Source organism: Bacteroidia bacterium (genome assembly GCA_040880525.1).
In the GTDB taxonomy this organism is placed as follows: Bacteria; Bacteroidota; Bacteroidia; order CAILMK01; family JBBDIG01; genus JBBDIG01.
This window is the reverse complement of the sequence record JBBDIG010000001.1, coordinates 1-55,328: the sequence shown is the minus strand read 5'-3', so window position 1 is coordinate 55,328 and position 55,328 is coordinate 1. Positions and strand designations below refer to the sequence as shown.

Genomic DNA, 55,328 nt, shown 5'->3' with positions numbered 1-55,328 from the left:
ATAGACCTAAACTCTTTTGAAAAATCTCTCCAAGAAATAGGGGTCTAAGACAGTACCCTGGGAATAGTACACTTTAATATTCTCTACCCAATAAGTACTCCCGGAGGAGTTTATATAGAGTAAGGCAAAATCATCCTTGCCATCTCCATTAAAGTCTGAGACAACTTTGTTCTTATATATCATCGCATTATGAATGGGCGTCTCTTCGGTAAGTGTGTACCCACCGTTCTTATTGTTGATATAAAGTTTGTACTTTTTCCACGTAGGCATACCGTTGACGGGCGCCCCTCCTGTTTCCATTGCCAAAATATCTGAATACCCGTCACCATTGAAATCCCCCACAAATGGGTCTACGTTCTGATTCTGAATAACATTGGTGCTGAGCACCTCAAAATTTGGTTTTTTATCTTGGTACTTGAATAGGGTTCCGTTTAGCTCCTCATTATTGGCTCCAAATTCTTTCAGTCCCTTTAAAAAAAAGTAAGATTTATATTGGCCATCAGTTGTTTTTGAATAGTCTAACTCATATTTTTTGAAGCGCTGACCAACAGCAGTGATTTCAATGTCATCAAGAATTAGATTCGTATTAAGGGAGGCTCCCCCTACGTATAGGGTATTTTCGTCCGTTCGTAGACTGTAGCCAAATTTTACCTGGTTGTAAGGCTGCATATTAGTAATCTGATTTCCCGTATACAAAATCTTGTCAATCCTCGACTCCCGGTTCTCGTTGATATATCTGTACTCTACATAGTTCCCATAATTATCATAGACTTTATTAAGCCGCCACATAATTACTGCGTTCCCCCATTCATCCAAAAACCGGGAATCTGCCGACCATCCATATTCTTGGGTAAGGCCATTCTTCGTTTTAACCTGAAACCAGGTTGGGCCATAAGAAGAAGTTCCAAAAGAAGTGATCTCTGAGAAGGTCTCTACTTCTGTTCCATATGTGGTATTAGCAGCACCATAAGTACCACTCGTTGCCATAAGCCTGTTGCCATCAAGCGCAAAACGGTCGGTGTTATTGAGTTTGACAGGTGCAACGATCCCATCATGAAATATGGTTTTGGGAACTCTGGTTATTGCAGAAAGCCCGCTTATGTTCCATCCCATTCCACAGATTCCATTCCCGCTTTGGCTGTTGTAGACGATAGCAAGGTTTGGCACCATGTCATTTGTGCCAGGTGGAATCTGAATTGGAATTGTATAAGTTGCCCCTCCCGTTCCTGAAACATCCGCTATTCCAGGAGTAAAGCCTACAGGCAAAGATGTGTTCAAGGATCTGTTTTGAATGTCTCCCGAAGTATAAGGAGTTCCATAGGTCACTGGGCCAGGAAGCGCCTCATCTATATACGCATGCATACTCTGGCCGGGTACAGCGGTGTAATCATATCCGTCCTGAAGCTCTATGCTCTCCGTAGCCACATAAGTTTTGTTTCCTGCATCCGATGTACCTAAAATGATATTTGTTTGCTGCGCGCTGCAAGGCGTCAAAAGGCCAAAAATAAGAGCATAAGACACCCACACAGCTTTATGGAAAAGAAGTTTCATTTTTCTTATATTAAAAAGGGAAGGTTTTTAAAGAAATGGCAGCTATTATCTATTGGTAGACGAACTATTCAACTGATCCAATATCAACATCATCTCCTCAAGCTTTTGCTCCAACTTTTCAATCCGCACCTGCTGCTCATCCACCACCACTTCCTGATTCTTCAGTTGCTCTTCCTGATTTATTATATAAAGTGTTAGCTCTTCTATCTTTTGGAGCTGACGGGCTTGCATGTCGGCAACATCAATTCCTTCTTCAAATATTACTTTCTCTGATGGGATGTTTGGAAGATGGCCATATTGATCTATATATTCTTTAACATCAGATAGCGACATAAGCCTGTAGTCCTCATTAAACACAAAGTCACTCCACCACTTAGCCTCAATACGCGTTTCTACGGCCTTGATAGTACCATGTACATCAAGGTTCCCGTATTTGTCAATTCTTAATCCGCCAACCAGACCCGCTTCACCAGGATCCGTCCACGGAGCAATTATAAAAGATCCGTTTTGATTAGCGCCTTCCGCTCCTTTACCATCCGTAAAGAATATTCCCTGGTCATCTTCACGGGTAATTTGGTTATATGCATTCTCCCCAAGCCATGGAATTATTTGTAAGTGTTGGGTATAAAATTGTGTTATGCCATTATTCACATTTACGGAAGCGGTGCCCAAAGCCCTGTTACCAAATATTGCAACCGGTAAGTTTCGCCCTCCTTGACCCCGTACATCCAAGGAAGCTCTCGGATTTGCTACATTAATACCAGTTTTACCGGATGGCATCACTATGAACTTTGAATTATAATTGTCGCTCTGACCAAACATCCCAGGAGCAAAAGTTCGCGCCCAGATGAGCGGGCGAGAGGTTGTAATCAACGGAATATTAGGCGTAGAAACATTAAAGGTGGAAAAGTTAAAGGGGCTTATAAATACTCCATCGTCCGGCCCCACTATCTCCACATCTCCATTTAGATCATTAATATCTACAGAAACCGCTGTTCCACAAGACACCTTTGTCACCACCAAACCGCTTTCTTCCCCACAATAACTGAGTTCGGTATTGCCGTATGGGGTGCTTGTTCCAATTCCTAGCTTAGGCATGGTCATTAATCCTCCCCCCCCGGGAAGAGGGTCCCAATTACCCTGGGACTGTGCGTGTAAGCCTATGCAACTAATAAAGAAAAAAAAGATGCTAGTAAAAGCTAATGTTTTCATGTCCGTCAAATTTGTTTTGACAAACTTCGTATTTGCTTATTAGAGGAAAATTAGAATAGTATTAGAATTTGGTTAGAAAATTAAGTCTTAAAAATATATCCGCACCCTACTTTAGTATGAATAAGCTTATGATCAAATCCTCCGTCTATTTCCTTCCGTAAATAGCTTATATAAACACTGATAATGTTTGTATTCCGCTCAAAATTTTCTTTCCACACATTTCTGGCTAATTCCTCCTTATATATTACCCTGTTGGGATGATTAACGAGGTAGGTCAAAAGTTCAAATTTCTTTGGTGAAAGGTTTATTGATCTCTTGGCTCGTACCACCTCATGAGTCTTTTTATTTATAACCAGATCCTGCACCCGAACAAGGTTATTCTTCAAACAGGGCTTCCTTAAATACCTTCTGGTTAAGATTAAAATCTCAAGTAAGTCAAAAGGTTTCCTCAAGTAGCTGTCTACTCCTGCATCATATACAGCTTGCATTATCTGGTATGCTCTTTTTTGACCCAGTGCGATCAGTGATACCTCTTTATTCTGAATTCTCGCTAATTCTATCATCCTCACCGCAGTGGCCTCAATTGAATCCAGATCGAGAATAATGACATCAGGATCATCTTGTTCGAGGATTGCCTTAGCAGTAACCTCATTATGAGCAGTTAGTACCATGGCCTGATCGGGTACAAGTGCGGCCTTTAGCTTTTTACAAAATCTGCGATCGTTATTTACGATCAGCAGCGTGTGGCTTTCTGATCCATTCATCGGGGTTTGCTTTTCGGGGTTAACCGGCTAAAGATAAAAATTTTGTTTTAAAAAGATCTTTCTTCTATCTCAACATTTTACGGGATTACTACTTTTACTATTCAAAACATGGCGGAAATGGACATCCAAAATAAGTTAGCAGTAACAACGGCCAAGGCCAAAGCACAGATTGAAAAAGCCGAGCAGGATTTTCTTGGCTTCGCGGACAAGATGAAGGGCCGTGCCGAGGAACTTTTTGAAGGCACTGAGGCTGATGCGCAAAAACAGTATGACCGCGCTAAGGGCAAGGCAGAAAAAGCCCGGAAAAAATGGAGAAAGAAAAAGCAGGCCGGTGGGGAAAAGCATACTGGCATAGCGCGGATATTAAAAAGTGTGTTTGCCACGGCTATAGCTTTAGCGGCCAAGAAAAACAAAGTGCTGGACCTGGTGGAGGGCGCTTATGACAAAATTGGTTCGGAGCAGGACCGCGGATCACTGCAAAAGGAGGGTAAGGACAAGATAACGCTTTTGCTTAGAATGCTGAAGGCGTACTATCAGGGAAATTATCCTCATGTCCCGTGGGAGGTGCTGATAAAGATAATTGCCGGTATTCTTTATTTCGTGCTGCTCATTGACCTGGTTCCCGATTTTATTCCTTTAATCGGCTATGTAGATGATCTGGTAGTGATTATGTGGGTATACAATTCCATCAGCGATGAGCTGGACCGGTTCAAGGAGTGGGAAGACCGGAAGCTCTATCCTTAGCAACGCCTGAAATACCATTACTCCCTGAGAGGGAGTTTGAAAGCGTGCTTAGATAAAGCCCCGTTGCCGTGCATCTTTTGTGGCCACATCGGAGTTCTCCACCAGTATCATCGGCACCTTGCCCCGGTTCATCTCCTCCAGAATTGGCAGGATGATCTTGCTCCTGCGCTTCACTTTCACATCACGGATGTAGATCGCGCTTATTCTGTCAGGAAAGTCCTGCACCACTTTCTGGTAAATCCCTGGGTCCTTCTGGCCACTGTCGCCAATCAGGATGAAGGGCAATTGGGGATAGGCTTCAAGGAGGTTTTTGATATTGGAATATTTGTGGTCCAGGTGGCCGCTTGAAAACAAGGTGCCCTTGGAGATCCCATAATCCTTGAGCAATATTGGCCCGATGGGGAAGAGGTTCAGCGCAAGGAACTGGAACAGGAAGTCGTAAATGTTCCAGGGGCTGCTGCTCACGTAGAAGAACGGATTGCGCGTTTCCCCCGGGGCATTGTTGGCCAGCAGCTTATAGAAATCGGCCGCACCCTCCAGCGGGGCGCGGGTCTTCTCGTTCAAGAAGAAAGTATTCCGCGCCATTTTGAATAGCGAGGTCGCGCCCGTCTCGAGGATCGTGTCGTCTACATCGCTGATGACGCCAAAGCGGGCATCCACAGGCGGCACCAGGATTTCGGCCCTGGTCTTTGTACCGGCCAGGTAAGGTTCGGGAGCCACAATTGCCGTGATTTCCACTTCGTGCCACAACTTATTTTCGGGCAGCCCCTGTACCCGAAGTTCTGCATTGAAATATCCTTCCTCATCAGAAACGGTTTCTACCTCCACCGTTCCATATTTCAGCCTGAGTTTCACGCCCGGGATTTCATCGCTTTCCAGGCGCTTCGCCATGTTCTTCATATTCGTAAAGAGCGAATCGTGGGGATTGGCCAGGGTGATGCCCTCGTTCTCCAAGACGCGCCCTCGCACATAGAGATTGTCCCGCGTCCCATAGCTGATGTAGCCGTGAATCATCATGGGATCGTGGCTGTGCAGGTAGTCTTTTACCGCCTTTTGCAGGGCATCAAACTTTACCCGTGCCGTGAATGAGGTTGGTAAGGGTTTCGATGAGGGACATGCTGTGAGGCTTGTGTGTATTTGGCTAAATTAAAGACTGTGATCCGATCCGCTGAATACTTATGGCCTTCCCATTTTCAGCAACTCAATCAGAAACGTAGAAGAACCTATTAACCGCTAAACTTGAATTTTGTAAGCGCCCCTTACATATTTCAAGTTTAGCAGGCATTATTCTTGAATTTTGTAAGTTTGTCTTGCATATTTCAAGGTTATGATAGAAAGAGCTCGCACAAAAAAGCTGGCCCGTTACGCCAAAACCTTCCCCGCCATCGCCATTATCGGCCCCAGACAGTGCGGTAAAACTACCCTTGCCAAAGCGTTCGTAAAAAGCATGGAGCGGGAATACGTTTATGTTGATGTCGAGAAAGCCTCCGACCGGGACAAGCTGGAGAACCCTGAGCTTTTCTTCGCGGACCATCGCGACAAAACCGTGGTGATAGACGAAGTACAGCTCATGCCAGCACTTTTTTCCGCACTCCGCTCTGCCATTGATGAGGATAGACGCCCCATGCGGTTCCTGCTGTTGGGCTCGGCCAACCCTGATATTATGAAGGACACCTCAGAGACGCTTGCCGGGCGGTTGGCCTATCTGGAATTGCAGCCCTTCAATATCGAGGAGCTAAAGGCGCATGAAATTTCCGTGGGCGAGCATCACTTCTTTGGCGGCTTCCCAAATGCCATCCTGGAAAAGGACAGCGAAGCACGCTTGGATTGGCTCGACAATTTTATCGCGACCTACATCCAGCGCGACCTCCCGATGTATGGCCTGCCTACCAGCCCTGTGCAAACCCGCAGGTTGCTGGAGATGCTGGCCTGGCTCAATGGCAAGTTGCTGGACTATTCCAACATTGGCAAGTCCTTGGGCGTGAGCCACGTGACACTGAAAAGCTATCTGGAATATCTCCACGCTTCCTTCGTGACAATGGAACTGGAACCTTTTCATTTTAACATCAAGAAACGGCTCACGAAAAGCTCAAAAGTCTATTTCCGTGATACGGGGGTATTGCACCGTTTCCTAAAACTGGCCAACTACAATGAACTCCTCAGTACGCCTTTCCTTGGCAACTCTTGGGAAACCTATGTTATCAATCAGATCTATTCCCTGAAAAATGACGAGGTAGAACTTTTCTTTTACCGCACCTATTCCGGTGCCGAGCTGGACCTGGTTCTTGCGAAAGGGATGAAGCCTATGGCCACCGTGGAAATCAAGTTTTCGGAAAAACCAGACCTCACCCGGGGCAATACCACCAGCATCAAGGACCTCGGGAGCACCGACAATTACGTCATCGTGCCGGGCGAGCAGGACTACCGCAAGTCAGAAACTATCCGTGTCTGTGGGCTGCGGCAGTTTTTGGAGGGATATCTCCCCAAATTTCAATAGGTCCAGACAACGGAAATCCGTTCTGTTTCCTCCACCAATTGTTTTGAAAAAGGATATTTGGTCGGTCGAAAGACAATTATCCGATGCGACTTACTGCGGATCAATGGTTCTGCGGCCTATACCTAAATTCTGTATATGTCCCCAAAGGCGAAGCGTAATATTCTGAGGGGGTCCGCCCTTTCGCGATCATATGGCAGGCTTATGCAATGAATGAAGTGCTGACCTATAGGTATCGACCCAACTGGTGGGATGTTTAAAATAGGTAATGAATTCCGTGCTGCTTCGCTTGGAAAGAATGATTTGCGGGGAAGAAAGTGAAGATGGAGGTTTGTAGGGTTGAGAGGATGTAGGCAGGAATATATTATCGGTGCCAAAGCGATCTCATTTTAATTCAGGGGCATGATGGTTATATCTGCATATTTATGGATTCAAATCCAAATAAAACATAATTATCTTGGATTGTGATCTATTATAATTATGAATATTTGGGATTTACCCTAAGAATGACGGATAGGCCAAGCGCCTCTATAAAATGCCATCTCCTCATGCCGCAGTAGGAAGGAATCCAGGAAGAACCTTCGGTACTTTTAGGCGAGGGATTCAGCCGAGGACAACTCCTTTCTACCGTAAAATGGTGATCGTCCCTTTCTTCCTATGCGTTTCCCCGTTGAGGTCCCTGGCTTCGACATAATATCCATAGACCTCTTCCTCGGCTGGCTGACCATTAATGGTTCCATCCCACTTGAAGTCTTTTTCATCGGTAGAGAATACAATCTGTCCCCAACGATTAAAAATGATGAGGCTTAGGCTCTCGATGTTATAGGAAGCAATACTGAAATAATCATTTGTGCCATTGCCATTGGGTGAAAATGCATTGGGAGCAATGATGTCGCTGGGCACCCTTACCCGCACAAAACGCGAAAAAGTGTCTGCGCAACCAAATTCATTTTCAGCACGCAGGGAAATATAATAGACGCCTACCGTATCATATATATGTGCCGGGCTTTTTTCAATGGAAGACAAAGAAAGATCCCCGAAGTCCCACAAATAATATTGGGCATCCACCGTATTGTTTCTCACACGAAGTGAGTCCTCAGTGGCCATCAGGTATTGCTCGTCATCCTCGAAAATAATATCGAAATGGGCCGTTGGCGCAGGAAATGCCTCCACATTGGAATAGGCCGTATCACGACAGCCATTGGCGTTCTCTGCAATCAGCATCACCCTGTATTTGCCGGGTTGTGTGTAGCTTACTACCGGATGCTGTTGGTTGGAAACTTGGCCATTCCCGAATTCCCACAAGTACTTAACCGTAGTGGAATCTCCCTGCCCGTTAAAGCGCACTTCGAAATTCACGCAGCCCGAAGTGTCGGCAGGGGCAATGGCTGCGGTCTTGATGATCTTCACAGGCAATTTAAGGGTGGTATCGCAACCGGTAATGTCATTGACGATGTATACAGCAATCTCACCTTCCCCGCTGGATGTCCATCCCACGCCTACTTCATTGGTGCCGATGCCCTGCTGAACAGTTCCTTTCGAAACGCTCCAGAAATAGGAGGTATTGGGCAGGTTGTCAACCGAGTACATATTACCGTTGGAGAAGGAGCAGACCAAGGTGTTGCCCTTTATGGCGGCTACGGGGGAGCTATAAATTTGGACCGGCAATGTCGTCTTGCCTTTGCATCCGGTGGTAGGGTTGGTCACCGTCACAGACAGCGTTCCATTTCCTGTGGTGCCCCAATCCACCGAGACCTGAAATGTGCCATTTCCTGACAGGATGGAGCCGTTCGTGGCCTCCCAACTATAGCTATATCCTGCGACCTGCTTGACCGAATATGCCGCTATTGAAGTGTTTTCACAGATTTCGGGTGGGCCGATGATTTGAGGGAGGGGTTTGCTGAAAATGGTAATGGCGCGAGTCACAGTCGTATCGCAACCTGCTGCATTGGTTTCTGTAAGGGTCAATTGTCCTGTACCCGCACTGCCCCATTCTACCTGCACCGTGTCCCCCGTGGAATCTGACAAGAACTGGCCACCGATGACTTGCCAGCGATATTGGTTTCCTGGAATTTGGGCGCTGCTATAAGTATGTATGCCGGCTTCGCATACGGCCGTGCTGCCCAGCAATTTTGCCTCAGGCGTTTGAGAAATGGTGACCTGCATCTGCTGTGAGTCGGCAGGGCAGGTTTTGTTGCCCGTGGTGGTGAGCGTCAGGGTCACTTGCCCGGAGGCCATCTCTGTAGACGAGGGGCTGTAGACTGCATTTAGGGCCGTGCGGTTGGGACTAAATGTTCCCTGGCCCCCACTCCAAATACCTCCGGCTGCCGCCTCTACACGCCCATTGAGCGCAATGCCCTGGCTGCCCGAACAAATCAGCGTATCGTTACCAGGAAGCGCCCTGATGGGTACACTGAATGAATCCACAAAGATGGAAGTGGCCACGGCCGGGCAATTGGTCTGATCCGAAACCTGGACCTGATAGGTTCCCAGCCCGGCCATGATGCTGCTGTCCGTGCTGCCCGTGCTCCATATATAAGTATAAGGCGCTTTGCCGCCTGTCACTACCGCCTTCAGCGTTACAGGTGTCCCCCCAAAGCACACGGCTGGGGAATCGGGGAGTATATTTACGGTCAGGTCCGACACAAAGTAGACCCGTGTGGTGTCGCATATATTGATGCTTGAACAACCGCCCAATGGAATGCCACATACTTCGTAGTCCACAAATGCGGGGTAACCAGGGGTCGCCTTTACGTTGACGGTATCGCAACCTGCCTGGCAATCCAGAAACGAATTGTGGAGGGAATCATTGCCCACAGATTTCCAGACGATGGAGGAGGGTTCGAACCCCGAGGCCGTAATAACGCCCCGGCATCCCTCGCTCACAATAATGTCCGGGGAGGAAGAGGGTGGCTGAATGGCAGAAAGCTGGTAGACGTTCTCATTGTTACCAGGTTTGCAGAAGGTGATGCGGTGTGGCCCCACGCTGTTTAGGCAAATTTGGGTACCAATAGGTACTTGCGGCCCGCAGCCCACCTGATAGAAAAGTGCCCCCGGAGGAAGTGCGCCTGCGATAAGCTCCAGCTTAATGGCGTAGGAAAGGGAATCGAGTGTAACCACGAATTCAATACAAACGTCAGGAGCCGAGGCACCACAGCAGGTATCGGCCCGTTTTACCGATGTGCTCGTCCAGATGCTGTCAGGACTGCCTGTAAGATCAATGGTAAAGGAGGGTGTGTTTGCCCCACAGTTCTGGGCCGATGCCCGAAATGGCGACCAAACAAGACCCATGCAAACCAACGTGATGTAGATAATTCCTGTAAAATTTTTCATTTTCCCCTATTGACTTATTCCAAATGTTGAGATAAAATATTTATCCCGTGCTTGAAATAGAAATTACGAAGAAAATTCGCCAAAGCGTTGATTCTAATTGAAGTGCTATAAGTAAGGTTTTTGGGTAGAATGGAGGGACTGTTCATCTAACCCACCACGACCTGATCATGTAAGAATAACCTATTTCTACTGTGATTTATATAAAAAGAAAACGGTGGCCACCAATATCCATTCTGTTTCCTTTGTAATTCTCGGTCCTGGCTATGCCGCCCATGTATTCGCTCATTTCCAGGACTATAGGTTTAATATCAGTACGGGTGGCAAGCTCATAAGCAGCCGTTAGGCCAGCAGGCCCTGCACCGATAATAATCGCTCGCTTCATCTACTCAGCTTCGTTTTAATGAATTGCAATAAAAAGGGAACAGTAAATAGCAAAAAAGGATAAACCGGCACCTTGAATCTTGCTGCCCCTACCGGTCCTGTCAGAAAGCATATATATAGTACGAATACTACCAAAAGCCATTTTAACCAGGGGTCCTGATTGGGTTGAATCAGAAACAGGAGAAAACTAACCGCGAGCAAAACATTCCAGCCCAATATAAACACGAGCAAAAGGGATTGCCACCCTGGTAACTGCTGCCAATATGAAATAATGCCGGCATAACCTTCTCTGCTGAAATAATAATACATGCCCGGTTCATCCCTATTCTCGCCATAAAAAAATGCCTGGAAATCAAATCGCCCGGGATCGAGGAAAAAATTAGCCATTCCCTTCAAATGAAATTTTGCATACACGAGCGGACTTCCGAAAATAATAGCAACGCCTTTCTTTTGTAAAAACGCTGCCCTCTCAGCATATTCGGTAAACTTTCCAGCCTCTGTCAGCAAACTGTCTGTGATCTCCTCTGCCCGCTCCTCACCTTCCGTTTGTATCAAAATATGATGAGCATTGTAGCTAAGCATGTTCGTGTACTGCATACTTGAAAAATGAAAAAAGCCGGTATTTCTTTGGTTAATGCCACTTATCAATAGGACCATTGCGAACGGAATACAGGCCGGAATTATCAGCACAAGTTTTCTTTTCTTAATGGCCAAAATAACGGATATCAACAGGGCTATAATCCAGAAATACAGCATTACCGGTTTCACCGCAATGGATAGCGCAATGAATATGTGGAAGAGGAAGTACTGCCAATATTTGCCCTGATGCCGCCAAATCCAGAAGCTCGCAAACGAAGCCCAAAGCATAAACTGAAAGAGAATTTCACTCATTATAAGCTGCGTATAAATGAACTGGGAAGGAAAAAGTAAAACGCCTATCACAACCGGGTACAGCGGCAATTCCGCCCGTGAAAGAAGCATTCCCAGCCACAGGAATGTGACAAAACTCAGAACGGTTTGTATGATCAGAACCGGAAATGGATGATCTGCGGTGGTTCCCGATAAATATAGCAGCAACCCGTATCCGGGAGTACGCCTTGTATGAAGCTCGGGACGCCTCTCCTCATCCCAGGTTCCGGCATACCATGAAGAGTGCCCTTTCAGGTTCTCAGCCTGGAGTAGGTACTCTTCAGAGTCTTTGAGGATGTGATGCCCCCGGTAAGCTGAAAAAACCAGCACCACCAGGTGAATGATCACCAGGAAAATAATATAAAGCTGAAAGCGGGAATGTTTCAAAAAATGCTGATGTATATAGCGGTCAAAATTAGCCAATCATCAAGTGGGGTCTTTAATTCTTTTAATTTTGCCCACTATAAAAACTACGCAATGACAGAAGAGAAAATATTGGTGATTGGGGCAAACGGTCAGGTAGGTACAGAACTGGTCTTGAAGCTCCGCGAATTTTTTGAAGATGAAATGGTGATAGCAAGTGATATTTCTGCCCCTGGTGAGGAACTATCTCTCAGCGGCCCATTTCTTTATTTAGATGCGCTTGATAAAGAATCCATCCGGCATACACTTCAGCAACATGGTATCACTCAGGTATATCATCTGGCCGCCACGCTTTCTGCGATGGCTGAGAATAAGCCTGATTTCGCCTGGCGCCTCAATATGGAAAGCCTTCTTATCGCCCTTGATCTTGCAAAAGAAGGTTTATACAAGCGGCTTTTCTGGCCAAGTTCTATTGCCGTCTTCGGGCCTTCTACACCTAAAAGCAATACCCCTCAGCATACCATTATGGATCCTGATACGGTTTATGGCATCAGCAAACTGGCCGGTGAGCGATGGTGCGAATATTACTGGAAAAAATATGGAATAGATGTTCGCAGTTTGCGCTATCCGGGATTGATCAGCTATAAGACCCAGCCGGGAGGCGGCACCACTGATTATGCCGTTCATATATTTATAGAAGCCCTGAAAAAACACAGCTACAGTTGTTTCCTCTCCGAAAACACCGGACTGCCGATGCTCTATATGCCTGACGCTGTGAAAGCAACGATCAAACTGATGCATGCTCCTTTAGATCAGGTGAAGATCCGCTCCAGCTACAACCTCGCAGGTTTTAGCATTACTCCGGCTAAAATTGCTTCGGAAATACAAAAACATATTCCTGACTTCAAAATTAATTATAAATCCGATTACAGGCAGCAGATAGCTGACAGTTGGCCCACCAGCATAAATGACCAAGAGGCCCGGCAGGATTGGGGTTGGCACCCGGATTATTCTATGGAAGAAATGGTTTCGGACATGTTGGAAAACATAAAGGAAACAAAAGGCAAAGCGCAATGAAGATAGGAATCGTATGCTATCCCACTTATGGTGGTAGTGGCGTAGTGGCCACCGAATTAGGAAAAGCACTTGCTAAAAAAAGTCATCAGATCCATTTTATAAGTTATAAGCAACCTGCCAGGCTTGATCATTACGGGAGCAACTTATTCTATCATGAAGTGGGTATTTTAAATTATCCTCTCTTTGAATATCCGCCTTACGAATTGGCTCTGATAAGCAAACTGGTGGATGTCATTAAATTTACGAAACTGGATCTTCTGCATGTTCATTATGCAATTCCTCATGCATTTGCTGCCTATATGGCCAAGCAAATCCTCCTGAAGGATGGCATCCAAATTCCCGTTGTAACCACATTGCATGGTACTGATATAACTTTGGTCGGGAAAGATCCTTCTTATGAACCGGCCGTCACATGGAGCATAAATAATTCAGATGCCGTTACTTCTGTTTCTCAATTTTTAAAGGATGAAACTTATAAATTTTTCAAGGTTGAAAAGGATATTGCAGTTATTCCGAATTTTATTGATCTCAAGCGTTTCAGCAAAAAACCAAAGGAACATTTCAAAAAGGCATTAGCTCCTCATGGCGAGAAAATCATTGTTCATACCTCCAATTTCAGGAAGGTAAAGCGGGTACAAGACGTGATGACCATTTTTGAGAACGTGAGAAATGAAATTCCTGCCAAGCTCCTGTTTATAGGCGATGGCCCCGAAAGAACCAACGTGGAAGCTCAGTGCCGGAAATCTCCATACTGCAGCGATGTTCGCTTTTTAGGAAAAATTGATGCAGTTGAAGAAGTACTTTCAATCTGTGACCTGTTCATCCTGCCTTCAGAGAGCGAAAGCTTCGGGCTTGCAGCATTAGAGGCAATGGCTTGTCAGGTTCCGGTGATAAGTTCAAATGCCGGTGGACTTCCTGAAGTCAATACACATGGAGTAACGGGCTACGTGAGCGATGTTGGCGATACTGATTCCATGACAAAATTTGCGCTCGAAATCCTCCGGGATGAGGCCGTGTTGACGAGGTTCAAGAAAAATGCTTTGATTCGGGCGAAGGAATTTGACATTAAGAAGATTATGCCTCTCTATGTTTCTCTCTATACTGAATTGATTGAGCGAATCAATTCACCGGTGGCCCATTAAGATCAATTGTATATTGCAGATCTAGCAAATCCCAGTTAGCCCTCACATTTAAGGCAGGCTCCAGGATTATTACCCTTTCCGGCTGCCTTCTTTTTTTCAGGCTCCCTGTATCCCATTTACCATTTTCATTGGTATCAATTATTGCCTGGAGCTTATAGTTTCCCGGCACCAAAAGTTTAAATGATACGGATTGGCTGGACTGAATTATTCTATCCCGGGCTACTGCTTCATTCTTTATTAATTGCACTATCACTTGCTGGCTGTCAGATAAAATCAGGTCTGTAGCGATGTTCCCATATTCCTCAGCAAGGGGCACCTGAAAAGTAAATTCTACCGAATCATTTTCTTCCCTGGCAATTGACTCCATTGTTCCACGTGGAATCACAATTTTATACTCTTTTCCTTCCTTAAATTCTGTCCTCACCTGCAGGCGGGTTCTGACTTCATTTGCATATTCAATGGTAAAATCTATTGGAATCGAATCCTCCAATAAAACAACAGAATCTTCTTCGAATGTTAAGATTGGCCGGTTTGAAATGAGGAAGAGGGACGCTCCTAATTCCAGTCTACCTCCCTGCGCTGAAGGGCGGATCGCCAGCCCCCGGTCCCTTCCCTGTCTGCGGAAGCCGAAATTACCAACTCGCACAGATGTATCCTGGTCATTAAATCGCACCAGATATTTTCCTGTGTCATCATCACCAGGAGGGGGATAAAAATACCAGTCAATTGTATCACGTGTGGTGTTAAAGCCAATCAGGCTTTGAGAAGTATCTGTCCAGGAAATTCCTCTATCAACAGAAAAGGTATCTACGGGTAAATTGAAAAAGAAGGTGAAATGGCCCGGACCAGCCTTTTTAACTCCACGAAATATCAGCGAGTCAGCCTCCGGTAAAAACATCCGAAACTGGATCACCTGATTTGTGTCTTCCGGCAAGAATACCATTGAATCAAGAAAGGCAACCATTTCATTTGGGTCATGGAAATAGTTTCCATTCTTATCCTCAAGAGCAAAAAACTGGTATTGGCCTGTGGTAAGAAAATCTAAATCCCCGTGCCCAATTTCGTCTGTTCTTGAAAAATAATAGGGCAGGGAAGTGATCAGCGCTGAATCAACGGAATCCGGAAAGAGCATGAGGCTTATATCTTCCATCGGCTCCAGTGTGGCCGCGTCCATTACAACACCGCTAATCATCAATGAATCTATATACGGCCCGGTGCTGAACACCATCTTAAAATCCTGCAAAATATTGCTTTCATTCAAGTCCCGAATGCTCTCACCAAAATTTATCTGGTAAGTTGTATTGGGCTTTAGATCATCCGGAATATCTACAATAAGACTTTTCTTTTTAATACTAAAAACCGGACTTTGGGAAAGGGGTGGAGAGATTAGAACAGACTGCTCTGCTTTTTCCAGCACAAAAAATTCATCAAAATAATAAACCAATCTCCCACCCTGGAAATAGGTAGCAAATGAGTCAGGCTGTGTTGATACAAGGGTTGGTGGCTCCTCATCAATATCGCCACCAGATGGCTGGCCAACCGTAGCGCACCGGATCAGAAAAGGGAGCAATAGCAAAATCAGCAGGCGATTATTGGCTGTCATCTTCCCACATATACCATTAGAACCGATACGTCTGCCGGAGATACTCCGCTCACTCTGGATGCCTGGCCCAGCGTTTCCGGTTTCACCGAATTGAGCTTCTCACGTGCTTCAGAAGACAATGATCCGATGGTACTATAATCAATCCGCGGCAGCCTGATATTTTCCAATCGAATCATTTTATCTACAAGGTCCTGCTCTTTCGCTATGTATCCTTCATACTTTATCTGAATCTCCGCCCCCTGCACGATCTCCTCATCATACCCGCTCAAAAATTCTTCTATACCCGAAATTGCCTGGCGCATCAAGTTCAATGTGATGCCCGGCCTGGAAAGCACGTTCTTATATCGCACCTTCTGAGAAAGAGGGGTTTCTCCCATTCCGGATAGAAAGGAATTCATCTCCTTTACTTCTCCGGAGTTATTCGTTATAAAATCAATGATACTTTCAATTCCATCCTTTTTCTCCATTACCCTTTCGTATCGTGCTTTTCCGGCAAGGCCCATATTATAGGATAGTGGTGTCAGGCGTAAATCTGCATTATCCTGTCTTAACAAAATCCTGTATTCCGCCCGTGATGTAAACATCCGGTATGGCTCATCCGTCCCTTTATTAATAAGATCATCTATCAAAACACCAATATAAGCCTGGGAACGGTTCAGCGTGAATTCACTGGCTCCGTGTACCTTGTTGTGTGCATTTATGCCAGCCATCAAACCCTGACCTGCTGCTTCTTCATATCCCGTTGTCCCATTGATCTGACCAGCAAAAAACAGATTTTCTATCAGCTTTGTCTGCAATGTATGAGAAAGCTGCAGCGGGGGGAAATAATCATATTCTATAGCGTATCCAGGGCGAAACAACTTGGCGTTTTCAAACCCAGGAATAAGCTTAATTGCACTTCGTTGCACATCCTCAGGCAAGGAAGTGGAGAATCCATTGACGTACACTTCTACAGTATTCCAACCTTCAGGCTCTACGAATATCTGGTGGCGGTCCCGTTCTGCAAACCTGTTTACCTTATCTTCAATTGACGGGCAGTATCTGGGCCCGGTTCCATCTATCCTGCCGCTGAACATAGGAGATCTTTCAAAACCGGTTCTGAGCACGTCATGCACCTGCTCATTGGTATAAGTGATGTGGCAAACCAACTGTTTATCCGGCCAATCTATTGGTAAATATGAAAATCTCGCATTGCTGACATCGCCTTCCTGCCTTTCCATTTTGGTGTAATCCAGACTTCGGCCATCAATTCTGGGAGGAGTCCCTGTTTTCATTCTTCCGTTCTCAAATCCAAGTTCTCTGAGTTGACCTGTAATGCCCGTTGATGCCCTTTCTCCTGCCCGTCCACCACCAAAATTCTTTTCGCCAATATGAATTACGCCATTTAGAAAAGTTCCGTTTGTAAGCACCACGGCTTTTGCTTTAAATTCCAATCCCAATTGAGTACGAACTCCTATAACCTTGTCATTTTTAACAATAAGCCCTTCCACCATTTCCTGCCAGAAATCCACATTTGGAATGGATTCAAGTGTTTTTCTCCATTCTTCAGCGAATCTCATTCTGTCGTTCTGAGAGCGGGGGCTCCACATTGCAGGACCTTTCGATTTATTGAGCATCCTGAACTGAAGTGTGGTTTTATCCGCAACAATTCCTGAGTAACCTCCTAAAGCATCAATCTCCCGGAGGATCTGCCCCTTTGCAATTCCGCCCATAGCCGGATTACAGGACATTTGCGCAATCGTGTTCATGTTCATTGTCACCAACAACACCCGGGATCCTAAATTTCCCGCTGCCGCTGCTGCCTCGCACCCTGCATGGCCTCCACCGACCACAATTACATCATATTCAGTTCTATCTTTCATTACCGCTGTTCCACGTGAAACCATGTTTGTCTAAATAAAAGTCCTCCTTTTGACGCATCAACTTTCTCTCTTCCTCGCTTTTGTCCTTGTACCCGATAAGGTGCAATAATCCATGTATTATCACTCGTATCATTTCCACCTCCTGTGTTTCCTCAAAGGCCCTGGCATTCTCTCTCACCCTGTCCGCACTTATATATATTTCTCCTTCTAATTCAGTGGAAGAGGTTGATAAGTCGAAGGTGATCACATCAGTATATTCTGAGTGCTGAAGATATTTCAGGTTATAGTTCTGAAGCCCCTCGTCTGATAACAGAATAATATTAACAAAATTTATATTCCTCCCCTCTTCCCTTGCGATTTCAGGAAGGATTCGATTCAACATCGTCTCTAAGGAAGCGTACCAATCCACCCCTTCCATGAAAACACCTACCTGATAAGGCATTCTAAAATTTTGTGACATTCCCATCTAGGATATGTCTCGAACCATCAAGACCCCAAATGATCATTTTGTAGAAATAAACACCCTCCGGTACTTGTTCCCCTTTAGTACCTGTTCCATCCCAACCCTTCATCACGTCATGCGTTTCAAATAGACGCCCACCCCAGCGATCATAAACTGTCATAGTGCTGTTGCTATAATCTATAAACAATCCTCGCGGGGCAAAGGTATTATTGGGTCCCTCTGGTCTGAAGGCATTGGGTACATGAATTACGGCATCATCAATTACACATACCATGTTGGAATAGCTATCTTCCTTAAAACCATAGCTATTAGTATCTCCCTCAACCCCTCGAATTACATAACAGACACCTAAATTTCCAATTTCTTCAATTTGCTCCGAATCTGGAAACTCCGTTATCATTCTCTGCAAATCCGCGATATTTATAAAGGTCAGCGGCAATTCACTACTGTTGCTTCTTTGAACCTCATAAGATTCCACACCTCCGCTCCAGCCATCATATTCATTCCAGGTAAGTTCTGTAAATTCCTTATTTTGAATCCTTAATAAAATATTGTGTGAAACATTTGATCTGCCAGCTATCACTCCGCACACTGATTTTGCTGCAACTTCGTAATGATACACCTGCTCGTTCGGATCGGCTGAACTATCCGTAAATACATAATTAGCTCCACCCGTAGCAGGTATCTCCCTGTGCATTGACATCGTTAGAGGCGAGCCCCCTCTTGACAGCTCAAACCCTCCTAAAAACTCCTCTTCACTCACCCACCAATGAACTTCAATCAGAGAATCCACCACAGTAACTTTTCTTAAATATACCTCCCCCTCGTAAGAAACAAAATCACCCTCAGTACAAATCCTGTTGGAGCTGCTTGTATAAACTCCATTGCGGTGTATTGCTCTAACGTAAAAACAATAATTGGTGTCCCGCTCTCCATTCTCAAACACATACGAACCTACATCGCCAACAGAATCTATTCGAATAAAACCACCTCCGTTTTTCTCCATCCATATTTCATAGCCTGCCAGATCGGATTGCCACCCCTGGTATCCGGTCCATTCCAGGCTTATCGTTCCTGCGCAGGTATCCACACTTTCTTCCAAAAAGATGGTTCTGTGAAAAGCTCCAAGAAGGCTTATATTTCCGCAACTGTCATACGCAGCTACTCTGTATCGCTCTGCCTTTTGTTCAGGATCTCCTGTCAATGAATCCAGGTAACCTGTAATATCATTTCTGTCCAGTGTGTCTAAAATATTATTATCAAATCCATCATATAAATAAACATAGTATCCTCTGCTATCCAAATTTGAACTCTGTTGCCAACCGATCTGAGCCATTCCATCCACCACGCTGACGCTATCAATCAACACTTGATCCGGAGCAGTAAAATCAATACTCATAGTATCGGATAGCAGTGTGCCAATGCCATTACAGTCATAAAAGACCTCGATGTAGTATTTCCATTGTTGCGAAAGTACCTTTGCCCCCAGATGCAGATACTCTGTAATTGAAATATCAAAAACACTATCTATGATCTCATAAGGCTCATTCTCCTTTTCCTTTCCATAGATATACAGCTTTTCAAAGGATGAACAGGTATCTGAAAAGCTTTTCCAGAAGATCACCACATCACCGTCAGGCGTACTGCAGACCCTCCGCATTTCCATTGGATCATTGACAGCATCTGCGGTATTAAAAATTATACACAGGAAAAAAAATAAGAAAGGGAATTGACGCATCATAAATATGACTTCATTTAGCAGAAGAACAACATTTTGACCAAAAAATTTTTCATTCTACTATTAATATTCTAAAAAAAACTAATATGTCACTTCCTGAACCCATTCGTCTGAACAAGTATATTGCCTCCTCCGGAATCTGCTCCCGGAGAAAGGCAGATGAACTGATTGCTCAGGGCCTCATTGAAGTTAACGGCCTTCCTGTCAAAGAAGTTGGCTCAAAGGTATCCACCTCCGACCGGGTTACCTACCGCGGCAAACCTATTTCCCCAACCCGAAGTTTGATATATGTTCTTCTTAACAAACCCAAAGGCATCATCACCACAACCGATGATCCCCAGGGAAGAAAGACGGTAATGGACCTGACTTCCAAGGCAACCAGCGAAAGAATTTACCCGGTTGGCCGTCTTGATCTCAATACGACCGGGGTGCTGCTTTTAACCAATGATGGAGAACTCGCAAAGAAGCTCACTCATCCCTCTTACCAAATCCAAAAAGTTTATAGCGTTACCCTCGACAAACCTCTTACACGCGAAGACTTAAAAAAACTGTCTGAAGGAATTACACTGGAAGATGGTCCCATTAAGGCAGATGATATCTCATATCTGGAAGTAAAATCACATATTGGTGTTGCCATTCATTCGGGTCGGAACCGGATCGTGAGGCGTATGTTTGAAACATTAGGATATGCGGTTCTCAAACTTGATCGCACTTCATTTGCCGGACTTACGAAGAAAAACCTGAAGCGTGGCGGATGGCGTCTCCTTCTTCCTGGCGAGGTAAGGATGCTGAAGAATTCTGTTAATAAATCGTATTCTAAGTCTTAATCTATTGTGAACAGCTACTTCCTTACATTACAATTGTGGAGTAAACGTGGCTCATCCACTGCTTCCTCATCAGCTTCTCCCTGCAAGATTCAGGTTTCCTGACATCCTGACCGTAGTAAATTTCCCACAGCACTCAGTGTATTCCATTCCTGTTTATAAATCCATTCTCCTCCCTTTGGGTAGCGCCAGGCCCATTTTTCCTGTTAAAAACTGTGTATATAAAAGCAGTCATTTTGTTAAGAATCTTTCAGGCAAGCGTTCTGCCCAAAAGATTTCCAGCTATACACAGAGCTAATAGTCGTTCATTTTATATCTCTTTAAATATTTATTCTAAAAAGTTAAGGAGGTGGAAAAGTGGAAAAACCTCTGAGAAAACTTAATTTACTGCTCTATTCCTTATAAATAACCTTGAATGCTCAAATAGCTTTTATGCGGGAAATTCCTAATTTTGCAGGAGCGTTTTGTGTAGAGGGGACGATTGTCCCCTTTTTTATTAGCCCTGCTTATGCGGAAGGAACAGATTAAACAGGTGATTGAGGAGATTTTGAAAGGAACTGAATTCTTTTTGGTTGATTTGTCAGTGCCAGCTACCGGACAGCTTATTACAGCGTATGTGGACAGTGATCAGGGTATCACTATCTCACAATGTGGTGAACTGAGCCGGAAATTTGGGAAGGAACTGGACGAAAGGGATTTAGGAGATCAAACATATAATCTTGAGGTTTCTTCTCCCGGGTTGCAACGGTCGCTTGTTTTAAAGAGGCAATACAAGAAGAATGTGGGGCGGAATGTAGAGGTGATGAAAAAAGACGGTACTTCAATGTCGGGTAAACTGGTATATGTGGATGAGGATAAAATTCTCATTCATGAGGAAAGGAAACCTGATACTGAAGAAATGATCAATTTTTCGGAAATCAGCAAGGCGCAGGTGGTAGTTTAAGTTTAAAATGAGAAATAATAGCTTATAAATATGAACACTCTCGATATCATTGATTCCTTTGGTGATATAAAGGATCTGAAGAATATTGACCGGGTGACGATGTCCAAGGTACTGGAAGAGGTATTCAGAAATACGCTCAAGAAGACATTCGGGACAGATGAGCATTTTGACATTATCGTGAATCCTGATAAAGGAGATATACAGATCTGGCAAAATCGCGAGATCGTGGAAGACGGAGCCGTAGAAGATCCCTATACCCAGATTGCCTATTCAGAAGCCATAAAAATAGAACCTGATTTTGAAGTCGGGGAGGAGTTGTCAGAGGAAATCAAGATAGCTTCCTTCGGCAGACGGGCGATACAGGCCCTGCGGCAAAACCTGATCAATAAGATCATGGAGCTGGAAAAAGAAGACGTACTGAAGAATTACGAAGACCGGATTGGAGAAATAATAAATGCAGAGGTATATCAAATCTGGAAGAAGGAAATTTTAGTGCTTGACGATGATGGAAACGAATTAATTCTCCCTAAAACTGAGCAGATTCCCAGTGACTATTTCAAGAAAGGTGACAGCATCCGTGCAATTGTGCTGAAGGTGGAACTTCACAATAATAATCCAAAAATCATTCTTTCAAGAACTTCTCCTATGTTCCTGGAACGATTGTTTGAATTGGAAGTTCCGGAAATAGCTGACGGATTGATTAGTATAAAAAAGATCGTCAGAGAACCGGGAGAGCGAGCTAAGGTAGCCGTGGAGTCCTATGATGACAGGATTGATCCTGTGGGGGCTTGCGTTGGTATGAAAGGAAGCAGGATTCATGGTATCGTTCGTGAACTCAGGAACGAGAACATTGACGTGATAAATTACACGGTAAACCAGACACTATATATTTCCCGCTCATTAAGTCCTGCTAAAATTACGAGTATCAATATAGATACGGAAAATAAAAGAGCCTCTGTATACCTAAAGTCGGATCAGGTGTCACTCGCAATAGGCAAGGGAGGCTTAAATATCAAGCTTGCTGCAAAACTTACGGGTTATGAGATAGACGTGTTCCGGGAAAGCGGTGAAGAGGATTTTGATGTGGATCTGGAAGAATTTGCAGATGAAATTGATAGCTGGATCATTGATGAATTGAAGAGCATCGGATGCGATACTGGCAGGAGTGTTCTGAACCTGAGTGTACAGGAATTGGTAAGAAGAACTGATCTTGAGGAAGAAACGATAAAGGAAATCCGCAGCATCATTCGTACGGAATTCGAATAATATTTTAATCAGAATAATTGCAATATGGCTGAAGCCAAAGCAAAAAGATTATCAAAAGTAGCAAGAGAGCTTAATGTGGCTACGACCACGATCGTGGAATTTCTGGATAAGAAAGGACACGAGATAGAACAGAGCCCCAATACAAAGGTTCCGGAGGAGCTGTATGTCATACTTCTGGAGCAATTTCAACCGGATAAGATTGTTGGGGAAAAAGCCCATAATATACAGTTACCTGATCTGAGTAAACGACAGGAGAAGGAAAGTTCTGAGGAAGGTGATGAAGTACTTGTGAAATCCAATACGGTTTCTGAAACCCCAGCACCCCCCAAAGATGAACCGGTCAAGGAGAAGACACCCGAACCTGCCAGGGAAGAGGCGCCTGTCGAGGATAAAATTGAGGAAACCGCAGAACCGGAAGTAAAGAAGGAGCAAGAGAAAGAAAAGGAAGAAACCGCTCCCGTAGCTGAGGAACAACCAGAAACACCTCCGGAAGCACCTGTTGAGGCTAAACAGGAAGGACCGAAAAAGCTGGAACGCCAGCAATTTAAGGTGGTAGGAAAGTTGGATCTTGATGCGTTAAAAGCACGGCCTGCAAAAAAACAGGAAGAAAAGAAGGAGGCGGAAAAAGCAGAAATTGAAGAAGCCGCAGAAATAGTAGAAGTTCCGGAGGAAAAGGAAATAGAGCCGGTTGCGGAAGAAAAGAAAGAGGAAGGAATAGAGGAAGAAAAACCTGAAGTTCAGGATCAGCAAAAGGAGGAAGAAAAGGGAGAAAAAAGACCGGAGAAAAGAGAGACGGTAATGAAGGAGGCCCAGGGACTGAAAATTGTTGGAAAAATAGATCTGGATAAAATTCAAAAGAAAAAGCCGGTAGCTTCTACCTCTGATCTGTCATCAATCAAAAAGAAGCGGAGAAAGCGGAAACGGATTGCGGGAGCACCCGAAACAAAAGCACCTGATACCCGGCAACGTGGCGGAGCTGCAAAAAAGGAAAGAGCGCCCAAAGCTGCTGATAAACCCGAAATTGATGATAAGCAAATCCAGGAACAGATAAAGGCTACATTATCCCGCTTGAGCGGGCAGAATCCAAAACAGGCTTCTAAAAGCAGGTTAAAGAAGAAAAAGAAAGAACAGCGCGAGCAAAAAGAGGCCGGTGAGGTAGAACAGGAAACCACAACACTCCAGCTTACTGAGTTTATAACAGTTAAAGAGCTCGCTTCCATTATTGATGTTCCGGTCACGGATGTTATCACAGCCTGCATGGGCATGGGAATGATGGTATCAATAAACCAGCGGCTCGATGCAGAGGCCATCACTTTTATTGCAGATGAATTTGGCCATGATGTGGAATTCAAAGATGTAGACGTGGATGAGCCAAGTATGGAAGAGGAGGATAATCCTGAAAACCTGATAGACCGTGCACCTATTGTTACCATCATGGGACACGTGGACCACGGGAAAACTTCTCTGCTCGACTATATCCGCTCTTCCAATATAATTGCCGGAGAGGCCGGTGGCATCACCCAGCACATTGGGGCTTATGCCGTTGTGTTGGAGAATGATAAGAATATAACTTTTCTGGATACTCCCGGCCATGAGGCTTTTACGGCAATGCGCGCCAGAGGAGCTAAGGTTACTGACGTGGCCATCATTGTAGTGGCTGCTGATGATAGCGTAATGCCACAAACAAAAGAGGCCATAAGCCACGCCCAGGCAGCAGGGGTTCCTATCGTATTTGCGATCAACAAGGTAGATAAGGAAGTAGCTGATCCAACTAGGATCAAGCAGCAACTGGCAGATATGAACCTCCTTGTGGAAGAGTGGGGCGGAAAATACCAGAGCCAGGATATTTCGGCTAAACAGGGAATGCATATAGACGACTTGCTGGAAAAGGTGCTTTTGGAGGCAGAGATGCTCGAATTAAAGGCGGATCCTAAGAAACGGGCTGTAGGAACAGTGATAGAGGCTTCTATGGACAAGGGTAAAGGAATCGTAGCCACCGTCCTTGTAGAAGGAGGAACCCTTGAAGTGGGCGACCCTATTTTAGCAGGATCCCACTATGGAAAGGTAAAGGCCCTTAACAACGAAAGGGGTGCAAGAGTGGGCAACGCAGGCCCATCCACACCGGTGCAGGTATTAGGCTTTGATGGCGCTCCCCAGGCAGGCGATAAGTTCTATGTCACGGAATCGGAAACGCAGGCTAAAGACTTTGCCAGTAAACGCAGGCAGCTTATCCGGGAACAAGGCATCCGGGCACGGAAGCATATTACGCTTGATGAAATAGGACGCAGGCTTGCCATTGGAAACTTTAAGGAATTGAATGTCATCATCAAAGGTGATGTAGATGGTTCTATAGAGGCACTTTCTGATTCCTTACTGAAGCTGTCTACACAGGAAATTCAGGTGAACGTGATTCATAAGGGTGTAGGGCAGATCTCGGAATCGGATGTACTCCTGGCTTCTGCATCCGATGCTGTAATTATCGGCTTTCAGGTGCGGCCTTCTATAAGTGCCCGTAAACTTGCAGAGCAGGAACAAATTGAGATCAGGCTCTATTCTGTAATTTACGATGCGATTGAGGAAGTGAAAGCAGCCATGGAGGGAATGCTTGCCCCATCTGTAGAGGAAAGGATTATCTCTAATATTGAAGTACGCGATGTATTCAAAATTACCAAAGTGGGTACGGTAGCGGGTTGTATGGTATTGGACGGAAAAGTACACCGGAATAGTAAGGTACGCCTGGTACGTCAGGGAGTAGTGGTATATGATGGTGAAATACACGCTCTCAAGAGATTTAAGGATGATGTAAAAGAGGTGGCGGCCGGATACGAATGCGGTATTTCCATTAAGAATTATAATGACATCAAGAGCGGAGATATCATTGAAGCTTACGAGGAAGTAGAAGTGAAAAGGAAGTTGTAGGAGCTGGTTATAAATAAATGTGAACAATAAGCAACGAATTCCTGCTTATATATTCAACACCAATAACCAACACAATGGCTGATAAAAAGCAAAAATCTCCTCCCGAAAAGAATGAGCGATATGATAAAAAAACACCAGATCCCCGGAAATATGAGGAGCGTCATTTAGAAAATGAGCAGCAGGAAATGGAAGAGCAGGAAAACCGCGAAAGAACCGAAACGCATCAGCGCACGAACGATGCGGAGCGATAAACAGTAGTCCTGGAGATTAGAGACAACTCGTTCTGCCGCCATCTACCGGCAAGTTCACTCCATTAATGTGACTCGCAAAAGGGCTGGCAAGAAAGCAAACGGCATATCCCAGTTCCTCCGGATGAGCGAAACGGCCGGCAGGAATTTCATCTTGCATTTCTTCAGTAATCTCTGCAACCGTCTTTCCAGCTTTTTCAGCTTTATTCGAGATAATCCCTTTTAAACGGTCAGTTTTAGTGGCACCGGGAAGGATGTTGTTTACGGTTATTCCAAAAGAGGCGAGTTCAAGCGAAAGCGTTTTCGACCAGTTAGCCACGGCACCCCTGATTGTATTTGATACACCCAATCCCTTTAGCGGCTGTTTTACAGACGTACTGATAATATTGATAATGCGGCCATAATTAACCTTCTTCATGCCTTCCAGAACGGTTTGTACCATCACCTGGTTGCTGATGAGGTGTTGCCGGAAAGCCTGCTCATAAGCAGCCGTATCAGCCGTATGCGCGGGTCCTGGCGGAGGTCCTCCTGTGTTATTTACCAGAATGTGAATTACACCGGCTTCCTCCATCAGCGTTTCCACCTTTGTCCGAAGTTCATCAGGCTGGTTATAATCGGCTTTTATATATGTATGATGCTGGCCTTTGCTTTTATCCAACTCTGCAAAGGCTTTCTGCAACTCTTCCTCGTTTCTGGCAAGAATGACCACATTGGCTCCGGCCCTGGCCAATATCAGCGCAGTTGCTTTCCCGATCCCTTTTGAAGCACCTCCTACAATTGCTGTTTTTCCGGTAAGGTCAATTTTCATTTCAATCTATTTTTATTCGACAAAGTAAAGGTCAAAAGATTGGGAAATAAAATGTGTCCGACTAAACTACCGGGGAAGGCTTGGAATGGGCCTCAGCTATTGGATAGCTTACTTTGACACAATTCCACGAGGACGCCATTGGTACTCTTTGGATGCAGAAAGCAGATGAGCTTGTTGTCAGCCCCATCCTTGGGTATTTCACTAATGAAATCAAAGCCTTCCTCTTTAAGCCTGCTTATTTCTGCATGAATGTCGTCCACCTCAAAAGCGATGTGATGAATACCCTGACCGCGCTTTTCGATAAATTTCCCGATAGGTCCTGATTTTTCGGTTGTTGCAAGCAATTCCACTTTCGTATCGCCAAGCCCGAAGAAAGAGGTAATCACATTTTCAGAATCCACCTGCTCGGCTTTATAGTGCGCCTTTCCAAACAACCGTCTGAAAAGCTCATTTGCTTCCCCGGCATTGCTTACGGCAATACCGACATGTTCTATTTTTTTAAACATTTATCAGGATTGTATTTGCTTATAAATTTTGCTTTTAAACGAATAGAAGAATGTTTCGGGAAATTCAAAATCGTCTTTTAATAAAACTTGTGTTTTAATTTAAAACTATATAATAATAGGATAGAGCCTTGATTATAAGGCGCTAAAAGCTTTTTTATTAAAATTAATAATAAAATAATCAGGGGCGGACGGTTTCTTTTTCACCGATCATTTCGGCTACGGCCTGCATAATTCCCTTTTCATCGTAACCGCATTCTGCATAAAGCTCTGCTTGAGTACCGTGGCTTACAAAATCATCAGGAATGCCGAGGCGTTTCATCTGTGCCTGATACCCGTTGTCGCTCATAAATTCTAGGATCGCACTCCCAAAACCGCCCTGGATGCAGCCATCTTCCACGGTGATAATTTTACTGTAGTTTCCGAAAACCTCATGCAGCAGTTCCTCGTCAAGGGGCTTTACGAAGCGCATATCATAGAGGGCTGGAAAGACACCCTCATCCTCCAGCAGTTCGCAAGCACGGATCGCAAGATTACCGATGTGGCCAATGCTAAGGATGGCGACTTCCTGGCCATCACGCAACTTTTGACCTTTACCGATTTGAAGTTTCCTGAAGGGCTTCTTCCAATCCACCATTACCCCTGCACCCCGTGGATAGCGAATGGAGAAGGGGCCGTTATTTTCTACCTGGGCGGTGAACATCAGGTTGCGAAGTTCTTCCTCATTAAGCGGAGCTGAGACAATCATATTAGGAATGCAGCGGAAATAAGCAATGTCAAACGAGCCATGATGCGTTGGCCCATCTGCTCCTGCCAGGCCCGCGCGATCGAGGCAGAAAACCACATGTAGGTTTTGGAGCGCCACATCATGGATCACCTGATCGTATGCGCGCTGCATAAAAGTGCTGTAAATATTACAGAAGGGTACCAGCCCTTGCGTGGCCAGCCCTGCCGAAAACGTCACGGCATGTTGCTCTGCAATTCCCACATCAAATGCGCGGTCCGGCATTACCTTCATCATAATGTTCATGGAAGATCCTGAAGGCATGGCTGGCGTAATGCCAACAATCTTTGGGTTCTGTTCTGCCAGTTCTACGAGTGTATTGCCAAATACATCCTGGTATTTTGGGGGCTGCGGGGAAGAGGGTGGCTTTTTAAAAAGCTCACCGGTAATTTTATCGAATTTACATCCCGGGCTGTGCCATAGCGTTTGATCTTTTTCCGCAGCCTTAAATCCCTTTCCTTTGACGGTAATGCAATGGAGCAGCTTAGGTCCCGGAATATCACGGAGGTCTTCAAACAGCTTTGCTAGCCGGATGACGTCATGGCCATCCACAGGTCCAAAATATCTGAAGTTCAGCGCCTCAAAAATGTTGCTTTGGCTGGTAAGAAGGCTCTTTACGCTCGCCTCTATGTTTGAAGCCAGAACCTGTGCCTTGGGTCCGAACTTGTTGATCTTGCCCAGCACATTCCATACGTCATCGCGGAATTTATTATAGGTATGGCTGGTGGTAATGTCAGTAAGATATTCCTTCAGCGCACCTACGTTGGGATCTATGCTCATGCAGTTATCATTAAGCACTACCAGCAGGTTGCTGTCAGAAACCCCTGCATGGTTCATCCCCTCGAAGGCCATCCCGGCAGTCATAGCTCCGTCTCCGATCACTGCAATATGCTGGCGGTCTCTTTCACCCTTCATGCGCGAGGCTACGGCCATACCCAAAGCAGCCGATACCGAAGTAGAAGAATGGCCAACACCAAAAGTATCATACTCACTTTCGCCTCGTTTGGGGAAGCCACTGAGTCCCTCGTATTGGCGATTGCTAATGAAATTAGATCTTCGTCCGGTGAGTATTTTATGGCCATACGCCTGATGCCCGACATCCCACACTAGCTGATCATAAGGAGTTTTGAATATGTAATGCAATGCAACGGTCAGTTCCACCACTCCCAGGCTGGCTCCGAAATGGCCCCCATAAATAGAGACGATATCAATAATATGCTGCCGGACTTCCTGGCTGATCTGGGGTAAGTCTTCGATGTTGAATTTCCGTAAATCTGCGGGAAATTCGATTTGCCCCAAATGGGGACCAGGTGCAATTTTCATTATAGGACGTTAAATTTAATTCCGTACCGCTGAAGGTTTGACATCAACAGAAACACAAAATTACGGTTTTTCGTATTTCAGCCTTTCCAGCCATTTCTCATAAACCTGCTGTTTGCAAAACGTTTTATACATTAACCACCTGACATGGATGAAGTTTTCTATTTCGATGGTACATTAATCACAGCGGATCATGCAGATGCCTGCCCGGAAAAGGTGAAGCGCCACTTTGAAGCTGTGAGAGAAATTACTGATGCATGGCAGCAGGGAAGGCAGCAGTTTACGCTCAATACCTCCGGTTCTACCGGCCCACCCAAGACAATCCGGTTTTCCCGGGAAGCGCTGACCCGGAGTGCTGAAATGACGGCAGAGGTTTTTGACCTCGGAAAGGGAATTACGGCCTTGCTTTGCCTTTCTGCAGAATATGTTGCCGGCTTTATGATGGCGGTGCGGGCGCAGGTAAACGGATGGAAACTCATCGTGGTGCCGCCTTCTTCCAATCCGTTGCTGCATCTCCCGCCCGGTATTTCAATTGATTTTGCCGCATTCATCCCGATGCAGATGCAAGCTATTCTTAGGGGAAGCGGGCAATCTGTGAGAATGCTGCAAAACTCCAAATTGATTATCGGGGGTGGAGCCGTGAGTGCTGAACTGGAAGATACGATCCGGAAGAACCGCATTACCGCATGGCACACCTACGGAATGACTGAAACGCTTACCCATGTAGCCATCCGGAAATTAGGCCCCGACAAAACCGAAACAGCATTTATTCCTTTGCCGGGCGTGGCGATTTCAGTAGATGAAAATAACTGTCTTGCCCTGACCGTGCCTGCGCTGAATGGACAAAGTGTACAAACGCGGGATAGGGTGGAATTGCAGGAAGATGGCAGGTTCATTTGGCTGGGCCGGTTGGATAACGTGGCAAACAGCGGTGGCCATAAAGTACAGTTGGAAAAAGTGGAAGCAGCAGTAGCTTTCGCTTTAAATAAATTGAAACTTGAAACTGATGATTTTTTTGCGGCAGCCATTCCAGACGCTCATCTGGGAGAAATGGTGGTTGTATTTTTAAATAAAAAGATAAATGTTAAAAATGAACTTATTAAAATAGCTACTGAAAAGTTGCATCGTTATGAAGTCCCAAAAGAAATAATAGAAGCAACGAAGTGGAAAAAAACGGCCAGTGGGAAAGTTGATAAACAGGCGATTAGGCTTGATTATTTAAATGAAAAAGCGATCGGGTTATTGTAGGGAAATTACAGGAATTATTTTCGTTTGCCCTTCCTCTCGCGCCTGTTAGGCCTTTCTGTTCTCTTTGATGGATTTTCCCCTGCAATTTGCAGATCTATATTTCTTTCCTGCAGATTGGTATTCACCACGATAACTTTTAGCGGATCACCGAGCTGATAAAATTTGCCGGTGTTATTACCCACAATCCGGTAACTTTCTTCGTCAAGAGAATAGTAATCATCGCTCAGTTCGCTGAGGCGGATCATACCCTCACAGGCACTGGGTTTCATTTCTACATAAATTCCCCATTCGGTAACGCCTGAGATGATGCCGTCAAACTCCTCTCCGATGCGCTCGCTCATATATTCTACCTGCTTATATTTAATGCTGGCGCGCTCAGCCTCCGCTGCACGAACTTCCATTTCGCTGCTGTGCTTGCATTGCTCTTCTATTTCTTCCTGCCTGATTTCCAGCTTGCTGTTTAGCAGGTAATGCTCCAGGAGGCGGTGGGCGATCATGTCAGGAAATCGCCTGATGGGTGAGGTAAAGTGAGTGTAGTAATCGAAGGCAAGCCCATAATGGCTGCTTTTCTCTGTGGTATAAAATGCCTTGCTCATGCTGCGAATGGCGAGAGACTGAAGCATGTTCTGCTCCGGCCTTCCTTCTACTTTTTCCAGCAGTTGGTTGAATGAGCGGCTAAGGGCTTTTTGATTTTTGGTGTCAATTTTATGTCCGAACCGGGCTGCGACCTTTGCAAAAGATTTTAACTTATCGTCAGGTGGAAAATCGTGATGGCGGTAAACGAAAGGGCGGTTGCTCGTTTTCTGGTCTTTTTTGAAAATAAATTCAGCCACTTTCCGGTTGGCCAGTAACATAAAATCTTCAATCAGTTTATGCGCATCTTTTCTCACTTTTGGGATTACTTCCAGCGGTTTACCATTTTCATCCAGCCGGAATTTTACCTCGGCAGTTTCAAAGGATAAAGCTCCTCCTTCAAATTTCCTTTCACGAAGTTTATAAGCGAGTTGATTCAGCGTAAGCAGTTCCTCCGCAAATTCACCTTTACCGGTCTCAAGCCGTTCCTGGGCATCTTCGTAAGAAAAACGCTTATCGCTGTGGATAATCGTTTTGCCAAACCATTCCTTTTTCACGTTTCCGTCCTCATCCATTTCTACCAATACAGAAAAAGTAAGCTTGTCCTCGTTGGGTCTTAAGGAGCACAGTTCATTGCTCAGCCGCTCCGGTAACATGGGAATAACTCGATCTACAAGGTAAACGGAAGTGGCCCGTTCAAATGCCTCTTTATCCAGGGCAGTTACTGGTTTCACGTAGTGCGTTACGTCCGCGATATGCACTCCGATCTCCCACCTTCCACTCTCCAGTTTTCGGATTGACAGCGCATCGTCAAAGTCTTTTGCATCGTCCGGGTCTATTGTAAAGGTTGTGATTGGCCGCAAGTCTCTCCTTGCGCTGACGTCTTTGGCTGTTATCTCACCAGGGATCTTTGCGGCATCCTGTACTACATTTTCCGGAAAAGTAGTGGGCAGGTCAAATTCGGCAATGATGGCATTCATCTCCGTTGAGTGCAAGCCTGCTGCCCCAAGAATGGTTACCACCTTCCCTACAGGGTTTTTGCTGTGTGCGGAATACTCTGTGATCTTCACTATCGCTTTATCGCCATTCTTTCCTTCACCCAAATTTCGCATGGGGATAAATATATCAACCGGCATTCTGCGGCTGTCAGGAACCAGGAAAGCAAATTTCTCCTGAACTTCCAACGTACCTACAAATTCTTCCTTGTGGCGTTTCAGCACTTCTACTACCTCGCCTTCCGGTTTTTTGTTGCGCCTGCGGGCATAGAGCAGCACCCGCACCTGATCGCCATGCAAGGCAGTATTCAGCAATTTTTGCTGCACGAAAGTATCATCTTCCGTCTCCTCTGAAACGATAAAAGCGGAGCCGCTCTTTGTCATGTCCACCACGCCTTCAATGAACTGCGATTCAGGCACGTGCCTGAAGCTGCCACGCTTTTCTTCTTCAAGGTATCCTTCTTCATTCAAATCCTGCATCACCTCCAGCAGTGCCTCGCGTTCATGATCGTCTGTGAGGCCCAGTTGCTTTGCAAGCTGCTTATAATTGTATTGCCTGTCTTCATGGTCTTTCAGGAAATCCAGTGCGTCCTTGCGCAGTTCCTGTGTATCCACCGGCATCTTTCCTTTGCCTTTTTTCTTTGTCATTTACTTCTTATTTCAGAATGTAAAAGTAATAGCTGGAATGATTGTTCTGGAATATCCGGATAGAAAGGCCGGGATTGCCATAAGCCAATAGCACTACCCAGTGCTCCATCGTTTTGCCTGAAACAAATGAAATTCCAGGACAAAAAAAGAGACGCTGGCAGTTTGGGCTAACTGCATGGCGTCTCTTCATATAAATCAGCTAAATGTTGAAGCGTTAATCCTTCTGCACAAGCTGCACGTTTATATGCATCTTAATCGTATCTCCTACCACCACACTTCCGGCTTCAGTAACGGCATTCCATTGCAAGCCATATTCTTTCCGGTTTATGCTTCCGTTCACCTCAAATCCGGCTTTCTTCTGTCCATAAGGATCTGTGACCATGCCGCCATGCTCTACGTCAAGCTCCACATCTTTGGTGGTTTCGCGAATGGTGAGTTTGCCTTTTAATTTATACTCATCTCCCTTTACCTGCTTCAATATGCCATCCCTGAATTTAATCTGAGGATGTTTTTCGGCATTAAAGAAATCGTCTGACTTCAGGTGATTGTCCCGGTCAGAGGCATTTGTGTCGAGGCTTTTTACATCAATGGTAAAATTTACCGTAGCATTATCAAGTTTGTCGCCTTCCGTATACATCTCGCCATTGAATGACTTAAAGGTGCCGGTAACGGTGGAGATTACGAGGTGCTTGGCCTTAAACTGTACTTCGCTGTGGCTGGGGTCTACTTCCCATTTTGTGCGGTTGTCTGTGCTCATAACTATTTGATTTTTAAATGAAATGAATTCCCCGTGGTAATACCGGGCAAATTACATGTATATACATATAAACGAGTGGGATTGTTTTGATCGCGGGATATTATAGATCGGAACGAGAAGTTTATGACGAAATGGAAATATAACCTGATGAACGAAAAGTCAGGGGGCTTCTACAATAGTTTTATCGAAGAAGCCAGGAATGGGTTAAAGGACCGCATCCGGATGGGGTGGTGGATCTTTTGGCCCTTTATTCATTTCATCCTCTCGTTCATAAGCCGTAATTATATCCTTGACAAGGCGGTGGCGGATCACGTCTACTGTGGTAAGCCTTATGACAGAAATTCCCTCGATATCCCGTAGCGTATCAATTGCCGAGATCAAACCCGATTTCTGATGGCGGGGAAGATCAATCTGCGTAAGGTCTCCGGTAATGATAAATTTAGCCTGTGGCCCCATCCGCGTCAGGAACATTTTGATTTGCGAAGGGGTGGTGTTTTGCGCTTCATCCAAAATAACGTAGGCGTGGTTGAGCGTCCGGCCCCGCATAAAGGCAAGAGGTGCGACTTCAATTATGCGATGCTCCATATACTGCCGGAGTTTCTCAGGTGGGATCATATCATCCAGTGCATCGTAGAGCGGACGCAGGTAGGGGTCAATTTTTTCTTTCAGATCTCCGGGCAGGAATCCCAGATTTTCTCCGGCTTCAACCGCAGGACGGGTCAGCACGATACGCTTCACCTGCTTGTTTTTGAGAGCCCTGACCGCAATTGCCACGGAAGTGTAAGTTTTACCGGTACCAGCCGGGCCTACGGCAAAAACAATATCGTCATTTTCTGAAGCCGTTACCAGCCTGTGCTGGTTGGGCGTTTTGGCTTTTATCACAGCGCCTTCATTTCCCACGAGCAGAAACCCTTCTTCATGTACCGGTGCCGGTGCTTTGCTGGCTCCGGGCTTAGTATTGGTTTCGAGGATGTTGCTCAGGGCAGGCTCCGGCAGGTTTTGGTAGCGCGAAACGTATTGGATCATCCGCCTGATCTTTTCGTGCAGGCGCAGCATTTCGTCATCATCTCCTTTGAGGATGATCTCATTGCCGCGTGCCAGAATTATGAGTTTGGGAAATTGCTGCTGAAGGAGCTTCAGCCTTTCGTTATTAATGCCTAGTATCTCTACAGGATGTACTTCGTCTAAGCGAATTCGTGTTTCACTCAAATTATTGCTTATTTAGGTTTGCGTCAAAATCAAATTAATTTTGCCACCTTTTCACGCTATGCCTGTCATCACCCTTACCACTGATCTCGGTTTGAAAGACCATTATGTGGCAGCCGTAAAAGGCTATCTTCTGGCGCAGGCAATCGGAGCAAATATAGCAGATATTTCACACCAGATTCCCCCGTTCAACCTGGCAGAGGCATCTTTTATCCTGGGCAATTGCTACCGGGAATTTCCGTCAGGAACCATCCATCTGGTGAGTGTGGAAAGCAATTCTGATAACAGCGAGAATTTTATTTTGGTAAAGAGCGGGGAGCACCTTTTTATTCTTCGTGATAACGGACTTATTTCTTTGGTGCTGAAGGATGAGCCGGAGCTTGTGATAAAGCTTGATCTGGGGGAGCAGTCGCATTCCAACTTTCCGCTGCGGGAGATTATGGCGCCTGCAGCTTGCCGGTTGCTGAAGGGAGCAAAGCCAGAAGAGCTGGGAGAGCGCTGGAATGATTTCGACCGAAAGGCGCATTTGAGCCCTATTATCCAGCGCGATCTGGTTCGGGGCACTGTGATCTATATAGATAATTATGGCAATGCCATCACCAACATCCGGCTGGAGCATATTGAGCGCGTGAGAAAAGAACGCAGATTTGCAATGTACTTCAGCCGAAATGATACATTCACTGAATTTAACACGCATTACGCGGAGGTACCGGAGGGAGAAAAGCTTTGTCTCTTTAACAGTACCGGCCACCTGGAGATTGCGATAAACAAGGGAAATGCTTCGGGCCTGCTGGGGCTAGAAGCCGGACGCACTATATTAATTGAATTTCAATGATCATCAGAATTGTTAAAATGACCTTTCAACCGGAGAAGGTGAAAGCGTTTCAGGAAATATTTGATAACTCACAGGCACTGATTTTGGCAATGCGGGGTTGCCAACATCTGGAACTGTGGCGGCAGACTGCTTCCGGAAATATTCTTTTTACTTACAGTCATTGGAATTCCGAAGCGGACCTTGACCATTACCGGTATTCAGAACTGTTCAAAACTACATGGGCCAGAACTAAAGTGCTTTTTTCAGCGAAGGCTGAGGCATGGAGTGTAGAACAGGTTACAACCGCTGGAGAACCGGATACCGAATGAACTCAGGAGAATATGAAATAAAGACGAGTAATTAAGAACTGAAGAATCAAATTCCTGAAATTCTGCGTTAATATCGGAAATAAGACCAAAAGAAATTCTTGACTAGGAAAGAAGATCGGATGGAAGTATCACCGGCAATTTTTAAAATTATTTTTAGATGAGAAGAAAATATAATTATACCTATCCATTGATGGTAGGGCTGCTGATCGCGTTAGGAATGTTTATCGGTGCGCGCTTCAATCCCGGGGTGGAACCGGGTAAGTACAAGAAGCCTTCAGCTAAGCTGGAAGATGCCTGGAAATATATTACAGGCTCTTATGTTGATACCCTTAATGAGGAGGAGATGGCTGAAGAGGCCATTCGCGGAATGCTGGAACATCTGGATCCGCATTCAGCCTATATTCCTGCAAAGGACCTTCAGGAAATTAATGAACCGCTGGAGGGAAACTTTGAAGGGATCGGAATTGAATTTAATATACTCAACGATACGATTGTTGTGGTATCGCCCATAGCCGGAGGCCCTTCGGAAGCGTTAGGAATTCGTGCAGGTGACAAGATCATAAAGATTGAGAATACAAGTGTCGCAGGAGAGGAGATCAGCAATGAAGACGTGATAGGCAAGCTGAGAGGTAATAAAGGAACCCAGGTAAATATCACCATTTATCGTCCTTCCGCCAGAGAGGAAATTGAATATAAAATTACAAGGGATAAAATTCCAATTTATAGTGTGGACGCCTCTTATATGGCGGCTCCATCAGTAGGATATATTAAAATAAGCCGGTTCAGCAGAACTACCTTAGCGGAGTTTGATGATGCCATGAAGGAGCTGAAAGGTAAAGGCATGGAGTCATTGATCCTGGATCTGCGCGGAAACCCTGGCGGCTACCTGAATGCGGCAATAAACCTGGCAGATGAATTTCTTCCGGAGGACAAGCTGGTGGTATACACTGAAGGACGTGCAAAGCCGCGCCAGACCTATAATGCTACAAGCAAGGGCAGTTTTGAGCTTGGAAAGTTAACAGTACTGATAGACGAGGGATCCGCTTCAGCCAGTGAGATCGTATCCGGTGCAGTGCAGGACTGGGACCGCGCAGTGATCATAGGCCGGAGATCATTCGGCAAAGGGCTGGTGCAGGAGCCTTACCTGTTTGCAGACGGAAGCGGGATGAGGCTGACGGTGGCCCGGTACTATACGCCTGCCGGGCGCAGCATCCAGAAGCCTTACTCCCACGGAATTGAATCTTACCAAGATGAGTTGGAACGCAGATTCGAGCATGGCGAGTTTACCAATCCTGACAGTATCGTATTTGCGGATTCCCTTAAATATACTACTTCCGGAGGCCGAACGGTTTTTGGCGGTGGCGGCATTATGCCGGATGTTTTTGTACCCCTGGATACATCAGACAATACCAGCTACCTGGCTGAAGTGGTGGGCAAAGGGCTGGTAAACCAATATGCCCTGAATTACAGCGACCGTAACCGGCAACAACTGGAAGAGAACTACAGCACGCTGGATGAGTTTATCAGTGGCTTTGAACTGACAGAAGCTATAATGAATGACTTTACCCGGTTCGCATCAGCAGAGGATGTGGAATTTAATTTATCACAATATGAACTCTCTAAGGATGTTTTGAAGGCTCAGATAAAAGCACTGATCGCCAGGCAATATTGGCGGAATGAGGGATTCTATAAAGTCATTAACCGGCAAAACAAGGCTTACAACGAGGCTATAAAAATTATCCAGAAGGATGATTTCAGAGCGCTGGGAATTCGGGAAAATTAATCTGGGCGATATAAATAATGCCTGCGGTACAAAGCAATTGTTTCCTAGGTTCTTCATTAATCAAAAAGGCAGAACATCTGCGTTCTGCCTTTTTGGTTAATGTTATATAGTAAGATAAATTTATTCTTTATGGCCGCCTGGCCCATGTGCATGTTTATGTTCCAGTTCCTCCTGTGATGCCTCCCGCACCTCAAGCACTTTTCCTTTAAAATAGAGGTCCTGGCCAGCCAGCGGATGGTTGAAATCCATTTTTATGCTTTCTCCAAGTTCCAGCACCCGGCCCTGCAGCTTGTTGCCGGCTTCATCCTGCATTGGGACAACATCGCCTTCCTTGATCACTTCTTCCGGTTGCTTGCCATCCAAAGAAAAGATTTCACGCGGAAGATCAACAATGGCTTCCTCTTTTACAGGGCCATAAGCCTCATCGCTGTTCAGTGGAAAATCGAACGCGTCCCCTTCCTTAAGGCCTTTCAATTCGTCTTCAAATTTTGGCACCAGATTTCCCGCACCATACAAAAATGTAAAAGGATTTTCCGGCTCCACCTTCTCTACAAGCTCTCCCTTTTCATCATTCAAATGCAGTTCGTACCACAAGGAAACTACTTTTTCATTTGAAATATTCATTGCTATTGATTTTATGTGAACAAAATTAAAAAACCGGGAAATTAAGGGAATCCCTGTTGCCCGTCAATATAATGAAGCAATTAGTGCCGGTTTAGGTTCAAAGAATTGCACGAAATCATGACAGGGAAAGATGTCTGAACGAGGTGGGAGCAGGTTTTTTTTGATGCTTTCAATATTTGTGGCATGCAGGAAAAGCATCGTGCGGACCCGCCTTTCTTGTTTGTCCCAAACTATATTTCTTGAAGCAAGGCAAAATATAAAATTGTTTCCCGGCATGTAGGAATTGAATGATTGAAAAGTCCTCTATATTGCTGTAAATAGTATGCTTATAGCTCTTGCATCAAAAAATCATCAACAATCAGGAAAATTTTTGCGCAATAAAATGATATATATTTGATACATTTGCAGCTCATAGCGGTACAAAATAATATATTCTTGACAGTTACAGTTTAATTAATTTCCTATATCTCCGGGCGGATTCCGGACGTATGTTATGCGAATGCCTCACAAGACATGGCTTTGTGAGGCATTCGCATTTTTTGTGATCATTAGGCCTGCTATTCCCTCCAGGCTGAAAACGGCTATTACCTGATCAGGGTCACTGTTCCGGTTACTTTTTGTATCGTGCCGCCCAGGTGCGAATAGTTGAACAGAAAGTAATATCCTCCTGCCGGCAATTCCTGGCCATCATTCTTCATCCGGCCATTCCAGGTGTATTCGCTGTCGTTGCTTTCAAATACCTTTTCGCCCCAGCGGTTATAGATTTTCAGGTGATAATAGGTGTGGCCTTTAATCCGGACAACGAAATTATCGTTGTAGCCATCATTATTGCCAGGGGTGAAAACATTCGGAATGAAGAGATCTATGTCTATGAGAATGGTGCGGCAGAAAGTATCTACACATTCCTGCGCATTTGTGGCCAGGAGGCACACCTCTATTTCTCCGGCTTCCTGGAATGAATGGAAGAAATCCCCCATGTGATCAAACGTTACCGGAGCGCTGCCATCATCAACCGTCCAGACAAAGCTGTTGGCATTCTTTGATTCATTTTTGAACGTGAACATTGGCATTTCGCTTTTCAGGGAATCTATTGTAAAAAAGGCGAGAACATCCACCACTTTCACTTGCCTTTGTACGGTAAGATTGCAGGACGCTCCTGTGGGGTAATAATTTATGATATACGTTCCTGTGTCATTATACACATGCTCAAAGTTACCGGTGCTGTTGCTGTCAGTATTTCCATCCCCGTAATCTATGCTGTATTCAGAATAGCTTGTATCTGAGGCATCTCTGAATTCCACTGGAAAATTTACGCACACGATCTCGTCAGCGATCAGGCCTGCTTCATTTGGAGGCAACACGGTAACCTGTATGTCGCACCCATTAAACGGATAAAAGTCTGTGCAGTAAATGATCGAATCATTATCATCTCTCACGCTGTCTCCGGCAAATAATTCGAGGCAATAAACACCGGGAGTGCCGTAAGTAAAGGTGAGCGTATCTTCTCCTGCTTTAGGTTGATAGGTTCGGCCATCGCCAAGTTTCCACTCCTTCACGGATCCATTTGTGGAAAAATCCACTACGGTTACGGTGAAGGGAAAGCATCCGCTGCTATCCCCAATAATCTTAAAGCGGGGAGTAGGCCCCTGAATGGTTACTTTGCGGGTGAAGGTACTGGTGCATCCCGGCCCGCCCCGGTTGCTGTTAAATAACCTTACGGTAAGTGTCACAGTAAACTCGCCATTATGCAGAAACACGTGAGACACCTTTTTCCCCGTGCTGTCAGTCTTCAGCAGCGGTGCGCTGCCATCCCCGAAATCCCACTCATATTCCACGATGCTGTCAAGGCCGGACTCTGGCAACTGTATGGTGGAATTATCTGTAAAGCTGATTATTTGCGGAGCGCAGATGCGGGTGGCTCCGGGGCTGTCCACGGTAAAGCTTGCCGAAACACCTACTACTTTTATAAAATCCTTCAGTTCCTTTACCTGCCAGTCACAACCTGAACTGTCTTTCGTAAAAACCCTGATAGTATAGCTCCCGATGCTATCATATTTAAAGGTCGGTGTATAGATGGAATCATCAGGAATGCTGTCGCCATCCAGATCCCATTTTATTTCTTCCACAATATCTGGAACACGCCCGTTCCTGAGCCCGATTGGGTTGAACCAGAAAAGCCTGTTTTCCAGAACTACATTGCTGTCTTTATTAAAGGTGTAATAATTCACTCTGGGTGTAAAAAGCACGCTGTCCCCAATGCAGACAACGGTATCGCCCGGAATGATCGTGGCGTTATGGCCTATAAAGAATTTCCGGTCTTCGGAAATATTACACCCGAAACGTGAAATGATCCTTGTTCGGACAGTGAAAACTCCTGTGCGGTCATGGCTGAACAGTACTGTATCAAGCAGGCCATTGACGGTATCAGGATCATTGATGTCCAGCGTAATGTCATGCACTGAAGTCGTTATAGTATCCCCGTTTATAATTCTGAAAGAAAGAGTATCGCTTTTCAGCGTATCAATACTGGAAGAAGGTCCGGCCTGGTAGAAGTAATCAAGGATAAATAATTTGATCCCCGGTTGTAGCTTATCCCTTGGAGAAATCCGGAAGGTATCTCCGGGACAACCATTTTTGGGATTCAGGTTAAGCGTTGGGTCAAAGCCGTGGATGTATTTATAATTATGATACCATGCAGTATCAATGCAATCGCCATTCTTCACTACAAACCCTATGGTTTTCCAGCCAGGCGTATGATATATGTGCGTATAATCGCTCACTTCCAGCATGTCCTTGCCGATCCAATCGTGCGTTGGCAGAAGCCGGCTTCCGCATGTGTCAGCTTTATGGTCAGCGGAATCAAAAACCACCCAGTAGTCTTCGGCTTCGCAAATCGGCAATATTTCCGAGAGATTGAGTTTTTGCCTCTCATCAACGCAATTGGGTCCGTTTAGGATCATTCCTCTTCTGAAGCCGAGTCCTTCCAGTTCTTTTTGCTTTTCGTGGGTCATGTGTTGAATGGTATCGAATTCGGGAGCCCAACCGGCATCTGCCGGGCCAATGGTGAGGGGCTGTGAAACGGCACTGGTGCAGCCTGCTACAGTATCAATCACCGTGAGCCTGGCCGCATAGCATCCCGGATCCACGTATTTATGTACCGGAACTTTTCTGGTGGAATACCGCGCGCGCTCATCAGGATTAGCCTCCGTGGAGGTGTCAGAGGTTCCTTCGTCAAAATCCCAGAAATAGATGAGGCTGTCGCTGGCACTGCCATAGCTGGGGTTTTTACAGACATCAGGAAATCCTGGTGGTATATCATCCATTGCCTTGTATCCCCGGTGCTTAACCGTGTTATTTACGAAGTGTACCCAATTGGGTGCTGTGCAGCTATACAAGTCACTGTCATGTATATTCTGCGGATTATAAAAGCCGGTGGATTGCTGAAATACCTGGCCTGAAGGCAAAGGCTGCCCCATGATCCATGTTTTTTTTGTTTCTACAATTTCAGTGGTATCTCTGAAAACCACAGATGAAGGTTTAAGCATGATGCCATATTCATACAGTGTGTCAAGGCCGCAAATACGTGTTTTAGTGATGGTTTTGTTTGCTGTATCCGCGTTGCAAAATATCTCCACTCGGTTCCCGCCAGGTTTAAATACCGTATCCAGTGTGCTGTAATGCACTACGGAATCGAGGCAGTTGTCAATTGTTTGAGGCCATCCGCCAGTTGGAAATGGTTGCGGAGAGCGGTAGCTGTTTCGGGAAGCCGGTGGCGGATAGTTGATCAAGGCCAGAGGACCGGTAATATTCACCATTCCGCAGTAGGTGGTATCTTTTATACAGCCTGCGGACTTTATCTTTAAATATATGTCGAAACTTCCCGGTTCGGAAAAAAGGTGAGAAGGTTCATAGTCATCTCTGATTTCGTTGGATTCGAGACTGCCAGGGTCGCCAAAGTTCCATTTGATGCTAAAGTCCAGTGGGCCTACCGGCTGATTGAACTGCACAAGCGGAGGCCCATCAAAACACATAGTCCCGGATGGGAACGCGGTAATATCAAAAATGGGCGGTTGAAAAAATATAGGAAATGGATGCCTGGTAGTATCACGGCATCCGATTTCATTCTCAAATACCAGCTTCACGTAGTGGTTGCCAGGTTTGTTGTATATATGCTTTGTATTTGTCCATAGATTGCTGCAATTGGATGTGCTGAAGTCGCAGCTATCAATGCTTCCATCACCATATATCCAGAAAAATTTAGTGATCTTCATTCCGGTGGTATCAGTCAAATTGATGAGTGTAGCTTCCAGCGGGCAGCTATCATTTAGGGTGACATCAAAAACCGGCTTGAATCGCTCAGAGAATTTGAGGGTAATATCCTTTCTCACCAGGTTCCGGCAACCATTGGTATCGGTTACTTCCAGCGTAACGGAGTATGTGCCGTTTGCGGAATACAGATGACAGGGCTTTGGCAATAAGGAGCCGCCTCCATCTCCGAATACCCAGTTCCAGCGGTGAATGGGCGCCCCGCTGTTGGCCATAATAGAGTTTTCGTCAAAACATAATGGTTCATTTGCACAAAGAGCTTGAGTGGCAGGTGTAACGATAACTGCTTCAGGGCTGTCAAAAATCAGGATAGGAACGTGGTAAGTCGCTGTACAACTTGTGCCATCGGTAAAATTGATGATCACGGAAGGAACGAAAGCACCTGTATCCTGATAAATATGGGTAGGGGCTGGATCCACAGAGGAACTACCATTGCCAAAATCCCAGCTATGGGATTGCGGAGTTTTTCCCTGGGGATATACTACGCTGAACTGTATGGGTTGTGGAACGCAGCCTTTTGTAGCGGATACGCTAATGGTACAGGTTTGCGCCTGCCCGGTCGCAGTAGCTAATATGAAAAGCAAAAGAGTGAGGCTGGAACGCAAAGGCTGAGAATTTTAGATATTATATTTCAAATATAATCTATAAGCAACAAATCAAGGCGGTTACTTAGTAGGACTCAATCAACAGTATCAGGTTGCCTTACATTCCATAAAAATATAATTAATAGTAGCGTGTGATCGTAGCAAGAATATTTTCAGCAAGCCTGTGCTCAACGCGGCTCCGGTCAGAAAACTCAAATTTCCCGCCCATCAGTTTTTCATATAATTCCACATACCGGTTTTGGATCATCAGCACGATTTCGTCTGTCATTTCGGGCATCTGCTGGTTTTCCTTTCCGCTGAAACCGCTTTCCATCAACCACTCTCTCACAAATTCTTTGGACAACTGCTTTTGGGGTTCTCCTGCCTTCTGCCTCTTGTCAAAGCCCTCGGAATAGAAATAGCGGGACGAATCCGGAGTATGTACTTCATCTATCAGGTAGATGATATTTTTCCGTTTGCCGAATTCATATTTGGTGTCAGCCAATACCAGTCCCCTCTTCTTTGCCAGCTTAGTTCCTCTTTTGAAAAGCGCTCGTGTATATTTCTCCAGGAAGGCGTAATCTTCTGCCGAAACCAATTTCTGCGCGATAATTTCCTGGCTCGAAATATCTTCATCATGCCCTTCTTTCGCTTTGATGGTGGGGGTAATAATCGGCTCAGGAAAGGGATCATTTTGCCGCATTCCTTCCGGCATTTTTACTCCGCATATAATGCGTTTCCCGCTATTGTATTCGCGCCAAGCATGGCCACACAAATAGCCACGTATCACCATCTCTACCGGAAAGGGTTCGCAGCGATGGCCAAAGGAAACCGCGGGATCGGGGACTTCCAGAAGCCAGTTGGGTACGATATCCTGCGTAGCTTTCAGGTTGGCTGCTGCTATCTGGTTGAGGATTTCACCTTTGTATGGAATGGCTTCAGGAAGAATAATATCGAAGGCAGAGATCCGGTCTGTGGCGATCATCAGGAGAAAATCATCTCCTATAAAATAAATATCCCGCACTTTTCCGTGCATCCTCCCGGTTTGGTTGGCAAAGTGGAAACGGGTTTCCTTAACGGGTATCTGCATCTTTTAGTGAGGTTTCAATTTTTTTTCAAGATGCATTTGCCTTGTGAATTCTGAAGCAAAAACAAATTCCTGAAGTTCCTTATTGTCAGAATTTTTAATGTCATCAGGTGAGCCGGTCCACCAGGTTTCTCCTTTGTGCAGATAAAGAATATGATCGCCAGCTTCAAATACGGAATTCATATCGTGGCTATTCATTATGGTGGTAATGTTCATTTCTTCTGTCAGTTCCTGGATCAGATTGTCAATCACTGATGCGGTGGCAGGATCCAGCCCTGAGTTAGGTTCATCCACAAAAAGGTAGCGGATCTCCAGCGCAATAGAGCGGGCTATACCCACCCGCTTCTGCATTCCCCCGCTTATTTCTGCCGGGTACAGGTGATTCACATTTTCCAGATTTACACGTTTTAATACCGTATCCACCCGCTCCAGCATTTCTTCCTTGCTTTTGGAAGAAAATATTTTTAATGGAAACATCACATTTTCCTCTACCGTGAGAGAATCAAAGAGGGCGGAACCCTGGAAAAGCATCCCAATTTCTTCCCTTATCTCTTTCCGTTTCTTGTAATCCATTTTGGTGAAATCGCGGTTGTCATATAAAATCGCGCCTTTATCAGGTTCCAGCAAGCCGACCAGGCACTTGACGAGGACGGATTTTCCACTGCCGCTCGCTCCAATGATTATATTCACTTTGCCGGGTTTGAACTCAGCATTGACCCCGCGAAGTACTTCATTCTCACCAAAGCTTTTATACAGGTCTTTAACTTCTATCATAATTCTGGATTAAAGGAACAATTGAGCAAGTAAGTAATCAAAAAACAAGATGAGCAGTGAGCTCCACACAATCGCTTTTGTACTTGCCTGGCCTACTTCCAGCGCGCCACCTTTCGTGAAATATCCCTGATAGGCCGAAACTGTTGAAATGACGAAAGCAAAGGTGAAGGTTTTGACAAGGGCAAAAACAAAAGTGTACGTTCTGAAGCTGTCCCGCATTCCGTAAACAAATTCATTTACGGTAACGATACCGGAAAGCTCGCCTGCAATGATGCCCCCGGTAATGCTCACTGACATGGCTATAATGATAAGAAGGGGAATCATGATGACACAGGCAACTATTTTGGGCAGCACCAAAAAGCTTGCGGAGTTGATACCCATTACTTCCAGGGCATCTATCTGCTCACTTACGCGCATCGTCCCGATTTCAGTAGCGATGCTGGATCCAATTCTTCCGGCAAGAACAAGGCTCGTTACCGTTGGCGCCAGTTCCAGAATAGTTGAATCACTTACTACAGATCCGATTACACTTGCCGGAATAAGTGAACTCACAAGCTGATAGGCTGTTTGGACGGTGGTTACAGCGCCCATAAAGGCGGAGATAACCAGTACGATCCCGATGCTGTTTACACCCTGCTTGTTCATTTCCTGAATCAGGTTATCAAAATACACTTCCCAATTTTCAGGTCTTGAGAAGGATGTGCCAATGAGTTTCAGGTATCGGCCCAGGTGGGTAAATGCATTCATAGGTGTGGTTTAATGCCAGGGACTTTGGCAAATATCTAATTAGGAAAAATCAAAAAAGTTCAGATGAAGAATATTGTAATAACGGGTGGAACAAAAGGAATAGGAAAAGCCCTGGCCGTAAAATTTGCAACAGCAGGATTTCAAATTGCTATTTGCTCCCGCAATACTAATGACCTCGCTGAAATAGCTTCAAAATTAAAAGAAGAATCAGGGGCTGCATCAGTTATTTACAAAAAGTGCGATGTTTCCATTAAACAAGAAATAGAAGCCTTTGGTGATTTTATTCTTGAGAAATGGGCTACGGTGGATGTATTAGTGAATAATGCCGGGATTTTTATACCTGGACAACTCCACACCGAGGAGGCTGGAACCCTGGAAAAAACAATGGACACCAATCTGTACAGTGCCTATTACCTGACGCGGAAACTTCTTCCAACAATGATGGAAAGGAAAAAAGGGCATATCTTCAATATTTGTTCTACCGCCAGCATTATGGCCTATATAAATGGGGGCGCCTATTGCATCAGTAAACATGCGCTGCTGGGAATGAGCAAGCTTTTCAGGGAGGAACTGAAGCCATTCAATATAAAAGTTACTTCCGTATTGCCGGGTGCTACCTATACGGCTTCCTGGGCGGCTTCTGATTTTCCACCCGAACGTTTTGCCAGTGCTGAAGATGTGGCAGAAACAATTTGGTCCGCCTGGCAACTGTCTCCGTCAGCAGTGGTGGAAGAGGTGTTGATAAGGCCCATGCAGGGCGACATTAAATAAAGGAGAATCCACCGGCTTCTGTATTATTCACGAAATTTGCACTTACGGAAGGTTTATTCATCTCTATGATCAAAATCGAAGATTACATCCGGGACTTCAATTTCGTGAAGCGCCCGGATCAGTATCAAAAGCGCATAAGCCGCGAAGTATATATTGGCGACATTCCGCTGGGAGGAAACAATCCCATTCGCATTCAATCCATGACCACGACCAATACGCTGGATATTGAGGCAACTGTGGCGCAGAGCATACGAATGATTGATGCCGGATGTGAATATGTACGGATCACCGCTCCCAGCCAAAGGGAGGCAGAAGCCCTCCGGGAAATCCGGAAGAAGCTAACTGCAGCCGGATATACAACTCCGCTGGTGGCGGATATACATTTCACCCCGAAAGCGGCTGAGATTGCCGCCCGCTATGTAGAGAAGGTGCGCGTGAACCCCGGCAATTATGCAGATAAGAAAAAGTTTGAAGTGCTGGAATATAGTGATGCGCAATATGAAGTGGAAATCGAGAGGATCCGGGAAAGATTTGTACCGCTGGTAAAAGTATGCAAGGAGTATGGCCGGGCCCTGCGCATAGGTACCAATCACGGTTCGCTGTCAGACCGAATCATGAGCCGCTTTGGGGATACACCGGTTGGAATGGTAGAGTCAGCTATGGAATTTTTGCGAATATGTGAAGATGAGAATTACAACGATATTGTCCTGAGTATGAAAGCCAGCAATCCAATTGTTATGGTGCAGGCATATCGTCTGCTGGTGGCAAAGATGAATCAGGAGGGCATGAACTATCCCCTGCACCTGGGCGTAACGGAAGCTGGCGAGGGTGAAGACGGGAGAATAAAATCCGCCATGGGCATCGGCACTTTGCTGGAAGATGGCCTGGGTGACACCATCCGCGTTTCGCTCACGGAAGAGCCGGAATATGAAGTGCCGGTAGCGATAAGTCTGGCCCAGAGATATGAGATGCGTACACGGCATTTTGTAAGTGGGTTTATCCCTGCTGATGCAGATTATAATGCTTTGAGATCGTTTTATAATCCTTACGAGACCTGGAAGCGGCAAACGGATGAAGTTGAAAACATTGGCGACTCTAATGTGCCCCGTGTGATTATGGATTTGAGTTCAATTCAGCAAATAAATGAGCTGAGCCTGAAAGCGATAGATTATCACTATGATCCGGTGAATGACAAATGGAATATGGGCGATATGGGGTGCGACTATATTTATGTTGGCTCCCGCTCCCTTGGCTTCATGCCTCCTTCCGGCCTGAAGGTGATCTGTGAGTATCCCGCCTGGAGGGAGATGGATCATCAAAACGCTTTTCCGATATTTGATTTGCAGCAATTCCTGGCGGCTGATGTACGATCGGAGAAATTGAATTTTATCCGGTTAACCGGAACTGAGCTTAACCGCGCCAAACTTCAGGCTGTGTCGGAATTGGCGCCAGCAGTTTTCATTTTAGAAAGCAAAAAAGAAGAAAGTTACCTGGAGCAGAGGAAATTTTTTATTGATCTGCAAAGATCCGGATCCACAACTCCTGTTGTAATAAAATGCAGCTACTTGCCGATTGATGCAGAGCAACTCCAGTTAAATGCGGCTACTGATGCAGGCGGTCTGCTGATAGATGGATTTGGGAATGGAATCTGGCTGCAGCAGCGATCAGAAGGGCTGAGCGATGCACAACATCGGGAGCAGATCCGCATGCTGAACCGGGCATCGTTCACTATTCTACAAGCCAGCCGCACCCGCATATCCAAAACAGAATATATCTCGTGCCCTTCCTGTGGCAGAACGCTTTTCGATTTACAGGAAACCACAGCAATGATCCGCAGGAAAACAGACCATCTAAAAGGCGTTAAAATTGCCATAATGGGCTGTATAGTGAATGGACCGGGCGAGATGGCGGATGCGGATTACGGCTATGTAGGAACCGGCCCTGGAAAAATTACATTATATCGCGGCAAGGAAGTAGTGAAACGGAACATTGGCAGTGCTAATGCGTTAAATGAATTAATTGAGCTGATAAAGGCTGATGGTAACTGGCTGGAGCAGCATCAGCAGTCCCCTGTTCAGCAGGAATAATTTTTGTTAGAGCAACCAATTTACCTAAATCTGCGTCAAAAAACAGTATAATTGCACCGCAGTTTTCTTAAAAATTGATTATTAAAGAATATTAAAACTCAAAGACAATGAAGAAGTTATTACTAAGCTTAACTATGGTAACCATTGCATTTGGAGCCATAGGGCAAACCGAAATAAACAAGGGTACCGCGACCGATACCAGAGAGGCACTGAATCCAAATGAAGAAGGAACAAACCGAACGCTATCTGTGCCCAAGCCATATTTCACGGATGATGTAAATCGTAAGAAAGAGAGCATTGAGGATTGGTATAGCTTTCCACAATCAATCGATGGTCTTTTTGGAAATACCAGGTTGTTTGCTCCTGCAATGTTTCCAAGTGACTCTGCTGTCATGAGATTTATGGATAATGGAACACCTATTTTAGATACCGTAACCTGGACTTCTGTGGGAGCCGTTTTTGATCCCAAGGATGAAGTATATGGTGCAGTTGGCCTTCCGCAATTAAGTGAGTACAACCCTTTTACTGTTGATTCTATTGATTTCCTTTATTTTTATGATAGGGTAACTGATGCTACTGTAACCGATACCCTCGTGTTGCAGATATACGGCATGGAGCGGGTAGACCGGTATACTTGGACAGCTTCCCAAGAAAGATTTGCTTCTGTACGTTACGATCGAAGTACCAAGCAGGGGTTGGCTTATGCCTCTGGCTATCAGGAGATAGAAATTCTTTTAACACCTGAGGATACACATTCTATTAACAATGGATCCTTTGCTAATATCACCACTGCCATAACCCCACTCACGATTGATGCCGATGATTTAAGCAGGATGGCTGCCACGATCACGTTCAAGCCCGGCTCTAACTACATTCCCGGAGATACCATTGGTCCCTGGGAAAATCCGGTTCCACACAGACGTCATAATATCTTCCGTTTTGGCGGTCGTGCAGATGACAACGAAACAATCCTTGAAACTTATAATAATGGCTTGCTGCTGGACCTAATTCAATTTAGTGAAAACCGATTGGGCGATGACTTTGGTTCCCGTTATGCGCCATCAAGCTTTTATGTAACCCGGCAGTACCCTGAAATAGCTTTCCATATCTCCTCACCGAATGTTGGCGTTCAGGAAAAGAATAGCAATGCCACCTTAGGCAAAGCATATCCTAACCCTGTATTGGTTGGTGATGATATTTCAATTGATTTCGCACTGACTTCTTCTGCTGATGTGACCTTAGAAATTTATAACATGATCGGCCAGAAAATGAGCACTGTTGCAAATGACAAATTTTCTAGCGGAGAGCACAGCGTGAAGTTCAATACATCTACCCTGAGACCGGGGTTGTACCTCTACACAATGAAAGCGGGTAATTACAGCAAAACTTACCGCTTCTCTGTTTCCGATTAATTTTAATATTTGATCCTATAAAAAGCCTTTCTTCGTTTTGGGGAAAGGCTTTTTTAATGTGGTTCCCGAACACTTTATGAAGAGGAAAGAGCTGTTTGCACGGGTTGCCGAATATTTTAAGGAACATAATCCGGAACCGGAAACCGAGCTTACGTATGATTCGCCATTCCAGCTTCTTATTGCAGTAATGCTTTCTGCCCAATGCACTGATTCCCGCGTAAATATGGTTACGCCAGCACTTTTTGAGGCATTCCCCACGCCTGATGCTTTGGCGGCAGCCGAACCGGAAGATGTGTTTCCGTTCATCAGGAGCATCAGCTACCCGAATAATAAGAGCAAGCATCTGGTGAACATGACGAGAATGCTGATGAATGATTTTAATGGACAGATTCCGGCCACCTCAGAAGGGCTGCAAAAGCTGCCGGGCGTTGGCCGGAAAACGGCTAATGTAGTAGCCTCCGTGGTATATGATGAACCCACCATGCCGGTGGATACACACGTTTTCAGGGTAGCGAACCGCATTGGGCTGGCGAAGCGCGCCAAAACCCCCAGGCATGTTGAAGATCAGCTTAACAAACATGTGCCTGAAACGATGCGGCACAACTTCCATCACTGGCTTATTCTTCATGGCCGCTATATCTGCAAAGCCCGCAGGCCGCTGTGCCAGCAATGCGGCCTCACAGATGTTTGCGAATATTATCTCAAAACCATCAAACCCGGGAACCAATAAGCCCCATTTCTCTACCTTTGTTTTTTATCTGAAAATACTGTTATAAGATGGCCAAAGACTCAAAATTAGACACAAATTCTACTGAAAAGCAGAAAGTACTCCGGCTCACCATTGACAAGCTTGAAAAGAGCTATGGAAAGGGTGTAGTCATGAAATTAAGTGACAACCGCGCTGACTCAATTGAAAGCATTTCTACCGGTTCTCTGGGGTTGGATATTGCGCTCGGTTGTGGCGGGCTTCCACGAGGAAGGGTTGTGGAAATATATGGACCGGAATCATCCGGGAAAACAACCTTGGCGATGCATACGATTGCCGAGGCACAGAAGCGGGGCGGGCTGGCAGCTTTTGTAGATGCAGAGCATGCCTTCGATAAATTCTATGCTGAAAATCTTGGGATTGATGTAGACAACCTCCTGATATCACAGCCTGATGATGGTGAACAGGCGCTGGAAATTGCAGACCACCTTATCCGTAGCGGAGCCCTTGATGTAGTGGTTATAGATTCTGTGGCGGCCCTTACGCCCAAAGCTGAACTGGAAGGAGAAATGGGGGATTCCAGAATGGGGCTTCAGGCACGGCTGATGAGCCAGGCGTTGCGGAAACTCACGGCCTCTATAAGCAAAACGCAATGCATTTGTATTTTTATTAATCAGCTCAGAGAAAAGATCGGGGTTATGTTCGGCAACCCTGAAACCACCACAGGTGGCAATGCCCTGAAATTTTACGCTTCTGTGAGGCTTGACATCCGCAGGATATCAGCCATCAAAGACGGAACGGACATAGTAGGAAACCGTACCCGTGTGAAGGTGGCCAAGAACAAGGTGGCACCTCCGTTCCGTGTTGTAGAATTTGACATTATTTACGGGGAAGGAATTTCCAAGCTGGGAGAACTCATTGATATTGGAGTTGAGCTGGATATTATAAATAAGAGCGGTTCCTGGTTTAGCTACAAAGACACGAAACTGGGGCAGGGCCGGGATGCCGTAAAGCAATTGCTGCTCGATAATCCTGAACTCACCGATGAGATAGAGAACTTAATAAAGGAAAGAACAGTAAAGCCCAGGCGCGTCAAAAAGGTTGATGAACCAGTCGCGGAGGTAAAAGCGAAATAAGTCCGCAACTGCCTTTTTCTTTCAGCCGCCTGCGAAATATCTATCTTCGCGGCCATTTTTTAAATCATTTTTCAAATAAAAATTTCAGCTTCAAATGAGCATATTGGTTAATAAAAATTCCAGAGTTGTAGTGCAGGGATTTACCGGCAAGGAGGGCTCTTTCCATGCAAGTCAAATGATTGAATATGGAACTAATGTGGTTGGTGGCGTAACGCCCGGCAAGGGTGGAGAGCAGCATCTTGACCGTCCGGTTTTCAATACGGTACAGGAGGCAGTGGATGAAACGGGAGCCAATGTATCATTGATATTTGTACCTCCAGCATTTGCTGCGGATGCAATCATGGAAGCAGCCGATGCAGGAATTGCACTGATCGTTACCATTACCGAAGGAATTCCTGTAAATGATATGGTGAAAGTACAGGAATACCTGGCTCATCACAAAGGAAGTCGTTTAATTGGCCCCAACTGCCCCGGAATCATTACACCCGGAGAAGCGAAAGTGGGCATTATGCCCGGTTTTATACATAATCCCGGAACGGTGGGAATCGTGAGCCGTTCAGGAACACTTACCTACGAAGCTGTGGATCAGGTTACCAAAGCCGGATACGGGCAAAGCACCTGTATCGGAGTGGGCGGTGATCCCGTTATCGGCACCAGCATATTGGATGCTGTGAAGCTTTTCATGGAAGATGATGATACGGAAGGCATTATTTTGATCGGAGAAATTGGCGGGCAGGCAGAAGCCAATGCAGCCGAGTGGATCAAAGAAAACGGCACTAAGCCCGTTGTGGGATTCATTGCGGGACAAACAGCACCCAAAGGCCGCACAATGGGACATGCAGGAGCAATTGTGGGAGGATCAGATGATACTGCCGCTGCAAAAATGAAGATCCTCCGGGAGTGCGGAATTCACGTAGTAGATAATCCTGCGCTGATAGGCGAAACGATGGCCCGTGTGCTAAAGAAAGAAAAGGTTAGCGCCTGATCTGATATTCAAACCTGAAATCTTTAATCCCCGGAAATGAAATTATTGCAGGACAAAGTTGTGCTCATTACAGGAGCATCTCGCGGCATCGGCCGAGGCATAGCGGAAGTTTTTGCAAAGCAGGGCGCACATATCGCATTTACCTATCTTTCTTCGTCAAGCAAGGCCCGTGAGTTGGAAGCGCTTCTGAGCAAGGAAGGCAATAAAATTAAAGGATACCAATCGGATGCTTCAGACTTTGCGGCAGCCGAAGCTTTGGTAAATGAGGTCATAAAAGAATTCGGTCAGGTAGATGTACTTATAAATAATGCAGGAATAACGCGCGATAACCTGCTGATGCGAATGAACGAGACGCAATGGGACGAAGTGATTAATACCAACCTGAAGTCCATCTTCAATCTCTCAAAGTTTATCGTGAGGCCGATGCTGAAGCAGCGCAAGGGTTCGATCATTAACATAGGCTCCATTGTAGGCATAAATGGAAATCCCGGACAATCAAATTATTCAGCCTCAAAAGCAGGAATTATTGGATTTTCAAAATCATTGGCCAAGGAACTGGGATCACGGAATATCCGATGTAACGTAGTAGCTCCAGGATTTATTCAGACAGAAATGACGGAGCAGCTTGATGAGAAGATGCTGGAACAATGGAACCAGGCCATTCCATTAAAACGCCCCGGCAGCACAGAAGATGTGGCCAACCTTACCCTTTTCCTGGCGTCTGATCTGTCCATTTACATTACTGGACAGGTGATCAATGTAGACGGTGGTTTACTCATGTAATATAGGAAAGGAAATTTGTTGAGGTGAATTTGAAATACGAGCGGCAATTACTCAAACTTTTAATATAGGCAGTAAAATTTATAAAATCAATTCTATCAAAGGCTCCTGCAACCTCTGCCGGAGCTTTTTATTTTAATATAAAATGGAAACGAACTTCATTGATTACGTAAAGATTTGTTGCCGCTCCGGGAAGGGGGGGGCAGGTTCAGCCCATTTCAGGCGTGAGAAGTTCGTACCCAGAGGCGGCCCTGATGGAGGAGATGGTGGCCGAGGCGGCCATATCATCTTGAAAGGCAATAAGCAGCTATGGACGCTCCTGCATCTGAAATACCGGAAACATGTGATCGCCAAACAGGGCGTCTCCGGTGGAGGATCTATGAAAACCGGGGCGGAGGGCGAGGACGAAATTCTGGAGGTGCCGCTGGGGACAGTAGCACGGGATGCTGAAACCGGGGAAAAGCATTTTGAAATTACCGATGATGGTGAGGAAAGGATCCTTGTGCCTGGTGGGCGCGGTGGCTTGGGAAATGTTCATTTTAAAAGCGCAACCAACCAAACACCCCGCTATGCCCAGCCCGGAGAACCTGGAAGAGAGGAATGGAAGATCCTGGAGTTGAAGATGCTGGCAGATGTAGGTTTGGTGGGTTTTCCTAATGCAGGAAAATCCACACTGCTTTCGGTACTTTCTGAGGCTAAGCCAAAAATTGCCAACTATCCGTTCACTACACTGGTGCCAAATCTTGGGGTCGTCAGCTATCGCGATATGCGTTCTTTCGTAATGGCCGATATTCCCGGGATCATTGAAGGAGCGCATGAAGGCAAAGGTCTTGGAACCCGCTTTTTACGCCATATCGAGCGGAATTCAGTATTGCTTTTTTGCATTCCCGCAGATTCCACAAATATTAAAGAGGAGTATACTATACTTCTCAATGAACTGGAATTGTATAACCCTGAACTTTTGCTAAAAGAAAGATTGCTGGCCATCACCAAAAGTGATCTGCTGGATGCGGAACTAAAGAAACTACTGATACCCGAACTACCGAATGTTCCGTATGTTTTTATCTCAGCCGTGGCGCAACAAGGTCTGGATAATCTCAAGGATATGATCTGGAGTACGATGAATGACAGTTCTCCGTCCTGACTTGGCAATCTGTATCAAAGGAGAATCCAGGGAATTTTTCTTTGTAATGAATCAGAATAAAAAATATACGCCCGGAAGAGGATTTGGTCCACGCGGGGTGAAAATTAACGGGCGGTCACCTTACCCTGAGGTATAGCCTCTATCAGCTTCTTTGTATATTCCTTCTGCGGGCGATAATAAATTTCTTCAGCCCGGCCTATTTCTTCGATTTTGCCTTGGTTCATAACGATCATGCGGTCACTCATGAACTTGACTACCGAAAGGTCATGGCTGATGAAGATATAGGTGAGTCCAAACTCCGCCTGCAATTCGTTGAGCAGATTCAGAACCTGTGCCTGCACACTCACGTCAAGCGCAGAGACACTTTCATCGCAAATGATGAATCGTGGCTCAACGGCCAGAGCACGGGCAATGCAGATTCGCTGGCGCTGCCCTCCGCTGAACTCGTGCGGGTAGCGGTTAAATTGGCGCGCCTCAAGGCCAACCCGTTCCAACAGCGCCATTACTTTCTGCCTGCGTTGGCTTGCGTTGCTGTGCAGCCTGTGTACTTGCATAGGTTCC

The 55,328-nt window shown here is 45.5% G+C and carries 43 protein-coding genes and 2 pseudogenes; 21 read left to right on the top strand and 24 right to left on the bottom strand.

Annotated features, from left to right (window positions below; translation table 11 throughout):
• Window positions 1-6: 6 nt before the first annotated feature.
• The 3 genes from WD077_00225 to WD077_00215 all read right to left on the bottom strand — a co-directional run bounded on the left by WD077_00225 (window position 7) and on the right by WD077_00215 (window position 3,527).
• The gene (locus WD077_00225; GenBank protein ID MEX0965636.1) at window positions 7-1,551 is read right to left on the bottom strand and encodes a SpvB/TcaC N-terminal domain-containing protein; all 1,545 of its coding nucleotides are present in this window, start codon (window positions 1,549-1,551) and stop codon (window positions 7-9) included.
• A gap of 45 nt (window positions 1,552-1,596) precedes the next feature.
• Entirely contained in the window at window positions 1,597-2,649 is a 1,053-nt protein-coding gene (locus WD077_00220; protein ID MEX0965635.1) for a hypothetical protein, read from the bottom strand.
• Window positions 2,650-2,843: 194 nt separating this feature from the next.
• A complete protein-coding gene (locus WD077_00215; protein MEX0965634.1) occupies window positions 2,844-3,527 on the bottom strand; it encodes a response regulator transcription factor in 684 nt (227 codons plus the stop codon).
• Window positions 3,528-3,644: 117 nt separating this feature from the next.
• On the opposite strand from WD077_00215, the gene WD077_00210 reads away from it, so the two are divergent.
• A complete protein-coding gene (locus WD077_00210; protein ID MEX0965633.1) occupies window positions 3,645-4,271 on the top strand; it encodes a YkvA family protein in 627 nt (208 codons plus the stop codon).
• 48 nt (window positions 4,272-4,319) lie between these two features.
• On the opposite strand, the gene WD077_00205 is transcribed toward WD077_00210, so the two are convergent.
• A complete protein-coding gene (locus WD077_00205; protein ID MEX0965632.1) occupies window positions 4,320-5,288 on the bottom strand; it encodes a phosphatase domain-containing protein in 969 nt (322 codons plus the stop codon).
• A gap of 310 nt (window positions 5,289-5,598) precedes the next feature.
• On the opposite strand from WD077_00205, the gene WD077_00200 reads away from it, so the two are divergent.
• Complete coding sequence (locus tag WD077_00200; protein MEX0965631.1) at window positions 5,599-6,768, top strand: ATP-binding protein; 1,170 nt, start codon at window positions 5,599-5,601, stop codon at window positions 6,766-6,768.
• Between the two features lie 621 nt (window positions 6,769-7,389).
• On the opposite strand, the gene WD077_00195 is transcribed toward WD077_00200, so the two are convergent.
• The 3 genes and pseudogenes from WD077_00195 to WD077_00185 all read right to left on the bottom strand — a co-directional run bounded on the left by WD077_00195 (window position 7,390) and on the right by WD077_00185 (window position 11,775).
• Window positions 7,390-10,098: a PKD domain-containing protein gene (locus tag WD077_00195; GenBank protein ID MEX0965630.1), complete on the bottom strand. Its 2,709-nt coding sequence runs from the start codon at window positions 10,096-10,098 to the stop codon at window positions 7,390-7,392.
• 208 nt (window positions 10,099-10,306) lie between these two features.
• A pseudogene (locus WD077_00190) lies at window positions 10,307-10,480 on the bottom strand (NAD(P)-binding protein).
• Complete coding sequence (locus tag WD077_00185) at window positions 10,477-11,775, bottom strand: hypothetical protein (GenBank protein ID MEX0965629.1); 1,299 nt, start codon at window positions 11,773-11,775, stop codon at window positions 10,477-10,479. Before WD077_00185 ends, WD077_00190 begins: the two are co-directional and overlap by 4 nt.
• Window positions 11,776-11,865: 90 nt before the next feature.
• Between WD077_00185 and WD077_00180 the strand changes: the two genes are divergently transcribed.
• Window positions 11,866-12,828 carry an NAD-dependent epimerase/dehydratase family protein gene (locus tag WD077_00180; protein MEX0965628.1) on the top strand — a complete coding sequence of 321 codons (963 nt, stop codon included), beginning with the start codon at window positions 11,866-11,868 and terminating at the stop codon, window positions 12,826-12,828.
• The gene (bshA, locus tag WD077_00175) at window positions 12,825-13,970 is read left to right on the top strand and encodes an N-acetyl-alpha-D-glucosaminyl L-malate synthase BshA (GenBank protein ID MEX0965627.1); all 1,146 of its coding nucleotides are present in this window, start codon (window positions 12,825-12,827) and stop codon (window positions 13,968-13,970) included. The genes WD077_00180 and bshA overlap by 4 nt, the downstream gene beginning before the upstream one ends.
• On the opposite strand, the gene WD077_00170 is transcribed toward bshA, so the two are convergent.
• The 4 genes from WD077_00170 to WD077_00155 are packed head-to-tail and all read right to left on the bottom strand — an operon-like array spanning window position 13,948 to window position 19,558.
• Window positions 13,948-15,573, bottom strand: a complete 1,626-nt coding sequence (locus WD077_00170; protein ID MEX0965626.1) for an Ig-like domain-containing protein — start codon at window positions 15,571-15,573, stop codon at window positions 13,948-13,950. The genes bshA and WD077_00170 overlap by 23 nt on opposite strands.
• Window positions 15,570-17,435: a tRNA uridine-5-carboxymethylaminomethyl(34) synthesis enzyme MnmG gene (gene mnmG / locus WD077_00165; protein ID MEX0965625.1), complete on the bottom strand. Its 1,866-nt coding sequence runs from the start codon at window positions 17,433-17,435 to the stop codon at window positions 15,570-15,572. Before mnmG ends, WD077_00170 begins: the two co-directional genes overlap by 4 nt.
• Entirely contained in the window at window positions 17,425-17,877 is a 453-nt protein-coding gene (gene ybeY, locus WD077_00160; protein ID MEX0965624.1) for an rRNA maturation RNase YbeY, read from the bottom strand. The genes mnmG and ybeY overlap by 11 nt, the downstream gene beginning before the upstream one ends.
• A gap of 1 nt (window position 17,878) precedes the next feature.
• Window positions 17,879-19,558, bottom strand: coding sequence for a gliding motility-associated C-terminal domain-containing protein (locus tag WD077_00155; GenBank protein MEX0965623.1), 1,680 nt, complete (start codon window positions 19,556-19,558; stop codon window positions 17,879-17,881).
• 176 nt (window positions 19,559-19,734) lie between these two features.
• On the opposite strand from WD077_00155, the pseudogene WD077_00150 reads away from it, so the two are divergent.
• The 5 genes and pseudogenes from WD077_00150 to WD077_00130 all read left to right on the top strand — a co-directional run bounded on the left by WD077_00150 (window position 19,735) and on the right by WD077_00130 (window position 25,839).
• Window positions 19,735-20,463: pseudogene (locus WD077_00150) on the top strand (pseudouridine synthase).
• A gap of 505 nt (window positions 20,464-20,968) precedes the next feature.
• Window positions 20,969-21,403, top strand: a complete 435-nt coding sequence (locus WD077_00145) for a hypothetical protein (protein MEX0965622.1) — start codon at window positions 20,969-20,971, stop codon at window positions 21,401-21,403.
• A 30-nt stretch (window positions 21,404-21,433) separates the two neighbouring features.
• Window positions 21,434-22,669 carry a transcription termination factor NusA gene (gene nusA / locus WD077_00140; protein ID MEX0965621.1) on the top strand — a complete coding sequence of 412 codons (1,236 nt, stop codon included), beginning with the start codon at window positions 21,434-21,436 and terminating at the stop codon, window positions 22,667-22,669.
• Window positions 22,670-22,693: 24 nt separating this feature from the next.
• Window positions 22,694-25,588: a translation initiation factor IF-2 gene (gene infB, locus WD077_00135; protein MEX0965620.1), complete on the top strand. Its 2,895-nt coding sequence runs from the start codon at window positions 22,694-22,696 to the stop codon at window positions 25,586-25,588.
• Between the two features lie 74 nt (window positions 25,589-25,662).
• Entirely contained in the window at window positions 25,663-25,839 is a 177-nt protein-coding gene (locus tag WD077_00130) for a hypothetical protein (protein MEX0965619.1), read from the top strand.
• 16 nt (window positions 25,840-25,855) lie between these two features.
• Here WD077_00130 and WD077_00125 read toward each other — a convergent pair whose 3' ends face one another.
• The 3 genes from WD077_00125 to dxs all read right to left on the bottom strand — a co-directional run bounded on the left by WD077_00125 (window position 25,856) and on the right by dxs (window position 29,254).
• Window positions 25,856-26,644 (bottom strand): SDR family oxidoreductase, encoded by a 789-nt coding sequence (locus WD077_00125; GenBank protein MEX0965618.1) that lies wholly within the window; start codon window positions 26,642-26,644, stop codon window positions 25,856-25,858.
• Between the two features lie 92 nt (window positions 26,645-26,736).
• Window positions 26,737-27,150 (bottom strand): methylmalonyl-CoA epimerase, encoded by a 414-nt coding sequence (gene mce, locus WD077_00120; GenBank protein ID MEX0965617.1) that lies wholly within the window; start codon window positions 27,148-27,150, stop codon window positions 26,737-26,739.
• Between the two features lie 178 nt (window positions 27,151-27,328).
• Window positions 27,329-29,254, bottom strand: a complete 1,926-nt coding sequence (dxs, locus tag WD077_00115; protein MEX0965616.1) for a 1-deoxy-D-xylulose-5-phosphate synthase — start codon at window positions 29,252-29,254, stop codon at window positions 27,329-27,331.
• A 144-nt stretch (window positions 29,255-29,398) separates the two neighbouring features.
• Here dxs and WD077_00110 point away from each other — a divergent pair, with 144 nt between their 5' ends.
• Complete coding sequence (locus tag WD077_00110; GenBank protein ID MEX0965615.1) at window positions 29,399-30,499, top strand: AMP-binding protein; 1,101 nt, start codon at window positions 29,399-29,401, stop codon at window positions 30,497-30,499.
• Window positions 30,500-30,513: 14 nt separating this feature from the next.
• Here the strand turns inward: WD077_00110 and rnr are convergent, their stop codons facing one another.
• The 4 genes from rnr to WD077_00090 form a co-directional block, all read right to left on the bottom strand.
• The gene (gene rnr, locus WD077_00105) at window positions 30,514-32,715 is read right to left on the bottom strand and encodes a ribonuclease R (GenBank protein MEX0965614.1); all 2,202 of its coding nucleotides are present in this window, start codon (window positions 32,713-32,715) and stop codon (window positions 30,514-30,516) included.
• Between the two features lie 7 nt (window positions 32,716-32,722).
• Entirely contained in the window at window positions 32,723-32,905 is a 183-nt protein-coding gene (locus tag WD077_00100) for a hypothetical protein (GenBank protein MEX0965613.1), read from the bottom strand.
• A gap of 24 nt (window positions 32,906-32,929) precedes the next feature.
• Window positions 32,930-33,472 carry a YceI family protein gene (locus tag WD077_00095; GenBank protein MEX0965612.1) on the bottom strand — a complete coding sequence of 181 codons (543 nt, stop codon included), beginning with the start codon at window positions 33,470-33,472 and terminating at the stop codon, window positions 32,930-32,932.
• A gap of 204 nt (window positions 33,473-33,676) precedes the next feature.
• Entirely contained in the window at window positions 33,677-34,681 is a 1,005-nt protein-coding gene (locus WD077_00090) for a PhoH family protein (GenBank protein ID MEX0965611.1), read from the bottom strand.
• Window positions 34,682-34,721: 40 nt separating this feature from the next.
• Here WD077_00090 and WD077_00085 point away from each other — a divergent pair, with 40 nt between their 5' ends.
• The 3 genes from WD077_00085 (at window position 34,722) to WD077_00075 (ending at window position 37,604) form a co-directional block, all read left to right on the top strand.
• Entirely contained in the window at window positions 34,722-35,513 is a 792-nt protein-coding gene (locus WD077_00085) for an SAM-dependent chlorinase/fluorinase (protein MEX0965610.1), read from the top strand.
• Window positions 35,510-35,821 (top strand): antibiotic biosynthesis monooxygenase family protein, encoded by a 312-nt coding sequence (locus WD077_00080; GenBank protein ID MEX0965609.1) that lies wholly within the window; start codon window positions 35,510-35,512, stop codon window positions 35,819-35,821. Before WD077_00085 ends, WD077_00080 begins: the two co-directional genes overlap by 4 nt.
• 157 nt (window positions 35,822-35,978) lie before the next feature.
• Window positions 35,979-37,604, top strand: coding sequence for a S41 family peptidase (locus WD077_00075; protein MEX0965608.1), 1,626 nt, complete (start codon window positions 35,979-35,981; stop codon window positions 37,602-37,604).
• A 120-nt stretch (window positions 37,605-37,724) separates the two neighbouring features.
• Here the strand turns inward: WD077_00075 and WD077_00070 are convergent, their stop codons facing one another.
• The 5 genes from WD077_00070 to WD077_00050 all read right to left on the bottom strand — a co-directional run bounded on the left by WD077_00070 (window position 37,725) and on the right by WD077_00050 (window position 45,746).
• A complete protein-coding gene (locus WD077_00070; protein ID MEX0965607.1) occupies window positions 37,725-38,228 on the bottom strand; it encodes an FKBP-type peptidyl-prolyl cis-trans isomerase in 504 nt (167 codons plus the stop codon).
• A 584-nt stretch (window positions 38,229-38,812) separates the two neighbouring features.
• Window positions 38,813-43,159, bottom strand: a complete 4,347-nt coding sequence (locus WD077_00065; protein ID MEX0965606.1) for a PKD domain-containing protein — start codon at window positions 43,157-43,159, stop codon at window positions 38,813-38,815.
• A 118-nt stretch (window positions 43,160-43,277) separates the two neighbouring features.
• Entirely contained in the window at window positions 43,278-44,228 is a 951-nt protein-coding gene (locus WD077_00060; GenBank protein ID MEX0965605.1) for a phosphoribosylaminoimidazolesuccinocarboxamide synthase, read from the bottom strand.
• A gap of 3 nt (window positions 44,229-44,231) precedes the next feature.
• Window positions 44,232-44,999 (bottom strand): ATP-binding cassette domain-containing protein, encoded by a 768-nt coding sequence (locus tag WD077_00055; protein MEX0965604.1) that lies wholly within the window; start codon window positions 44,997-44,999, stop codon window positions 44,232-44,234.
• 9 nt (window positions 45,000-45,008) lie between these two features.
• Window positions 45,009-45,746 carry an ABC transporter permease gene (locus WD077_00050; protein ID MEX0965603.1) on the bottom strand — a complete coding sequence of 246 codons (738 nt, stop codon included), beginning with the start codon at window positions 45,744-45,746 and terminating at the stop codon, window positions 45,009-45,011.
• 63 nt (window positions 45,747-45,809) lie between these two features.
• Between WD077_00050 and WD077_00045 the strand changes: the two genes are divergently transcribed.
• From WD077_00045 to obgE, 8 genes are all read left to right on the top strand, one after another.
• Window positions 45,810-46,517, top strand: a complete 708-nt coding sequence (locus WD077_00045) for an SDR family oxidoreductase (protein MEX0965602.1) — start codon at window positions 45,810-45,812, stop codon at window positions 46,515-46,517.
• A gap of 65 nt (window positions 46,518-46,582) precedes the next feature.
• The gene (ispG, locus tag WD077_00040) at window positions 46,583-48,604 is read left to right on the top strand and encodes a (E)-4-hydroxy-3-methylbut-2-enyl-diphosphate synthase (protein ID MEX0965601.1); all 2,022 of its coding nucleotides are present in this window, start codon (window positions 46,583-46,585) and stop codon (window positions 48,602-48,604) included.
• 107 nt (window positions 48,605-48,711) lie between these two features.
• Complete coding sequence (locus WD077_00035; GenBank protein MEX0965600.1) at window positions 48,712-50,016, top strand: T9SS type A sorting domain-containing protein; 1,305 nt, start codon at window positions 48,712-48,714, stop codon at window positions 50,014-50,016.
• 76 nt (window positions 50,017-50,092) lie between these two features.
• Window positions 50,093-50,746 (top strand): endonuclease III, encoded by a 654-nt coding sequence (nth, locus tag WD077_00030; protein MEX0965599.1) that lies wholly within the window; start codon window positions 50,093-50,095, stop codon window positions 50,744-50,746.
• 47 nt (window positions 50,747-50,793) lie between these two features.
• Window positions 50,794-51,858 carry a recombinase RecA gene (gene recA / locus WD077_00025; GenBank protein ID MEX0965598.1) on the top strand — a complete coding sequence of 355 codons (1,065 nt, stop codon included), beginning with the start codon at window positions 50,794-50,796 and terminating at the stop codon, window positions 51,856-51,858.
• Window positions 51,859-51,952: 94 nt separating this feature from the next.
• Window positions 51,953-52,843, top strand: coding sequence for a succinate--CoA ligase subunit alpha (gene sucD / locus WD077_00020; GenBank protein MEX0965597.1), 891 nt, complete (start codon window positions 51,953-51,955; stop codon window positions 52,841-52,843).
• Window positions 52,844-52,879: 36 nt separating this feature from the next.
• Window positions 52,880-53,626 carry a 3-oxoacyl-[acyl-carrier-protein] reductase gene (fabG, locus tag WD077_00015; protein MEX0965596.1) on the top strand — a complete coding sequence of 249 codons (747 nt, stop codon included), beginning with the start codon at window positions 52,880-52,882 and terminating at the stop codon, window positions 53,624-53,626.
• Between the two features lie 142 nt (window positions 53,627-53,768).
• Window positions 53,769-54,767 (top strand): GTPase ObgE, encoded by a 999-nt coding sequence (gene obgE / locus WD077_00010; protein MEX0965595.1) that lies wholly within the window; start codon window positions 53,769-53,771, stop codon window positions 54,765-54,767.
• Window positions 54,768-54,871: 104 nt separating this feature from the next.
• On the opposite strand, the gene WD077_00005 is transcribed toward obgE, so the two are convergent.
• Window positions 54,872-55,328, bottom strand: a 457-nt coding sequence (locus WD077_00005; protein ID MEX0965594.1) for an ABC transporter ATP-binding protein, incomplete at its 5' end; no start/stop codon positions are given.

Excerpts from the sequence above, each read along its gene's own strand:
- WD077_00215 (MEX0965634.1), bottom strand. The coding sequence starts at position 3,527 with ATGAATGGATCAGAAAGCCACACGCTGCTGATCGTAAATAACGATCGC.
- obgE (MEX0965595.1), top strand. The coding sequence starts at position 53,769 with ATGGAAACGAACTTCATTGATTACGTAAAGATTTGTTGCCGCTCCGGG.
- WD077_00070 (MEX0965607.1), bottom strand. The coding sequence starts at position 38,228 with ATGAATATTTCAAATGAAAAAGTAGTTTCCTTGTGGTACGAACTGCAT.
- WD077_00205 (MEX0965632.1), bottom strand. The coding sequence starts at position 5,288 with ATGATGATTCACGGCTACATCAGCTATGGGACGCGGGACAATCTCTAT.
- WD077_00200 (MEX0965631.1), top strand. The coding sequence starts at position 5,599 with ATGATAGAAAGAGCTCGCACAAAAAAGCTGGCCCGTTACGCCAAAACC.
- sucD (MEX0965597.1), top strand. The coding sequence starts at position 51,953 with ATGAGCATATTGGTTAATAAAAATTCCAGAGTTGTAGTGCAGGGATTT.
- WD077_00125 (MEX0965618.1), bottom strand. The coding sequence starts at position 26,644 with ATGAAAATTGACCTTACCGGAAAAACAGCAATTGTAGGAGGTGCTTCA.
- WD077_00095 (MEX0965612.1), bottom strand. The coding sequence starts at position 33,472 with ATGAGCACAGACAACCGCACAAAATGGGAAGTAGACCCCAGCCACAGC.
- WD077_00045 (MEX0965602.1), top strand. The coding sequence starts at position 45,810 with ATGAAGAATATTGTAATAACGGGTGGAACAAAAGGAATAGGAAAAGCC.
- nusA (MEX0965621.1), top strand. The coding sequence starts at position 21,434 with ATGAACACTCTCGATATCATTGATTCCTTTGGTGATATAAAGGATCTG.
- recA (MEX0965598.1), top strand. The coding sequence starts at position 50,794 with ATGGCCAAAGACTCAAAATTAGACACAAATTCTACTGAAAAGCAGAAA.
- ispG (MEX0965601.1), top strand. The coding sequence starts at position 46,583 with ATGATCAAAATCGAAGATTACATCCGGGACTTCAATTTCGTGAAGCGC.
- WD077_00210 (MEX0965633.1), top strand. The coding sequence starts at position 3,645 with ATGGACATCCAAAATAAGTTAGCAGTAACAACGGCCAAGGCCAAAGCA.
- mce (MEX0965617.1), bottom strand. The coding sequence starts at position 27,150 with ATGTTTAAAAAAATAGAACATGTCGGTATTGCCGTAAGCAATGCCGGG.
- WD077_00220 (MEX0965635.1), bottom strand. The coding sequence starts at position 2,649 with ATGCCTAAGCTAGGAATTGGAACAAGCACCCCATACGGCAATACCGAA.
- mnmG (MEX0965625.1), bottom strand. The coding sequence starts at position 17,435 with ATGAAAGATAGAACTGAATATGATGTAATTGTGGTCGGTGGAGGCCAT.
- bshA (MEX0965627.1), top strand. The coding sequence starts at position 12,825 with ATGAAGATAGGAATCGTATGCTATCCCACTTATGGTGGTAGTGGCGTA.
- WD077_00050 (MEX0965603.1), bottom strand. The coding sequence starts at position 45,746 with ATGAATGCATTTACCCACCTGGGCCGATACCTGAAACTCATTGGCACA.
- WD077_00100 (MEX0965613.1), bottom strand. The coding sequence starts at position 32,905 with ATGAAGAGACGCCATGCAGTTAGCCCAAACTGCCAGCGTCTCTTTTTT.
- WD077_00155 (MEX0965623.1), bottom strand. The coding sequence starts at position 19,558 with ATGCGGAGGGTCTGCAGTACGCCTGACGGTGATGTGGTGATCTTCTGG.
- WD077_00180 (MEX0965628.1), top strand. The coding sequence starts at position 11,866 with ATGACAGAAGAGAAAATATTGGTGATTGGGGCAAACGGTCAGGTAGGT.
- WD077_00035 (MEX0965600.1), top strand. The coding sequence starts at position 48,712 with ATGAAGAAGTTATTACTAAGCTTAACTATGGTAACCATTGCATTTGGA.
- ybeY (MEX0965624.1), bottom strand. The coding sequence starts at position 17,877 with ATGCCTTATCAGGTAGGTGTTTTCATGGAAGGGGTGGATTGGTACGCT.
- rnr (MEX0965614.1), bottom strand. The coding sequence starts at position 32,715 with ATGACAAAGAAAAAAGGCAAAGGAAAGATGCCGGTGGATACACAGGAA.
- infB (MEX0965620.1), top strand. The coding sequence starts at position 22,694 with ATGGCTGAAGCCAAAGCAAAAAGATTATCAAAAGTAGCAAGAGAGCTT.
- WD077_00060 (MEX0965605.1), bottom strand. The coding sequence starts at position 44,228 with ATGCAGATACCCGTTAAGGAAACCCGTTTCCACTTTGCCAACCAAACC.
- WD077_00195 (MEX0965630.1), bottom strand. The coding sequence starts at position 10,098 with ATGAAAAATTTTACAGGAATTATCTACATCACGTTGGTTTGCATGGGT.
- WD077_00110 (MEX0965615.1), top strand. The coding sequence starts at position 29,399 with ATGGATGAAGTTTTCTATTTCGATGGTACATTAATCACAGCGGATCAT.
- WD077_00225 (MEX0965636.1), bottom strand. The coding sequence starts at position 1,551 with ATGAAACTTCTTTTCCATAAAGCTGTGTGGGTGTCTTATGCTCTTATT.
- WD077_00145 (MEX0965622.1), top strand. The coding sequence starts at position 20,969 with ATGCGGAAGGAACAGATTAAACAGGTGATTGAGGAGATTTTGAAAGGA.
- WD077_00130 (MEX0965619.1), top strand. The coding sequence starts at position 25,663 with ATGGCTGATAAAAAGCAAAAATCTCCTCCCGAAAAGAATGAGCGATAT.
- WD077_00055 (MEX0965604.1), bottom strand. The coding sequence starts at position 44,999 with ATGATAGAAGTTAAAGACCTGTATAAAAGCTTTGGTGAGAATGAAGTA.
- WD077_00080 (MEX0965609.1), top strand. The coding sequence starts at position 35,510 with ATGATCATCAGAATTGTTAAAATGACCTTTCAACCGGAGAAGGTGAAA.
- fabG (MEX0965596.1), top strand. The coding sequence starts at position 52,880 with ATGAAATTATTGCAGGACAAAGTTGTGCTCATTACAGGAGCATCTCGC.
- WD077_00075 (MEX0965608.1), top strand. The coding sequence starts at position 35,979 with ATGAGAAGAAAATATAATTATACCTATCCATTGATGGTAGGGCTGCTG.
- WD077_00170 (MEX0965626.1), bottom strand. The coding sequence starts at position 15,573 with ATGACAGCCAATAATCGCCTGCTGATTTTGCTATTGCTCCCTTTTCTG.
- dxs (MEX0965616.1), bottom strand. The coding sequence starts at position 29,254 with ATGAAAATTGCACCTGGTCCCCATTTGGGGCAAATCGAATTTCCCGCA.
- nth (MEX0965599.1), top strand. The coding sequence starts at position 50,093 with ATGAAGAGGAAAGAGCTGTTTGCACGGGTTGCCGAATATTTTAAGGAA.